At 56.4% G+C, this 47,681-nt stretch carries 34 protein-coding genes; 29 read left to right on the top strand and 5 right to left on the bottom strand.

Translation table 11 applies throughout. The annotated features are described in order from the left end of the window. From KIH86_RS04310 to KIH86_RS04290, 5 genes are all read left to right on the top strand, one after another. Positions 1 to 291: hypothetical protein (locus KIH86_RS04310; protein ID WP_223110321.1), on the top strand; the 291-nt coding region annotated here is incomplete at its 5' end. A gap of 225 nt (positions 292 to 516) precedes the next feature. After that, positions 517 to 1,563, top strand: a complete 1,047-nt coding sequence (locus KIH86_RS04305) for a YARHG domain-containing protein (RefSeq protein ID WP_223083854.1) — start codon at positions 517 to 519, stop codon at positions 1,561 to 1,563. A gap of 137 nt (positions 1,564 to 1,700) precedes the next feature. Further along, a complete protein-coding gene (locus KIH86_RS04300) occupies positions 1,701 to 2,813 on the top strand; it encodes a GntR family transcriptional regulator (RefSeq protein ID WP_223083853.1) in 1,113 nt (370 codons plus the stop codon). A gap of 358 nt (positions 2,814 to 3,171) precedes the next feature. Then, positions 3,172 to 4,341 carry a sn-glycerol-1-phosphate dehydrogenase gene (locus KIH86_RS04295; protein WP_223083852.1) on the top strand — a complete coding sequence of 390 codons (1,170 nt, stop codon included), beginning with the start codon at positions 3,172 to 3,174 and terminating at the stop codon, positions 4,339 to 4,341. Between the two features lie 105 nt (positions 4,342 to 4,446). Then, a complete protein-coding gene (locus tag KIH86_RS04290; RefSeq protein WP_223083851.1) occupies positions 4,447 to 5,271 on the top strand; it encodes an alpha/beta fold hydrolase in 825 nt (274 codons plus the stop codon). Positions 5,272 to 5,582: 311 nt separating this feature from the next. On the opposite strand, the gene map is transcribed toward KIH86_RS04290, so the two are convergent. The 3 genes from map to KIH86_RS04275 all read right to left on the bottom strand — a co-directional run bounded on the left by map (position 5,583) and on the right by KIH86_RS04275 (position 8,194). Then, positions 5,583 to 6,329 (bottom strand): type I methionyl aminopeptidase, encoded by a 747-nt coding sequence (map, locus tag KIH86_RS04285; protein ID WP_223083850.1) that lies wholly within the window; start codon positions 6,327 to 6,329, stop codon positions 5,583 to 5,585. Between the two features lie 7 nt (positions 6,330 to 6,336). Next, positions 6,337 to 6,921, bottom strand: coding sequence for a TetR/AcrR family transcriptional regulator (locus KIH86_RS04280; RefSeq protein ID WP_223083849.1), 585 nt, complete (start codon positions 6,919 to 6,921; stop codon positions 6,337 to 6,339). A gap of 346 nt (positions 6,922 to 7,267) precedes the next feature. Beyond that, complete coding sequence (locus KIH86_RS04275) at positions 7,268 to 8,194, bottom strand: AraC family transcriptional regulator (protein WP_223083848.1); 927 nt, start codon at positions 8,192 to 8,194, stop codon at positions 7,268 to 7,270. A 171-nt stretch (positions 8,195 to 8,365) separates the two neighbouring features. Here KIH86_RS04275 and KIH86_RS04270 point away from each other — a divergent pair, with 171 nt between their 5' ends. From KIH86_RS04270 to mtaB, 9 genes are all read left to right on the top strand, one after another. Next, a complete protein-coding gene (locus KIH86_RS04270) occupies positions 8,366 to 10,150 on the top strand; it encodes an ABC transporter ATP-binding protein (RefSeq protein WP_223083847.1) in 1,785 nt (594 codons plus the stop codon). A gap of 53 nt (positions 10,151 to 10,203) precedes the next feature. Further along, positions 10,204 to 10,656, top strand: coding sequence for a hypothetical protein (locus tag KIH86_RS04265; protein WP_223083846.1), 453 nt, complete (start codon positions 10,204 to 10,206; stop codon positions 10,654 to 10,656). A 114-nt stretch (positions 10,657 to 10,770) separates the two neighbouring features. After that, entirely contained in the window at positions 10,771 to 11,325 is a 555-nt protein-coding gene (locus tag KIH86_RS04260; RefSeq protein WP_223083845.1) for an RNA polymerase sigma factor, read from the top strand. Further along, the gene (locus KIH86_RS04255; RefSeq protein WP_223083844.1) at positions 11,285 to 12,982 is read left to right on the top strand and encodes a DUF4179 domain-containing protein; all 1,698 of its coding nucleotides are present in this window, start codon (positions 11,285 to 11,287) and stop codon (positions 12,980 to 12,982) included. Before KIH86_RS04260 ends, KIH86_RS04255 begins: the two co-directional genes overlap by 41 nt. Positions 12,983 to 13,168: 186 nt before the next feature. Continuing rightward, complete coding sequence (locus KIH86_RS04250) at positions 13,169 to 13,726, top strand: DNA-3-methyladenine glycosylase I (protein WP_223083843.1); 558 nt, start codon at positions 13,169 to 13,171, stop codon at positions 13,724 to 13,726. Positions 13,727 to 13,924: 198 nt separating this feature from the next. Further along, positions 13,925 to 15,031 carry a 50S ribosomal protein L11 methyltransferase gene (gene prmA, locus KIH86_RS04245; RefSeq protein WP_223083842.1) on the top strand — a complete coding sequence of 369 codons (1,107 nt, stop codon included), beginning with the start codon at positions 13,925 to 13,927 and terminating at the stop codon, positions 15,029 to 15,031. A 2-nt stretch (positions 15,032 to 15,033) separates the two neighbouring features. Continuing rightward, positions 15,034 to 15,714, top strand: a complete 681-nt coding sequence (locus KIH86_RS04240) for a site-2 protease family protein (protein ID WP_223083841.1) — start codon at positions 15,034 to 15,036, stop codon at positions 15,712 to 15,714. Positions 15,715 to 15,870: 156 nt separating this feature from the next. Beyond that, the gene (locus KIH86_RS04235; RefSeq protein ID WP_223083840.1) at positions 15,871 to 16,638 is read left to right on the top strand and encodes a 16S rRNA (uracil(1498)-N(3))-methyltransferase; all 768 of its coding nucleotides are present in this window, start codon (positions 15,871 to 15,873) and stop codon (positions 16,636 to 16,638) included. Between the two features lie 2 nt (positions 16,639 to 16,640). After that, complete coding sequence (mtaB, locus tag KIH86_RS04230; protein WP_223083839.1) at positions 16,641 to 17,984, top strand: tRNA (N(6)-L-threonylcarbamoyladenosine(37)-C(2))-methylthiotransferase MtaB; 1,344 nt, start codon at positions 16,641 to 16,643, stop codon at positions 17,982 to 17,984. Positions 17,985 to 18,076: 92 nt separating this feature from the next. Here the strand turns inward: mtaB and KIH86_RS04225 are convergent, their stop codons facing one another. Further along, the gene (locus KIH86_RS04225) at positions 18,077 to 19,306 is read right to left on the bottom strand and encodes a YibE/F family protein (protein ID WP_235775253.1); all 1,230 of its coding nucleotides are present in this window, start codon (positions 19,304 to 19,306) and stop codon (positions 18,077 to 18,079) included. A 332-nt stretch (positions 19,307 to 19,638) separates the two neighbouring features. On the opposite strand from KIH86_RS04225, the gene KIH86_RS04220 reads away from it, so the two are divergent. The 3 genes from KIH86_RS04220 (at position 19,639) to KIH86_RS04210 (ending at position 26,030) form a co-directional block, all read left to right on the top strand. Then, the gene (locus KIH86_RS04220) at positions 19,639 to 22,596 is read left to right on the top strand and encodes an S-layer homology domain-containing protein (RefSeq protein ID WP_223083838.1); all 2,958 of its coding nucleotides are present in this window, start codon (positions 19,639 to 19,641) and stop codon (positions 22,594 to 22,596) included. 231 nt (positions 22,597 to 22,827) lie between these two features. Further along, entirely contained in the window at positions 22,828 to 25,056 is a 2,229-nt protein-coding gene (locus tag KIH86_RS04215; protein ID WP_223083837.1) for an Ig-like domain-containing protein, read from the top strand. Positions 25,057 to 25,361: 305 nt separating this feature from the next. Beyond that, positions 25,362 to 26,030 (top strand): Type 1 glutamine amidotransferase-like domain-containing protein, encoded by a 669-nt coding sequence (locus KIH86_RS04210; protein ID WP_223083836.1) that lies wholly within the window; start codon positions 25,362 to 25,364, stop codon positions 26,028 to 26,030. A 45-nt stretch (positions 26,031 to 26,075) separates the two neighbouring features. Here KIH86_RS04210 and KIH86_RS04205 read toward each other — a convergent pair whose 3' ends face one another. Next, the gene (locus tag KIH86_RS04205; protein WP_223083835.1) at positions 26,076 to 27,080 is read right to left on the bottom strand and encodes a Na/Pi cotransporter family protein; all 1,005 of its coding nucleotides are present in this window, start codon (positions 27,078 to 27,080) and stop codon (positions 26,076 to 26,078) included. A gap of 429 nt (positions 27,081 to 27,509) precedes the next feature. Between KIH86_RS04205 and KIH86_RS04200 the strand changes: the two genes are divergently transcribed. From KIH86_RS04200 to KIH86_RS04145, 12 genes are all read left to right on the top strand, one after another. Then, the gene (locus KIH86_RS04200) at positions 27,510 to 28,907 is read left to right on the top strand and encodes a class I SAM-dependent rRNA methyltransferase (RefSeq protein ID WP_223083834.1); all 1,398 of its coding nucleotides are present in this window, start codon (positions 27,510 to 27,512) and stop codon (positions 28,905 to 28,907) included. A 319-nt stretch (positions 28,908 to 29,226) separates the two neighbouring features. Then, on the top strand, positions 29,227 to 29,754 hold the full coding sequence (locus KIH86_RS04195; RefSeq protein ID WP_223083833.1) for a GNAT family N-acetyltransferase: 528 nt from the start codon (positions 29,227 to 29,229) through the stop codon (positions 29,752 to 29,754). Positions 29,755 to 29,889: 135 nt separating this feature from the next. Further along, the gene (addB, locus tag KIH86_RS04190; RefSeq protein WP_223083832.1) at positions 29,890 to 33,393 is read left to right on the top strand and encodes a helicase-exonuclease AddAB subunit AddB; all 3,504 of its coding nucleotides are present in this window, start codon (positions 29,890 to 29,892) and stop codon (positions 33,391 to 33,393) included. A gap of 2 nt (positions 33,394 to 33,395) precedes the next feature. Beyond that, on the top strand, positions 33,396 to 37,694 hold the full coding sequence (locus KIH86_RS04185; RefSeq protein WP_223084023.1) for a UvrD-helicase domain-containing protein: 4,299 nt from the start codon (positions 33,396 to 33,398) through the stop codon (positions 37,692 to 37,694). A 132-nt stretch (positions 37,695 to 37,826) separates the two neighbouring features. After that, positions 37,827 to 39,008 (top strand): exonuclease SbcCD subunit D, encoded by a 1,182-nt coding sequence (locus tag KIH86_RS04180; RefSeq protein WP_223083831.1) that lies wholly within the window; start codon positions 37,827 to 37,829, stop codon positions 39,006 to 39,008. After that, positions 39,005 to 42,526, top strand: coding sequence for an AAA family ATPase (locus KIH86_RS04175; protein WP_223083830.1), 3,522 nt, complete (start codon positions 39,005 to 39,007; stop codon positions 42,524 to 42,526). Before KIH86_RS04180 ends, KIH86_RS04175 begins: the two co-directional genes overlap by 4 nt. A 580-nt stretch (positions 42,527 to 43,106) precedes the next feature. Further along, positions 43,107 to 43,466, top strand: a complete 360-nt coding sequence (locus tag KIH86_RS04170; RefSeq protein WP_223083829.1) for a histidine triad nucleotide-binding protein — start codon at positions 43,107 to 43,109, stop codon at positions 43,464 to 43,466. Between the two features lie 133 nt (positions 43,467 to 43,599). Next, positions 43,600 to 43,773, top strand: a complete 174-nt coding sequence (gene rpsU / locus KIH86_RS04165) for a 30S ribosomal protein S21 (RefSeq protein ID WP_005547957.1) — start codon at positions 43,600 to 43,602, stop codon at positions 43,771 to 43,773. A gap of 15 nt (positions 43,774 to 43,788) precedes the next feature. Continuing rightward, entirely contained in the window at positions 43,789 to 44,232 is a 444-nt protein-coding gene (locus KIH86_RS04160; RefSeq protein ID WP_223083828.1) for a GatB/YqeY domain-containing protein, read from the top strand. Between the two features lie 200 nt (positions 44,233 to 44,432). Then, on the top strand, positions 44,433 to 45,800 hold the full coding sequence (locus tag KIH86_RS04155; RefSeq protein ID WP_223083827.1) for an NfeD family protein: 1,368 nt from the start codon (positions 44,433 to 44,435) through the stop codon (positions 45,798 to 45,800). A 79-nt stretch (positions 45,801 to 45,879) separates the two neighbouring features. Then, complete coding sequence (floA, locus tag KIH86_RS04150; protein ID WP_223083826.1) at positions 45,880 to 46,878, top strand: flotillin-like protein FloA; 999 nt, start codon at positions 45,880 to 45,882, stop codon at positions 46,876 to 46,878. Between the two features lie 34 nt (positions 46,879 to 46,912). Beyond that, the gene (locus KIH86_RS04145) at positions 46,913 to 47,500 is read left to right on the top strand and encodes a hypothetical protein (RefSeq protein ID WP_223083825.1); all 588 of its coding nucleotides are present in this window, start codon (positions 46,913 to 46,915) and stop codon (positions 47,498 to 47,500) included. Positions 47,501 to 47,681 lie beyond the last annotated feature (181 nt).

The raw sequence follows: 47,681 nt of genomic DNA, 5'->3' as shown, positions 1-47,681 counted from the left end.
AACATAAATGTACATGAAGAATTTGTTGAGATTTACAGGCAATTTAGAGCTTCTTTCTATACGAGTGTGTCCGAGTATTTGGAGTTGTTCGAAAAAAAAGGATACGTAAGAAAAATAGAGGATTTGAAATTGGCAACAAGATTTATTATAGAATCAATCTCATGGTGGACAATGGATCTTCCATATAATTCATTTGAAGTCCAAGAAGATATACCAGCAGAGTCTGCAAAGAAAGTTGTTATTGATGCGCTATCTCATGCCTATGGCTTTCCGTCCTCGAGCGGAATTTAGGGCACTGTTGCAAGGTGATTTTTCGCAAGAGCAAGAGCCGCTTCTGCGGAGGGGCGGCCTGGACTTGGCTCTAACCCGCGAATGTCATTGCATGGGCCTCAATTGAACGATAAATCGCCCCCTATGAGCTCCCGATCCGATTGGATGATGCATCTGGACATGAAGGCTTGGAATGCTATACGATCTAGGTGATGTGAGGCAATTATTTCAAGGGATGGTGGTCATTTGAAAGGGATCAAACGTGCAGGAGTTCTTCTTTCCCTGTTCGCGCTGCTGGCGGGGATTGGAAACGCAGAGGCCGCCGGCAGCAAGCCTGATTTCAACAAGCTGGTGAATTATATTATTCCGGACAGCGACAAGTTACGCCTGACGACGCAGGATGTGTATGATTTGACCCCCTGGAGGCTCGACTACGCGCGCAATGAAATTTACGCAAGGCATGGTTATGTGTTTGCTTCCAGCTATTATTCGTCTTATTTTGCCCTGAGACCCTGGTACAAGAAGAATCCCGCCTTCAAGATCAACCAGCTCAGCAGCGTAGAGCAAGCCAATGTTCTGTTCCTCAAAAATATCTCCGATAAACTCAAGGCGGGCTTCCGGAAGGTGCAGGGCTCACAGACGTCGCTGGATCTCAATGGGGACGGCCGCAAAGACAGCGTATCGCTGAAAGCCGTAGCCGGAGGGGAGGCCTACAAGCTCACCGTCAATCAATCCTCCGTAACGGGAACCGGAGATAATCTGGACGGGGTGATGTATGTCGCCGATCTCGACCGCAACGACAAGTTCAAGGAAATCGTCATCACGGAATCCGGCCCGAGCGATGATTACTCGGCTTATTTTTACATGTATACCGGCAGCAAGCTGATTTACATGGGTAAAATCCAGGGATCGGAGTCGGTCATCAAGATCGACGGTTCGGGCCGACTGCTGACCAAAACAAGGGGAGATGTGCTCCAGACCTGGTTCTTCACCGATGAATACAAGCTGTCCGCCAGCCATCAGCTGGTTCGCGTTCCCCACTCCTATTACAAGATGAACACTGTCGTCACTGTTAAAAAGCAGCTGAAGCTGCAAAAATCGCCTTCTGATTCGAGCACCGCTGTTACGCTCAGACCGGGAGAGAAAGCGCTCATAGAAGAGACCGATAACCGAAGCTGGTGCTCGGTTGTGACCAAGGACGGGCTTAAGGGTTGGTTCAAGGTCAGCGGGTTCGATCGGGTTAACGGCTTGTCGGCTTCCGATTATTTTGACGGGCTCAGCTATGCGGACTAGAGACGAAGACTGCCGTTCGAGCAGCTGGAAGCCGCTTGAGATGCTTGATGTTTAACCCCGGAGTCACATCAGGTACATACAAGTTGACTGTGTTATAATAACTTGTATTGAAATTACTGCTGATACCGAGGTGCGAAGTGGCGGACAAACCGATACCGAAATATATGAGGCTGAAGCAGGAACTGATGTCCTGGATCGAGTCGGGACAACTTAAGCCCGACGACAAGGCACCTTCGGAGAATGAGATCGCCGGCCGCTTCGGCATGAGCAGACAGACAGTGAGGCAGGCGCTCGGGGAACTGGAGAAGGAAGGGCTGCTGTACCGGGTGCAGGGCAAGGGCACGTTCATCGCCCGTCGGAACGTCCGGCCCATGCAGCTGCCCGGCAGTATGATCGGCATGCTCACAACCCATATTTCCGATTATATCTTTCCCCATATCGTTCAGGGAGCCGAAGCTCGTCTGCGGGAAGAGGGCTACAGCCTGCTGCTGTCAAGCACCGGCAATGACAAGGAGAACGAGCGGGAGAATCTGGAGCAGATGCTGGGACAGCCGCTCGGCGGGCTCATCATTGAGCCGACCAGGAGCGCGCAGGGTAATCCCAATCTTCAGCTGTTCCTCTCGCTCGACGTTCACCATATTCCGTATATCATGATCAACGAACGCTATCCCGAGCTTCACTGCCCCTGCCTGAAGCTCGACGACGAGGCGGGCGGCTTCATTGCCGCAGAGCATCTGATCAAGCTGGGGCATCGCCGGATTGCCGGCTTCTTCAAGACGGACGACCTTCAGGGAGCGAACCGGCTGAAGGGGTTTATCCGGGCGCTGCATAAGCACCGTCTTCCGTTCGAGGAAGGGACCGTGACGCATTACACCTCGGAGGAGAAGCATACGGTGCCCTATGAAGCGGCTCTTACCCTGCTGAAATCGGCGGAGCGGCCGACGGCGCTTGTCTGCTACAATGACGAGCTGGCGGTGCTGCTGCTGGAAGCGGTCCGCCAGCTGGGGCTGTCGGTTCCGGATGATCTATCGATCGTTGGCTTCGACGACTCGCCGCTTGCCACTGCCACGGAGGTCAAGCTAACAACGCTAAGCCATCCGAAGGAGAAGATGGGCATTCGGGCGGCCGACATGCTGCTAGGCATGATCAAGGGGCGGGGACCGCAGCCGCCGGCTGATATCGTCTATAAGCCGGAGCTTATTCTCCGGGGCTCAACCAGGGCGGCCTCGGAAGGGCAGCCCGGGCAATGACGGATCGGTCCGGATGGACGGCCGGAGGGCAAGTTGAAAGAATAAGAATCGGGATATTTGATAGGTGCGCAGGAGAAAAGGGACCATTGCATTACTGCTAGAAATCGAAACAGGCTGCATCATCCTTTACCGGTGTGTGCGGCCTTTTGCTGTCTGGTCTGAAACCGACAGTTCCGCTTGCGGAGCTGCGCCACTAGTAATGACAGGTACATATGATGTTGGCCATTTATATCGTTTAGTCTTTTGTACGTACAAGTGAGGTCTGGTATTCTCAATGATACCGTCTCGTAATGGGGTACGGCGCCGTTGTCTGCTAGAATCATAGGTATCAGCAGTCAGATGGAGAGGATGAGAGGACATGTCAGAGAATCTGTTAAGCAAAATCCGGGCGGTGTCGGATCAAATGGGCGCCTCGGTCACGGGCCTTCCGGAAACAATTGAAATCCGGCCGGGTGCGCTGAGCCTCGCTGCGCCTTTTATCCGGGAGAAGGGCTGGTGTTCCCCGCTACTGGTGGCGGACGCGCATACCTTTGCTGCGGCGGGGGAACGGCTGGAGGCGCTGCTTGAGGAAGGCGGGACTACCGCCACTGTCACTCTGGTGCTGCCGAACGCCCAAGGGGATGTGATCGCCGACGAAGCATCCGTCGTGCAGGTGCTGCTGGCGCTTCAGGGAAACAAGTCGGATGTGGTGGTCGCAGCAGGTTCGGGGACTTTGACCGACATTGCCCGGTACGCCGCCTATACGGCAGGGCTGCCGTTCGTGTCCGTTCCGACCGCACCGTCCGTCGACGGCTTCACCTCAAGCGGCTCGCCGCTCATTATCCGGGGGAATAAGCTGACGATCCGGGTGGCGGGACCGGCGGCCATATTTGCCGACACGGATATTCTGAGGGCTGCGCCCGCGCCCATGGCCGCAGCAGGATTCGGCGATATGCTGGGCAAGTATACCGCGCTGTTCGATTGGAAATTTGGTCGTATAACCGCCGAAGAGCCTTACTCGCCGGAGATTGCCGGGCTGACCGAATCGGCCCTGCTGGCGTGCGTAAGCCATGTGAAGGAGATCGGGGAGCGGACGGAGGAAGGAATCCGCATTTTGATGGAGGCGCTGATGAAGTCGGGACTTGCCATCCAGCTCTTCGGGCAGTCCCATCCCGCATCCGGCGCAGAGCATCATCTATCCCACTACTGGGAGATGGAATATATCCGCACCGGCCGGCGGCAGCTGCTGCATGGGGCAAAGGTCGGCGTAGCCTGTGCCGAAATTTCGGCGCTGTACCACGAAATCGCCGCCAGGCCCGAGCTCTGGAATGACGCCAAGTGGGATCAGATCCGCAAGGAGATCGACCTTATTCCGGGCCCGGATGAGATTCGCGCGCTGCTGCGCGCCGTTCACGGACCGTCAACGACAGAGGAACTCGGGGTGACGGGCGATTTGCTGCGGCGCAGCCTGAAGGAAGCCCACGAAGTCCGCCCTAACCGGCATACGTTGCTGCGCGCGCGGAATGAGGGAGGGCTAGCTCTGCAATAAGCCTATCCTGGAAGCCGTCCATCCGTAAGGCTATGATGTAAGTTATATACAAATGGGAACATTTGTTCTATTATAGTGGAGAAAGACGTATTCCGGAGGCGAGCTATGAATTTGCATAGAAGAGTTGCCCGTTTAAAAGATATCGATTTGTTCTACCTGGATACTGGCAGTAAGGGACCGGCTATCCTCTGCCTTCACGGCAGATGGGGAAGAGGAGAGACCTGGTACGACTTCATGCGGCGATACGGTGAGAGATACCGGATTATCGCTCCGGATCAGAGAGGTCACGGCTGGAGCGGCAAGCCAGTGTCCCGATACACCGCTGAGGAAATGGCTGACGATATGGTTCAATTGCTAAATGTGCTGGAGATCGATTCCGCTATCGTTGTGGGGCACTCGATGGGCGGACAAGTCGCCGGTTACCTGGCTGCTCTCGATCCGAATCTTGTGGAAGCGTTGGCCATTCTGGACAAGTCTCCTGCCGGACCGGCCGAGCGAAGCCGTATCCCCTTGAGCGAGATTAAAGCGACAGACCCTGTTACACAAGATTGGCCGCTGCCTTTCAGCAGCTTGGAACAGGCGGATTATTACATCCGGAAAGAGGCGACTACGGAGATAAGCTATTCCTATTTCATGAACAGTCTGATTGAAACGCCGGAAGGCTACAATATGCTGTTCAGCACGCAATCAATGGCTCTCGGTATCGCCTACAATCAGGATTGGCATCACTTGCTGCCATCTATTGAATGTCCGGTGCTGCTTGTCAGAGCCAAAGACAACGAAGCCGTCCCCGACGAGGAATTGTCCAGGATGCAGGCCCTCATCCCCAATTGCCGGTCGTATACCATGTCGCATCCCCACCACAATGTGTATTTGAGTAACAAGGAAGAATTCTATACTTGCTTTGATGAATTTCTGCTTTCCATTTAAGAAGAACCGCAGTCCCGAAGACCGAATCGGCCCATGGACTGCGGTTCTTGTTAGAAGAAAATAAAGCAGGAGAACTGTATTGCATCATCTAACCCGGTTAATGTCCGAGTCACTCAGCGTTTCCGATTTATTTGCGCGGTTCACCTGAGAAGAGTTCATCGTATTGGCATGTGATCGCGCCCAGGTGAGCAGTTTCATCATGATCCTTGTGAACACGCTGTCTGCGAATCTGCTTCGGCTTGAAGATTGAAGATGGGAACGAGAGATCGATTATTCGATCATCGTAATATCGGAGCCGGCCTCTAATTATTCTATTGCGCGGTCAGGATTTGAGGACCTTCGGCCGTAATGGCGATCGTATGCTCGTATTGGGCGGCGAGCTTGCGATCCAGCGTCCGCACGGTCCAGCCATCCGGATCAATTGTCATGTAGTAGTTGCCTTCGGTGATCATGGGCTCGATCGTGAACACCATGCCTTCCTTGATGCGGAGGCCTTTGCCGGGCTTGCCGACATGCATATAAGTCGGCTCCTCGTGCAGGTCCTGGCCGATGCCATGGGCGAGAAGGTCGCGCACGACGCCGAAGCCGTGCGATTCCGCATGCTGCTGAATCGCGCTCGTCACGTCGCCGAGCCGATTGCCGGGCTGCGCCTGCGCGATGCCGAGGTCAAGGCATTCCTTCGTGACGCGCATCAGCTTCTCGGCCGTTGGCGAGATGTTCCCGACCGCATAGCTCCAGGCCGAATCGCCGAGCCAGCCGTCGAGTTCCGCGACCGTGTCGATCGTCACGATATCGCCTTCCTCAAGTGGCTTATCGTTAGGGAAGCCATGCGCGATCACGTCGTTGACGGAAGCACAGGTCGCATAGGGATAGCCTTTGTAGCCCTTCTCGTATGGCTTGGCCCCGTGCTTCAAAATAATGTCCTCGAAGATGCGCTCAATCTCGTTCGTCGTGATGCCCGGTTTGATGAGCGGGGCGATTGTACGATGGCATTCCGCCACCACTTGGCATGCCTTGCGGATAGCCTCGATTTCATACTTGCTTTTTAAAATAATCATGTTCGGATCAGGACTCCTTCGTAATAGCTCGCATAGCGAGTTCGGCGATTCGATCGACGTCCAGGTCGGAATTGCCCGCATAGTAGTGCAGCCCGCAGCAGCCGACCAACACGGCAAGCATATAGTCGACGCTGTCGTCTTCGTACTGGGAGATCGATTGGAGTGGAAAGTACAGCCGTTCCATGAATCGTCTCTTGGCAGGGTGTCGATCCTTCTCAGGCAAGCCTGCATAATGTTCCGCCGCCATTTTGTAGACGAGATATGCGCGGGCGTCCGACTGCCATAGCCGGAGCAGCGCTTTGCAATACGTCAACAGCTGCCTGTCATCCGGGCGGCCGCCGCTGGTGTTCGCCCATTCGGCCAGTGCTTGCTCGCATCGCTCGAAGCCGCTGTCCAACACATCTTCTATTAATAAATGACGGTTAGGAAAATAGTGGTATACCGTGCCGTAACCGAGCTTGGCCTCGCGGGCGACATCGCGAATATCAAAGTTGCTGCCCGTTCGAAAGTAGGTGCGCGCGGCTATGTCCAGGATGTGTTCTCTGCGCTGCATGCGGATGAGCTCATTTTGTTCTTTGGTACGGGGGCACATGGGCGCGTGAACCTCCTTATATTGACCTGCAAATTTGTCGATATAAAGATAATAACGAATGAGCCGGGGAAAATCAAATGATCTGTTGGTGTTCAATGAAACAAAGTACTGAAAAATGAAGAACTTGACCGTGATAATAAAGTTGTAGACTGGGCGCTGGCATTAATCTAAAGTCAGCGCCCAGTCTACAGCTTATTTAATGGAGTCTAACGGTATGACAATTCCAAAGGTCTGTGGAATAAAGATATTCAGTCTAGTACTTTATTTTCACGAAACAGTTCTTGCTGTTAAAGAGGATCACTTCAGTGCATATCTCCCGCTATCCGAAAGGCATGCCGCTCATGCCTCAGCTCGGCGGAGCCAGGAAATTCACCGATTCGGGCTTCTGTCTGCGGAATGTGCCCGGCGTACAGCCCACCCAGGCTGAGAACTGGCGGATGAAGCTCTGGGCGTTCACATAGCCAAGCCGGTAAGCGATCAGTTCGATGGAATCGGAGCTTCGCTCCAGCATCTGCATCGCCTCCTGCTGCTTGAGAATCATCAGATACTGGCGGGGAGACATACCATATGCCTGGCTGAACAGACGGTGGCAGTGGCGGCGGCTGATGTTCAGCCGGGCCGAGATTTCCTCCAGCCAGTTGCTTCCTTCGGCTTCTGCGGCGGCGTCCGATCCGATGAGGGAGACATCCTGCTCGGTCTCCAGCCGCCGGTGAAGCATGCCCTCGATCTCCCTGGCGATGAGATACGCCGGCTCCGTCAGCTCTTCGGCCGGAAGGGCGGCGGCAGCTGCGGCAAAATGCTCCTGAATGGTCTCCACCAGCGGGAATACCTTTGTCATGACGGATATGCTGCGGATTCGGCCGCCGTCCAGCGTCTTGAAGAGCTGGCGGATTAGCGGCTTCAGCGCTTCATTGAGGCGATGACCGGCCGGGTAGAAGCCTTCATTGACGGTCTGGAACAGATGCAGCAGCTCTTCGTCGCTGATCTGCACATGGGCCACACTGAAGGAGGCCTCTTCCGAATCTCTTGTGTCGTAGCCGTGAAGCTGCATCGGCGAGACGATCAGAAGGTCGCCCTCGCGGAGCACCCTTTCCGAGCTTCCGGCGAAAGCGTTCAGCTCGCCGCTTTGCACGAGCAGAAACTCGAACATCATATGGTGAATATGCCGGCAGCAGGTCCAGCCTTTCGATACCGAGCGGGTGTGTGGCGCATACAGAAAGAGATCTGTGCGGACATGCGGGTAATAAACGGCGTTATCTTTCAAAGCGCCCATACGATCAGCTCCCTTTGGCCGATAATGTTTATTCCGGGGCAAAACAGGACCGAATAAGTTAGTGAAGAATACTTCGCCCGGGGCTATACTGGCTTTACGAAAAAGCCGATTCGGCTGTAGAAGACTTTCTTCCTTCTGAATCCGATTATAAGCGAAAAGGTAGTGAATGTAATGGCAAAAACGGAATCCACCCTCGATTACACTAAATGGTTCCAGGCGGAGAGCGACACAAAGGGGAATGCCAGTCCCTTCGTATTGCTGTCGCGTCTCTTCCGGAACCATAACCGAAAGCTGGCGTTGTCCGCTCTCTACTATATGCTGAAGACTTCACCGGTCTGGGTGCTGCCGGTCGTAACCGCCAATATCATCAATATTGTCAGTTACCCTAACCGACATTCCATGCAGGAATTCTGGATTAATTTCGCCGTGATCTTCATTGTCATCGTGCAGAATATTCCCACGCATACGATGCATATCAAGTATATCAGCCAGGCGGCCCGCCATGTGGAAGCGGGGCTTCGCAGCACGCTTGTCCGGAAGCTGCAGCAGCTGTCGCTCGGCTATCACGGCGATATGAATGCGGGGAGGCTGCAATCCAAGGTGCTGCGCGATGTGGAAGCGATTGACTTCCTGTCCCGGCAGATGATGATGACCGTTATCCCGGCAGGCATCAACCTGGCTGTCGTGGTTGGGCTGACGCTGTATCACAGCTGGATGGTTGCGCTCTTCTTCGCCCTGATGGCTCCGACTTCGATTTATCTCGTCCGCTTGTTCCGCTCGCGGATGTCCCAGCGCAACCGTGAGGTGCGCCGCAATATTGAAGAAATGTCCGGCAAGGTGTCGGAGACGGTGGAGATGATCCCGGTTACCCGCGCGCACGGTCTGGAGGAGGTCGAAATCCGCAAGGTCGACGCCGCACTGGAGAATATCCGCCAGCGGGGACATATGCTTGACGTGCTTGAGGCCTATTTTGGCTCCTCCAGTTGGGTTGTGTTCCAGCTGTTCCAGGTCGGCTGTCTGTTCTTCACCGCCTATCTCGCGCATTTGGGGTATATGGAGATCGGCGATATCGTCATGTACCAGGGCTTTTTCAACATGATCATCGGGTCGGTGACTTCCATCCTGAACGTGTATCCCAACCTGGTCAAAGGCATGGAATCCCTGCACTCCGTCTCCGAGGTGCTGCTGTCGGACGAGACGGAGGAATACAAGGGCCGCACGAAGCTGGACGGAATCCACGGCGCATACAGCTTCCGGGGTGTCGGCTTCCGCTATTCGGAGTCCGAGCGGCATGTGCTGAAAGACTTCTCGCTGGATATCCGTGCGGGCGAGACGATCGCCTTCGTCGGGGAATCCGGTTCGGGTAAATCCACCATCCTGAATCTGATTATCGGATTCTACAAGCCCCAGAGCGGTATTATCAAGGTGGACGGACTTCCGATGGATGAGCTGAGCATGCGGCAGTACCGCCAGTCTCTGGCGATCGTGCTCCAGAATAATATTCTGTTCTCAGGAACGATCCGCGAGAATATTACGTACGGCCTGCCGAACATCAGTGACGAGCAGGTGCAGCAGGCCGTCTACATGGCCAATCTGCAGGACGTCATCGACAGTCTGCCCCAAGGGCTGGAGACATCTGTCGGCGAGCATGGAGGCAAGCTGTCCGGCGGCCAGCGGCAGCGGATCGCCATTGCGCGCGCGCTGGTCCGCGATCCGAAGATCATCATTCTGGACGAAGCGACCTCGGCGCTGGATAACGTATCGGAGCGGCATGTCCAGAGCGCGATCGAGCGGCTGATGCATGGCCGGACCACCTTTATCGTGGCGCACCGCTTGTCCACCATCAAGAATGCAGACCGGATTGTTGTCATGAAGCAGGGGAAGATCGTGGAGGTCGGCAGCTACGACGAGCTGCTTGAAATGAGGGGCGAGTTCTACAAATTGAAAAATATGTGAGCAGGGTTCCGTCTTCCCGGTGTCGAAGTGAGAATGTCTGGGAGGGAAAGATCATGACACTTATTTTAGGCTATCAATTTGAGGAGTACTCCATTCCGCTGGCGTTCGCAGGGCGCTACTTCATCGTGGAGCAGGCGCCGGACGGGCTGATGGTCAGCGTGCTGCTGGACCACGAGGAGGCGCCGGTCTTCGACATTCTGAAGAATGAGCCGATCGGCAATCCGTATTCGAGCGTCGTCAACTCGGTTCCCGGCGTATTCGACGTCAAGGACAATACCGGGCGCCCTGTTTATCAGCTGCAGGTTGGAGCCGGAATCAAAGCGGTTCTGTTTCTGGAGAGCGGTGAGGCGATGGAGGTATCCTTAACCAAAGACAGCATCCAGGCGGGCAAGCTGGATATTCCGAATACGTTCAATCCGGCGGTCATCGGGGCGAAGATCAGCTCCGGCGGCAGCGTCGGAGTCGGCAATTATGTGCCGTACAACCTGCTGAAATGGTTCAAATAGAAGACGAAGAGGGCGGCCTGAGGGCCGTTCTTTTTTTGCGGAGAATCGAAGAAATGAACCTTTATCGCCTCCCGATTGTCTTAAGGGTGAAGAAAGGGGAAAGGGAGGGATACAGTGGATAACCGGGAATTGTTCGAGGCTTACAACAAGGACGTGTACAAAACCTGCCTGTATATGGTTCGTGATCCGGCGGATGCCGAGGATTTATGCCACGATACTTTTATCACAGCGTTCCGCAGCCGGACGGATGACATCGGGCAGCACAGAGCCTGGCTCATCCGGATTGCCGTCAACCGGTGCCTGAACCATCTCAGACGCAAGAAGCTCTTCCGGTTCAAGATCGAATCGAATCTGCGCGGGTTTGCTCCGGCTAATGAGCTGTCGGCTGAGCAGAGAGCGGAAGAGCGGGCAAGCCGGTCGGAGTGGGCGGAGGTGATGAAGGAGCTTCCCGCCAAGGTCAGGGCGGTTATCGTCCTTCGTTACGTGCATGATATGACGCTATCGGAAATTGCGGACACGCTGTCCATTCCGGTGGGAACGGTCAAGTCGAGGCTCCACAAGGGACTGAGGCTGGTAAAGGGCATATTGGAGAAGCAGGACGGCGTGGCTGAGAGAAAGGAGGATACCCGTGAAGGATGCAGAGCGGTTAGCGGCACTCAAATTAAGTAAAGAGGATATCCATTATCCCGATTTTGACCGGATGTGGGAGTCGATTGAACGAGACCGGCTGCTTGCGGAGCAGACGAACACCATGATGTCAGAAGAGCCGGGCGTGAAGTGGAGCCGGTCTGGAACACCAAATCATGAAATACAGCGCAAGGGCCGAAGCTGGGGCAAAATGACGGCCGCGGCTTCGATCGCTGTACTGCTGATCGCCGCTCCCGTCTATGCAGCCGTGCATGGGGACTGGGGACATCTCCTGACAAGCAAACCCGGCATCCAGTCCGCGCTAGACCGGAATCTCGGGCAGAAGCTGGGCCAGACCATAACCATAAACGGCATTAAACTGAATCTTGAAACGGCATTTGTGGACGAGAACCGGACGGTTATCCTGTTCACGCTGGATGTAGGCAAACGGGCGGAGACGGATTTTTGGAAGTTCGGGAATCTCTATATTGAGAGTGAGCAGGGGAATAAACTCGGTGAAGGATATAATTATTTGCAGTGGGACGAGCAGAAAGGCCGTTATAACGGATATTTCGAAACCGAGTGGTCGCCGGACACCGAAACCGCCAAGGTAAGGCTGGTCGCAGAGGGGCTTACGGCATACAGCTTGGGAGAACAGGACATTTCCTTGAATCCATCGTCGAACGCATCGCAGAGCTTTAAAGTAGGCAAGGAAGGGATTAAGGAGATAGCCGTACAGACGTTCCGGATGGATAGCAAGAAGACCCTCTTCGCGTCCACCGTTTTATTCGATCGTCCTGAAGCCAAGGAATGGACGTATCCGCAGATTGCGCTGTTTCATGGAGAAGAAGCGGTTGAGCAGCTTTCTGGATCCATGTTCGGGACGCCGGATGAGCATGGAAATTATACAGCCCAGCAGTATTATCAAACATCAGACGCCACGGCTGCGGGAGCCTCCTTCAAATTGCAGTATTGGCGGCTTGAGCAGTCGGTATCCAAGTCCTGGAATTTTGATCTGACGCTAAGCAAAAAACAGATGGAGTTCGGAACAACAATTACGCCGCTGAATGTTCCGCTGGAGCCGGGGAACAACGCGCTCAAAGTCGAGAAAATGGTCGTTACCCCGACTCAAATCCGGGTAGGCATTCGAAGCAGCAAGCTTCCTTATTATTTCCCTTATCAGAAATACAGACTGGAAATCGATGGACGGACGCTGGAGGCAGCCCCTTATTACTCTGCCGAGCCGGGCGATTCGGGTTATAGAGGCTACCAGTTCGAAATGCCGTCAGATCTGATTGTCAAGAAAGACAGCCATATCGTGTTGGTGGGAGCCTATAAGGTTAATTATGTCGAGGATCAGCAGACTACGTTCCGGCTTACGGGAATTGATGAAGAGAAGCGGCATCTGAATGCCGTGATCGGTGGTTACCCGGTAACCTGGACTTATTACATGAAGGGCTCGGATCTGTATGTGGAGAGCAGCAGCGACAATCCTCTGTTCGGGGGAGTCAATCAAACCTTCATTCTACAAGACGGCCAGCGGCTGCTGGGGAAAGTGCAGAAATACGGCATCGACGGGCAAAAAGACAATCATGCGATTGATGTGTACAAAGGCTTCAAAGGAAGTGAAGCGGAGGTTCATATGTTCTTCTATACGACGAACGAACCGGAGAAAGAGACGAGAGTGACGCTGCGATAAGGCCATTGAAGGAAGTAAGATGGTCAGGCATCAGAATAGGCATATTTGAGGTTTGACTGGGGGGCCGTATCGGCCCCTCATTTTGATGTGGACGGAACCACTCCAATTGACAACTCCTCCGTATCTTGATTAGTCTTACTGTACAAGCGCGGGAGCCCGAATCCCGGAAAGGAAGAGGACGAGGACATGCATGAAATCATACGCTGCGGTTGGGTGAACACCGATCCGCTGTACATCGCCTATCACGACGAGGAATGGGGCAAGCCGGTCCATGACGACCTGAAGCTGTTCGAGCTGCTGATGCTGGAGGGTATGCAGGCGGGCTTGAGCTGGTACACGATTCTTAAAAAAAGAGAAAATTACCGCGAGGCCTTTGACAGGTTTGATCCGGAGAAAATTGCGGCTTATGACGATAACAAGGTGGAGGAGCTGATGGGCAATTCCGGCATCATCCGGAACCGCCTCAAGATCAAGGCGATCATCACCAATGCCCGCGTATACGGCGAAATTATGCGTGACGAAGGCAGCTTCGGCGGCTATTTGTGGAGCTTCGTCGGTGGCTCGCCGGTTATCAACAACCCGGCTTCCCTAAGCGAGGTTCCAGCCTCGACGCCCCAGTCAGACGCTATGAGCAAGGCGCTGAAGAAGAAAGGGATGAAGTTCATCGGCTCGACGATCTGCTATGCCTTCATGCAGGCATCCGGCATGGTGAACGACCATGTAACAGCCTGCAGCTTCAGATAGAGCGGGCAGTAACCCGATGACAGGCTTTGGCTGCGAACCCTGCCGAACGGCCGTGTAATTAACCGCCGGTTTGTCCCGGGCGCCGCCCTTAAGGTATAATAACTGGGATAAAGGTATAATAGCGAGGATAAAGGCATATAGCAGCGATTATAGTTTAGTAGTGGTTAGATAGTGAACTTGAGGAGGCTTAATGCAGTAATGCTGTGGCATGAATTGACGATACATACAACCGAAGATTCCCAGGAGATGATTTCCGCGATGCTCCATGATGCGGGGGCGGGCGGGGTGTCCATCGAGGAATCCGGTACGCTGGCCAAGCAGCGGGAGACGAGATACGGCGAGCTGTATGACGAGCCGCTGAACGATATCCCGGAAGGCGAAGCGGTGATTAAGGGCTACTTCTCCGAGGGCACGCCTATGGATGATATATGCGGGGAACTGGCGCCCAAGATTGCCGAGCTGAAGGACTTCGGCATTGATCCAGGCAGAGCCGAGATCAGCTGGAAGACGGTCGATGAGGAAGACTGGTCCCATGCCTGGAAGCAGTACTTCAAGCCGCTGCGCGTCAGCGACCGGCTCACGATCAAGCCGGTGTGGGAAGACTATACACCGGCAAGCCCCGAGGAGCAGATCATTCATCTGGACCCGGGCATGGCGTTCGGCACCGGCACTCATCCGACGACCGCCCTTTGTCTGCGTGCGTTGGAGAAGGCGATTCAGGGTGGAGAAGAAGTGATTGACGTCGGCACCGGCTCCGGCATTCTCGCGGTAGGCGCGGTGCTGCTCGGTGCGAAATCCGTGCTGGCGCTGGACCTCGATCCGGTCGCCGTCAAGAGTGCGAAAGAGAATGTGGAACTGAACAACATGCTGGACCGCATCTCGGTTAAGGAGAGCGATCTGCTCTCTCTGCTCGGCGGAGAAGGAGCGGCCGAGAAGCCGGAAGGCGCTATGTGGCCGACCGCAAGGGCGCCTCGGCAGCAGGGCGAAGGGGAGCCGGAGGGAGAGAGTGCCGGCGATGAGGGATTAGACGGTGAGTCCGAGTCAGCGGATTCATCCGGCGTTCGTGCTGGCCTGAACGTTACCCTTCCCGTCCGGATCGTTGTAGCCAATATTTTGGCCGAAATCATCGTGCTCTTCACGGACGATGTGTACCGGGCGCTGCAGCCGGGAGGCCTGTATATTACCTCAGGCATCTACAAGGACAAGGAAGAACTGGTCAGACAGGCGCTTGTCGCCTCCGGATTTGAGATCAGGGAAGTTGCGAAGGAAGAAGATTGGGTGGCGTTTACAGCCGGAAAGAGGTAAAAATGGATTTCTTAAGCCAGATTATTCGTATTCCGCTGGATCAGCTTCCGTTCGTTCTGGTGACGATCTTGATCGCCTTCACGGTGCATGAGTTCAGCCACGCTTATTTCGCGAACAAGTTCGGCGATCCGACCGCCCGGCTGCTGGGACGGATGACGCTGAATCCAGCGGTGCATTTTGATTTCTTCGGCATCATCCTGCTGCTGATCGCCGGTTTCGGCTGGGCACGCCCTGTGCCGGTGAACCGGGATAACTTCAGCCGCCCGCGGCTGATGGGGATTATCGTATCGGCGGCCGGCCCGATCAGCAATCTGCTGCTGGCGATTCTGGGCTGCCTCGTGTACGGTTTGCTGCTGGGAACGGGTGTTATTGATGCAGAATCCGCAGGGAAAGGACAGGAAGCGATCAAGCTGTTCTTCAGCACTTTTTCCTACTGGAATTTCTTTCTGTTTCTGTTTAACCTCATCCCGCTGCCGCCTCTTGACGGCTACCGGATCATCGAGGATCTTGCTCCGCGCAGCGTAAGGGGAAGACTCCAGCGGTTCGAACAGTGGGCGATGTTTCTATTCTTGCTGATCGTCTTCATCCCGGTTCTTCGGGCTTATACGATCACGCCTCTAAATGTTTGGACATTTAATATGCAGTTGGATTTTCTGAGATTCTTCTACAATCTTTTTAGCTGACAGAGGCGCTCAGGGTTGTTCATAAGGCCCGGACGTTGTATCATAGCATAGAACTGGCTATACAAGGACAATAGAACGGCGGCGGTGCCCGGCAGGCGAGGGACGCCGCCGTTTTCGCCTGAAATATAAGCTTAAGAGAACAGGATGTTGATGCATATGCAGCGGTATTTCGTACCGAAGGACAGCTTCGGCGAGGGCACGGTTACGATCGGCGGCGAGGACGCCCGTCATATTGCCAGAGTCATGCGGGGAAGACCCGGAGACAAACTGATTGTCAGCGACGGTGTCTCGCGGGAGGCGTTCACGGAAATCACCGAAATCGGGGAGGGTGTTGTTACAGCTGCCATCCTCGAAATGATGCCGATGACGCATGAACCGAAAGCCAAAATCACGGTGGCGCAGAGTCTTCCAAAGGGCGACAAGATGGAGATCGTGATCCAGAAATGCACCGAGATCGGCGCAGCCGCCTTCGTGCCGTTCCTGTCCGAGCGGACCATCGTTCAGTACGATGAACGCAAGGAAGGCAAGCGGCTGGAGCGCTGGCGCAAGATCGCCAAGGAAGCGGCGGAGCAGGCGCATCGCAATATCGTGCCCGAGATTTCCGCGCCGCTGTCCTGGAAAGAGCTGCTGAAATCGGCCGAAGGCTATGCTGCCGTCTTTTTCTGCTACGAGAAGGAAGAAGGGCTGCAATTGCGCACGGCGGTCGCTCCCTGGGCGGAGCGGCTGAAGAATGGAGCAGAGGAGTACGCTGCGCTTGTGATCGTCGGCCCCGAAGGGGGCTTCAGCGAGGACGAATGCCGCGAAGCGGAGGAAGCGGGCGCGGTGTCCGTCGGCCTGGGCAGACGCATCCTGCGCTGCGAGACGGCCGGCATGGTGGCCGCGGCCTGTATTTTATATGAAACCGGAGAAATGGGGGAAGCCTGAAAATGCCATCCGTAGCGTTTTATACGTTGGGCTGCAAAGTTAATTTCTACGACACTGAAGCCATCTGGCAGCTGTTCAAACAGGAAGGCTATGAGCAGGTGGACTTTGAAGGGCAAGCCGATGTGTATCTGATCAATACATGCACCGTCACCAATACAGGGGATAAAAAAAGCCGGCAGATGATCCGGCGCGCCGTGCGCCGCAATCCGGAAGCGATCGTAGCGGTAACGGGCTGCTACGCGCAGACGTCGCCAGGCGAAATTCTGGACATTCCCGGCGTCGATCTCGTCATCGGCAACCAGGACCGCGACCAGATCATGACGCATGTGAACAGCATTCGGGATTCGCGCCAGCCGGTGAACGCAGTCCGCAACATTATGAAGACCCGCGAGTTCGAGGAACTGGATGTGCCGGGCTTCGCCGACCGGACCCGCGCTTTTCTCAAGATTCAGGACGGCTGCAACAATTTCTGCACCTTCTGCATCATCCCATGGTCTCGCGGGCTGTCCCGCAGCCGGGACCCTAAATCGATCGTGAAGCAGGCCCACCAGCTTGTGGAAGCGGGCTACCAAGAGATCGTGCTGACCGGCATTCATACCGGCGGATATGGCGACGATCTGGAGAATTACCGCCTCTCCGATCTGCTGTGGGATCTTGATAAGGTGGACGGACTGGAGCGCGTGCGCATCAGCTCGATTGAGGCGAGCCAGATCGACGACAAGCTGATGGACGCGCTGAACCGCTCCTCCAAGATGTGCCGGCATCTTCATATTCCGCTCCAAGCCGGACACAATGAGGTGCTGAAGCGGATGCGCCGGAAGTACACGACCGAAGAGTATTTGGCCAAAATGGAGCGTATTCGTCAGGCAATGCCGGATGTGGCGATTACGACCGACGTCATTGTGGGCTTCCCGGGTGAGACCGACGAGATGTTCCGGGCGGGCTACGACTTCATGAAGCAGATCGGCTATTCCGAAATGCATGTGTTCCCGTATTCGAAGCGTACCGGCACACCGGCCGCCCGTATGGAGGATCAGGTGGACGAGGATGTTAAAAATGAGCGCGTCCAGCAGCTGATCGACCTGTCCGAGGACATGCAGTTGGCCTATGCCAGCCGGTTCGTGGGACAGACCGTGGGAGTTATTCCGGAGCGGTCAGCCAAGGATGCTCCCGCCCGCAGCATACAGCACGGCTTCAGCGACAATTACCTCCAGGTGCAGTTCCCGGGCGGTGACGAGCTGCAGGGCCGGCTGTGCCAGGTGAAGATTACGGAAGCAGGCGTCAACGAGTGTAAAGGTGAGCTTGTCTCGTCTCCGGATGACGTCCTGACCGGCACCGCGCGTTAGCTAAGAATAAGGATTCCATCTCCGCAGTGCGGAGGCGGAATCTTTTTTGCATACACGCCCCAATCGTGCCGTGAACGCTGTGAACAGCAATCTTACTGTGTTTTGGCAGATTTGGCAGATTTGACGGATTTGAAAGGCAGCTTCCATTTCTTGGGCCCGGAGGACGTGGGCTCCATGTATGGAATTAGGCGCGAAGCGATAAAGGCGACGATCGGAACGGCCAGAATCACGCCTATGCTTCCCGACAGCCCCTGTACCACCTCGATTCCCACCATCTCCATATTGGAGAGCTGGTTGAACGGCACACGATACGAATAAATCAGGATTAAAGACTGTAAGGAGCTGCCGGTAAAAGCCAGAATGAGGGTATCGGACATGGTGCCCATCATATCGCGGCCGACGTTCATTCCGGAGAGGAACAGCTCTTTCATGCCAAGCTTCCGGTTTGCGGAATATACCTCATGGACCGAAGAAGCAACGGATATGCTCACATCGACGATTGCACCCAGCGAGGCGATCAGAATTCCGGCGAACAGCAGGTCCTTAACCCCCATATGCGTGTCCCTGGCAATCAGGATCAGTGTTTCCGCTTCCTCCGTATTCAGCCCCGAAATATGCGCCAGACTTCCTGCCAGGGCGGAGACGATGCCGGCGATTGTAACGCCAAGCGTAGTCCCGATGACCGCAGATAATGATTTGGAATTCCATCCGTGTATGAGGAACAGATTGGCGCAGGTCGTGATCACGACCATTAGCACAGACGCAAAAATCGGTGAAAATCCTTGATAAAGCAGTGGAATATATAGAAAAACAATGCAAATCATCGTGTACGCCAGGCCGATAACGGACTTCAATCCTTTCCGGCCGCCAATGAGCCACATCAGCGCAGCAAATAGGAAGATAAAAATATACAGCGTCGGAGCCCGATTATAGCTGTATACCCTCACGTCGTATACGTCCTTATTGGCAGTTTCTATACAGACCATAATTTTCATACCCTTTTTGCCGTACACGTTAAAACGGTCGCTCAGATCATTTTTGATCGTTTTGACCTCGCCTTTATGCTCTCCTGTCAGAATTTTAATCTGCAGCATTTGGTTGCCCCGGTACAGGCCTTTCAGGACAGGGTCTTCGGCGATGTCCTCGCTCTGAACTTCGACAATCCGGGCTTCCTCGTAATTGATATAGGCGGTTCCTCCTTGTTTAAAGAATTTACCGGGTTGATGCGCATTAAAGACATACAGGAATGTACAGAACAACATTAGAACAGCGGTCACAATTCCCATGCGTATCCATTGGGATTTATTCATCTTTTCGTTCACTCTCGCCTTCTTCTCCAAACTTGGTTGATTGTAGACGAGCATTGTAAACAAGAGATGCTTTTTTTGTAAACCAGAAATAAAACTGCGGATTATGAGTTCTTTGCATAATTTCAATATTCAGCTAACACTGCCCAAACAAACAGGTACTATTTTAGAGCTTAGTGCTTAAATAAGAAAAAAGTGCTGAATTTTGTGCAAACGTTTGCCCTCGCGGAAAGCGCGATTTTGCAACGAATATGGGAAGGAGGAGCCATACTGTTCAGTAAAAGTGGAGAAAAGACGATCAGGGGGCAAAAAGAAAAAGAGTTCGTGACAGGAGGATGCAAGTATTGTTGAACAAATATCAATTCCGCAAGTTTATCGCAACGATGTTGGCTGTAACCCTGCTGCTGTATACCTTAATGGCACAAGGTGCGGTTCAATCGGCAAAGGCCGATAGTGGCATAATGCCGGAAAGCCCGGTTTTTAATGATGACGGAACAGTAACCCTGCAAACTTATTCCGTGACGGATGCGGTGTATATCAACGGCAACTTCTCGAAGAACTGGAGTGAGTTCAAGCCTTTGACAACTTCCGGTACGATCGATGTGAACGGCGTTACGAACAACGTATTCACGTTTACACTCACAACGGATGATCTTAAATCTTGCGGAGGCGTCATTCAGTATAAGTTTGCCCCGGAACCGAAGTGGGGAAAGGATTTTACGGATTTCCTGAACGCCAGTCCGAAGATCGGTGGAAATTCCGTCGTCTATTTCATCAAGACGGAAGTGGGTAAGACGCAAGTTCAGACCGGACATGCCACCACAGTCAAAGCGTACCGCTACCTGGCAAATGGCACTCAGGTTGACTTGACCGACAGTGCGGTGTGGACAAGCAGCCAGCCCAAGGTTACGGTAAGCAACGGAACGGTTTCCGTTGACCCCGATGCCCCGCTCGGAATGGTGACCTTGACTGCCACTTACAATGGGGTATCCTCTACTGCGACCTTCAATGTCGTGGATGCTTCCTCCGCTTTCGGGGATATTCAAATTAACCCGGGCAGCGACGCGTCCAAACTGAACTTCACCTGGATTACAGAGAATGATCCTGCAACCGCGGCAAGCACTGTTCAGATTGCTCCCAAGAGCGCAATGACGGGCACAGAGTTTCCGGACGCGCATACGAGCTTTACCGGAACCGCTTCGGCGGCATTCAACGGCTACACAACCAATAAGGCAGCGGTTACCGGCCTGCAAAAATCGACGGAATATGTATACCGCGTGGGCGACAGCAATACTTCAAAATGGAGTCAGGTATACAGCTTCACCACTAAGGATACAAGCTCCTATGAATTTCTTCTGTATGGTGATCCGCAGCTAGGCGCAAGCTCGGGCGGAAATATTGCGGCCGATACGGCCGGCTGGCAGAATACATTGACGAAATCCACAACGCTGTACCCGAATGCAGGCTTCCTGATGTCCGTCGGCGACCAGGTCAACGATGCGGAGAACGAGCTTGAGTATACCAGCTTTTTTTCACCAAATGAGTTGAAACGCTATCCTCTGGCGACAGTCTCGGGGAACCACGATAACAACATCAATTACACTTACCACTACAATCAGCCCAATGAGTCCAGCCAATATGGCGTAACCGATGCGGGCGGCGATTATTCCTACACTTATGGCAACACGCTGTACATGATGCTGAATACGAACAACAATAACGGAACAGCCCATAAAGCTTTTATGGAAGAAGCGATTGCTGGAAGTCCGAATGCAAAATGGAAAGTTGTCGCGTTCCACCATTCGATCTACAGTGCTGCGAACCATTCCTTGGAAAGCTATATTACGGATCTGAGAGCATCGCTGTATCCCGTGTTTGACGAGCTTGGCATCGACGTTGTCCTGATGGGTCACGACCACAGCTATGTCCGCACCTATCAGATGAAAGGCGATCAGCCGCAAACGAATCAGACGGTGAATGCAAACGGCGATGTAGTCAACCCGACAGGCACGCTGTATATTACGGCCAACTCCGCCAGTGGCAGCAAATATTATGAATTGAAACCTGCTCCGGAACCCTATTCCGCTCTGCGGGAACAATTCCATGCGCCTAGTTTCTCACACGTCAGCGTAACAGACACCAGCTTCTCGATCGATACATACAAAATTGATCCCACAACAGGCGAACTATCGACCGTCGACACCTATACGATTGTGAAAGGCGATACAAACCCGGCAGAGCCGACGGTTCCGGCGGCACCGACAGGGGTAACAGCCAAGGCGCTTAGCACCAGCAGCATTCAACTCGACTGGCAAGCCTCTGCGAACGCAACCGGTTATATCGTTTACCGGGCGAATGCCGGCAGCAGCACCTTCACTCAGCTCAACAGCACGCCTATAACGACACTTTCTTATACGGACAGCTCACTCACGCCGTCGACTACCTACCAATATAAAGTCGTTGCCGTGAATACTGCGGGCAGTTCACCGGATTCGGCCGTCGTTTCCGCTACAACGAGAACCGAAAGCGGCGGGGGAGGGACTTCTCCGACACCGACACCATCCGCTACGCCTTCGCCGACGCCGACATCATCCGTGGCACCATCACCAACCAGTTCACCGACTGCATCGCAATCATCACCAAGTTCATCAAAAGCATCGTCAACCCCAACTCCAACACCGACGCAGGCCAGCTCACCGGCTCCTACACCGACACCATCACCTGCAAGCACGCAGACGCCGGCCTCGCAGCAGTCATTTACCGATGTGGGTTCGAAATATGCCTGGGCAAAGGCAGCAATTGATATTCTGACTGCGCAAGGCATTATCCAAGGAACTTCGGACAAAACATTTGAGCCGGAAAAACCGATTAAACGCGCCGACGCCGTTTTACTATTGGTTCGTGCGCTGGATTTGTCGGGTCAATCGGGTGACAATTTTACTGACGTTGCTGGCAGCAAGTACTATGCCGACGCATTATCCATCGCCAAGAATAATGGCATCATCACCGGCACCAGCGACAACCGGTTCTTGCCGAATCAGAGCATAACGCGGCAGGATCTGATGGTCATCATCGCCAGAGCATTGGAGAAGACGGGAAAACTCAAGCTCAGCGCTTCCATAAGCGAGCTTAGCGGATACCGTGACGGTGCCAAAGTATCGGATTATGCGGCGCCATCCGTTGCAGCTCTGCTGCGGGCAGGAATCGTGAACGGCTACAATTCACAAATCTTGCCGAAGCAGCCGGTTACAAGGGCGGAAGCCGCAGTTATCATCTATAATACTTTGAAACAATATCAACAATAGAGCATCGAATATCGCTTGGTCTGCCTCGTTTGAGTGCAGGCCAAGCTTTTTTCATTGGATGCGTTGATCCGCGCTTCGGGTATTTTTTACAGATTAGAAGGCGGTTTCCAGGGTGGGACTAAAGACTCAGTTATTGGCAATAAGGTAACGACTTTGGAGGGAGTGTCCGATAATACTGAAAGAGTGTGGAATGGACCCACGAGACAATTTTCTATCCAAAGGAGACCAAAGATGATTTCGAACAGGAAAATGACCACATTGCTGCTTGTATTGGTGCTTCTGGCGGCGGCCTTATTCCCGGCGGGAGCCTATGCCGCAACCGGAGATGTGTACGCCCTTGATTTTGACAGTTCCGCCAAGGTGGAGCTGACTGTCGGCCAGACTCCGAAGCAGCTTAAGGTGCTTGCGTCGGTTGAAGGCAGCACGTCCAAGAAGGACGTCACAGCGGGTGCGGTCTGGACATCTTCAGACACCGGAGTAGCAACCGTATCCAGCGGTCTCGTAACGCCAAAGAACAGCGGAACCGCAATGATTACCGCTACATATAACAATACGGTCGCCACCATAGAGGTGAATGTATCCTATGCCTACAAGAATCTGGCGATTACCGCCCCGTCCTCCGGCGTGTTCAAGCTGGGCGACAGTGACGATGATCTGCTCGTAAAGGCTACCGCAGTCGGCGGCGATGCGGCGGATACTGCAAATGATGTCACTCAGGATGCGGAATGGAGCAGCTCGAACAGCCAGGTGCTGACCATCACCAAGGGACAGATAACGCTTGTCGGAGAGGGCAGCGCCACCGTTACAGCGAAGTACAAGGGGCTGACTGCAACTTTCAAAGCGACGGTCCTCCTGCCTTACTCCGCCCTGGAGCTGAAGGACAGCTCGGGAACGGCGGTAGAGGAACTGGAAATGCTGGTCGGTGACAGCCCGGCAGCCATTCAGGCGTTCACCAAGGGAACTGAGGCAGAGGACGTCAAGGATGTAACCGCGGACGCGGAGTGGTCTTCCTCCAGTACAACGACGGCCACAGTTGAGAAAGGCAAGATCACACCGGTCGGTACAGGCAAAACTGTCATTACCGTCAAATATCTTGGAGTAACGAAAACAGTGGATGTATATGTCCGCGCTCCCTATGAGGCGCTGCTGCTGACGCCAACGGGGGACCAGAGCTTGTTCCTCGGCGAGTCGCTTGGCGTCAAAGCCGAAGTGCGCGATGCGGTCAACTCGACGCTCAATGTCTCGAACGCTGCGGTCTGGACCTCAGGCAACAAGCTGGCGGCAACGGTGACGGGTGGAGATGCGCAAGCTGCGATCTCGGCAAAGTCCGCCGGCAGCTCCGTAATCAAGGCCGAATATAAAGGCATCAGCCGCGAGCTCAAGCTTACGGTATACCCGACGCTCAGCGATCTGAGCGCGGAATCGACCGAGGTTACGCTGTACACCGGCGAGACGGCAGCCCTGCCGAAGGTGAATGGCACCAAGCTGGATAGCACCAAGCTGGACATCGGCTCGGAGCTGGAATGGACGTCTGCGAACGAAGACACTGCGATGATCAAAGACGGCAAAATTGTGGCCGGCAAAGCGGGAACAGTAGTGCTGACCGGTAAAATCAAAGCCAATGATTCCGTAATCTCCCCTTCCAGCGTCCGTTCGAAGAGCGTAAGCATCACGGTGACCGTGAAGGAGAAGGTGCTGGTGCTGATTGGTCCAGAGGACAAGCTCGGCGCAGTTACCGGTGAGGAAACGCAGCTTCCTTCCATAACGGCTGTTATGGAAAGCGGCGAAGAGAGAGACGTGACGAGCGATATCGAATGGACGGTATCGGGAACGAGTGCTGTCATCAAGCAGGGCACATCCGGCAAGATCCTCAAAGGGCTGACCAAAGGCTCTGTGACGCTGAAGGGAACCTATTCCAATAAAACAATCAGCATTCCGGTTGTGGTTGAACAGAAGATCGTCAAAATCGACGTTGATCCGGCTTCGCTGGAGATGAATATCAAGGGTTCGAAATCAATTAAGGCGACCGGCTACACGTCAGCCGGCAAGACCGTCAATCTGTCGTCGACCATGAACTGGGTATCATCCAATCCTGCGGTCGCCACAGTGAAGGGAACTACGGTCAAAGCGGTGGCGGAAGGAACGACGACACTGTCGGGTTCCTACCAGGGCATTGCCGTCTCCGTCAAAATATCGGTTGTTCCGAAGCTGACCAAGCTGACTGTAAGCGAGAAGAGCCTGAAGCTCGCTCCCGGTGGATCGAAGTCGGTGGCGGTAACGGCTGAATATGATACAGGCATGACGGCCGTTGTAACAGGCGCCGTCGTCTGGACCAGCTCCAAGCCATCGGTGGTCAGCATTTCCCAGAATGGAACGATCACCGCATTGGCGAAGGGAACAGCGTCGGTGAAAGGGAAATTCGGGACGAAGACGATCACTGTAACTGTTACGGTAAAATAATGGAAGATCGTACGAACTAAAGCAGAGATAAGCAAACGGGACGAAGCGGAAGATTTTCCGGCTTTGTCCCGTTTGCGTTTTTCTTCGGTTTTGGCATTCTATGATGACTTTTGGGACAGGCCCGATAAACTAGCGAGTAACATTAATATAATACGTCCAGGTGAGTACACCGCTTGAATTTATGAAAAGTGTACAAGGGTGTGTAAACGAAATGGCTGAAGAACCGTTCATTTTTCTGGTGTGTATAATATGGCTTATCGTTAAGAATGGATGAATGTAAATAGTACATATGGAGGTAATTAAGTTTGAAAACTCACTACTATCTCAGTTGGTTTAATGATTTTTTTCCAGAGAAGCTGGTCAAATTGTTGCAGGAGGATATAACAGACAGAAAATCGCTTGTTATGATTAGCGCTCAACCGTCTGGTTATAAGGATGAGCAAGTTAACATTGATGATGTTTTTGAAAGGACATGGTTTAATCAGGCTAACCTTATTTTTGATGAATATCATTTAATTGATTACCGCATGCAGCAGGAAGATGCCCAGCGATTAATTCAAAATGCTTCTGTCATTTTTTTATGCGGTGGAGATCCTGTTTTGCAGAACGATTTTTTGGCGGAATATGAATTATCGGTTGTTATTAAGAACAGCAATGCCGTTATAATGGGTGCCAGCGCCGGTGCGATAAACATGGCTGCAAAATGGTTAAGCTTGACAAACACTGGCTACGAAGTTGAAACAAGTACTATTTATGATGGTATTGGCTTTAATCATTTTGCCTATGAATCTCATTCTAAACGCGACTACGCCACGTTTGTTCAAGGCTACCTGTTCCCTTTGTCTGAAGAGATTGATGTTTATGCGGCAGAACAGGAGAGCGCTATGCGTGTAAAGGACGGCAAAATAGACATAATGGGTCCTTTATATTTAATTTCCCACTCAAAGATTCAGAAATTGGTTGAGACGCTCTAATTAGGGCACAGCCTTTAATAAGAATTTACACTATCGCGTATATGTCTAAAGATCCCGGCGGCCCCGGCTGAGGCGCAGATCAACCCGCTTCCACAGCGGAAGATAGCAAAAGGGCAGGGCGAGCAATGAGCAGCCGATATTGAAGATCGTCTGCGAATGGGCGATCTGGGCCGCCGGTCCGCCGCCGATCCGCTCGGCGGCCTTCAGCAGCAGGCCGGTGAACGGCAGAAAGAGAAGTGCTCCCCCTGCATTCAGCACGACATGTGACCAGGCGACGAAGACGCCTGAGAGGCTGCCGCCAAGCGAAGCGATGACGGCCGTAATGCAGGTGCCGACATTGGCGCCAAGCACGATGGCGATGCCCAGGTGCGGGGGAAGCGCTCCGGAGGAGGCAACCCCCATCGCCATGCCGATGGTAGCCGAACTGCTGTGGAGCAGAGCGGTGAGACAGGCTCCGGCTGCGAAGCCCCAGAGGACGCTTTCGGACGCCCGGTCCAGGAACCACCGGAACATGCCGCTGCTCTGCAGAGCGGGACCGATCGACTGCATCACCGAGATTCCCCACAGCACAAGCGCAAAGCCGGCGACGGCAAGGCTGATGAATTGCAGCGGCCTTGAGAGGACGAATGCAGCACCCGACAGTCGCGAGCCTGCTGCAGGCAGCTCGCCCGCCGTCACTGCCGCGGCCCATAGAGCAAGGGAAGCCGCCAGCAGCGGTCCGGCGAAGTGGGAGATCTGGAGGCCGGCAAGCTCGGTGGTCAGGCAGGTGCCAATGTTGCTGCCGAGAATGATGCCCAGGGTGCGGCCGAACGAGAGCAGCCCGGCATTGACCATGCCGATTGCCAGCACGGTAACGGCAGTGCTGCTCTGGAGCAGAGCCGTCACCACGCTGCTGGTCATCATGCCCATGAGCGGAGTCGAAGTCGCTTTGCCAAGGGCATCCTCGAGGATTGGCCCGGCCAGCTTGGACAACGCCGCTTCCATCAGCTTCATTCCGGCAAGAAAGATCACGACGCCGTAAATTACGGGGAACACCAGGTCGCTAAACATGGGCATGCTTCTCCTTTGCTGGAATATTTCGCCGAAGGAGCAAGTCCGTATCGGCGGCTATCTGAATGAATCGGGAGGTGTTCCAGGGTATGATGCGGACATTCCAGACCCGGCGGACAAGTAAAGCTGGCATTCATCCGCGTGATCCTGTATTCTTCTATTTGCCGTGAAAATAAAAGTCGGCGCTTGCCGGCATGGATTTCAATATAGATACCGGGTCCTGCGCAACTGCAGAGAGCCGGGTTTTTAATCAATGTATGAGCCCGGAAAGCTGGACATGACTTCGCCAAATGGAGAGGTGGCCGGGAGCGTGAACCGAACGATTTTCCGGACCGGAGTTTGCCGGGTGTCCCGCGCTGCCGGTAACGAACGAGCGTCCCGCGGCAACAACGACATTTATGGAGAATTTGAATAGAGGAGCTGGAGCAAGTGGCAAGTGTAATATTACAGCGTACCCGCAAAAAAAGGCTGGAAGCGGGGCATCCGTGGATCTATGCCAGCGAGGTGGAGACAGTCGAGGGTGAACCGTCCGCAGGGGGTCTGGTCGAGGTTCTGAACCATCAGCGCAAATATTTGGCGACCGGTTACTATAACCCGGCGTCGCAGATTCGGATTCGTGTCGTATCTCACCGCCCTGTCGAAGATATGGACACAGCCTTCTTCGAGGAGCGCTTCGCCCGCTGCCTGAAGCATCGCGAGCGGTTTCTGCCCGGAGAGACGGCCTACCGGCTCGTGTATGGGGAAGCGGATTTTTTACCGGGTCTGATCGTCGACCGCTTCGGCGATGTGCTCGTCGTGCAGCTGCTGACGCTCGGCATGGATCTTCGCCGGGAGCAAATCGTCGAAGCGCTGGTGCGGGTTGTCCAGCCGAAGGGCATCTATGAGCGCAGCGACGTGACGGTGCGGGAGCTGGAGGGACTGGAGCAGAAGACAGGCCTCCTGTACGGTGAAGCCCCTCGCCATGTTACGGTAACAGAGAACGGGCTTAAGGTAATCGTCGATATCGAGCAGGGTCAGAAGACCGGTTACTTCTTCGACCAGCGGGAGAACCGCGCATCGATCGCGCCGCTCATGACCGGCTGGGGAAGCCGCAGCGGCATTGCCCTTCAGGAAATCGAAGGAAAGGATGGCGTACGCCGGACGGTGCCTGTCAACAAGAGCGGCAAGGAGGTCAGCTTCCCGTACTGGGACGGGGCGACCGTGCTGGAATGCTTCTCGCATACGGGCAGCTTCACGCTGAACGCCTGCAAATACGGCGCGAAGAAGGTTACTTGTCTTGACGTCTCTGCCCATGCGATCGAGAGCGCGAAGGCGAATGTGGAGCTGAACGGATTTGGCGACCGGGTGGAGTTCGTCGTGGACGATGCGTTCCAATACCTGCGGAACCAGGTCAAGGGACTTGAGGAGCGCAGCGAGCGGGCTTCAGCAGTCGAGACGGACGGCAGCGGGCGGAAAAAGGCGGCGAAGCCCGACACCTCGAAGCCGATGACGGCCGGAGGCGGGCGCACCTGGGATGTTGTCATCCTCGATCCGCCGGCCTTCGCCAAGACAAAAGGCGCGGTCAAAGGCGCCTGCCGGGGCTACAAGGACATTAACCTGCACGGCATGAAGCTGGTCAATGAAGGCGGCTATCTCGTGACGGCGAGCTGCTCGTACCATATGCGTCCCGAGCTGTTCCTTCAGACCATCGCCGAAGCCGCCGAAGACGCGGGCAAGACGCTCCGGCTGATTGAGTGGCGGGCCGCAGGCAAGGATCATCCGCAAATTCTCGGCGTGGACGAAGGCCATTACTTGAAATTTGCCATTTTTGAAGTGACCACGAAATAATCCAGCAGAAATGAAATCGCCGGAAGAGATCATCGGAAACGCCAACGGGTCACTGGAATAAGTAATAATAGAATATAGAGAAAATCGGTGAGAGACGATTATAGCCCTCTCTTCCCGCATGTATCCGGCTGCCGTCCGAACAGGAACGGCGGCCTTTTGTTTGTGCATTTTCGAAGATCAACGCCCGATGATTCAAGATGTTATATCGCTTCTGGGAATGGCCGTCCGATGGTAACATGGGGATGAGGCAGAGGACGCCTAAATCGGAATAAAAAGGCGGGATCATCATCCTGCCGCGAGGGAAGAGGGGAAGTTAGTCATGCTGTACAGAGAGGGGAAAATCACCGTTCGGCGTTTAGAGAACCGGGACCGGGGACATCTAGCCGATTGGCTGTCGGATTCCCGGGTGCTCGAATGGTATGAGGGCAGAGATAACCCGTTTGATCCGGTGAAGGTGGACGCCGCTTTTTTCAAAAAAGATGAAACGACCCGATGCTTGGCCGAGTATGAAGAGCAGGCCGTCGGGTACATCCAGTTCTATCCCCTGGCCGGCGAAGAAAAGCGGATATACGGTTATACCAGCGAGAATGTCTGGGGAATCGACCAGTTTATCGGGGAGCCGGAATGCTGGAACCGGGGGATCGGCACGATGCTTGTCTCCTCCATGGTTCGTTACCTGATGTCCAGGGCAAATGCCGAGCGGATTGTGACGGACCCCCGGACGATTAATGACAGAGCAATTCGATGCTATGAAAAATGCGGCTTCCGCAAGATCAGAATGCTGCCGGAGCGCGAATGGCATGAGGGTCGTTACCAGGATTGCTGGCTGATGGAGTTCCGGCCCTGAAGGGGACCTGTCCGGGCAGCTGGCTTTTGCGGCACAATCCGCTAATCCCTGGAAGCTCTGCAAACGTATGTTCCGATGAAGGCGGTTTGTGCTATAATGTTAGGATGATATGGAACGGGAGGAGTTAAGAGTATTATGCCGGTAACGTTACTGATCGGCCGTTCGGGAAGCGGCAAAACGACAACGATCCGGGAGGCGATAGCCCGGGAACTGCGGAAGGACCCGCTAGGCGCTCCGATTATTCAGATTGTGCCGGAGCAAGGCTCTTTCACGGCAGAGCGGGGGCTGCTTCGGGATGGAGGGGTAAGGGGGAGTCTGCGGGCGCAGACCCTGAGCTTTCCGCGCCTGTCCTACCGGGTGAAGCAGGAGACCGGGGGAAGAGGCGGTGTGCCGATCGGAGACGAAGGCAAGAAGATGCTACTCTATAAAATACTCAGCCGGCGCCGGGATGAGCTGAAGCTCTTTGGCGCTTCCTACGACCGGCCCGGCTTCGTGGACCGGCTCAGCTCTCTGCATGCGGAGCTGAAGCGCTGCTGCCATGGAGCCTGCGATCTGGAGGATCAGCTGGGCCAGCTTCAGGAAATGTCCGCCGGTAGTCCGATTCTCGGGAGCAAGCTGGAGGATCTGAGTCTGGTGTTCTCCGATCTTGAGAAGGCGATGGAGAATCTGTATATCGATGAAGAGGACCGGCTGGAGGAATTGACGGAGCTGATTCCTTCTTCGTCATTCGTTCGCGGTTCATCGGTCTACGTGGACGGCTTCCGGGGATTCACCGCGCGGGAGCTGACCGTGCTTCGCCAGCTGATGCTGCATGCCGCGGATGTGACGGTTGCATTGACGATGGACCGCCCGCTCCCTCCCGGGGGACGGCCGGGCGAGCTCGAATTGTTCCACTCCTCCGCCTTGGCTTATATCAAGCTAAGAGGAATGGCGGCGGAACTGGGACTTGAGGTCAGGGATGAAGTTCTGGCTCCGTCTATGCCGCCCCGTTTCGCGGAATCACCGGTGCTTGCGCATCTGGAGCGCGGGTTCGACCGTCGGCAGGTCTACCGGGGAACGCAGCCGGCGGAAGACGCGATTGCGATCACGGCGGCGGCCAACAAACGGGCCGAACTGGAAGGAGCACTGCGCGAGATGAGAAGGCTGGCGCGGGAGGAAGGGGCCAAGTACGGTGAAATGGCCGTCTTTGTCCGCAGCCTGGACGACTATGATCATCTGGCGGCGCCCTTGTTCCGCGATTACGGCGTTCCCTTCTTCATGGACCGCAAGGAGGGAGAGCTGCATCATCCTCTGGTGGAGTTTATCCGCTCTTCGCTTGATATCATCCGCCGCCGCTGGCGGTATGAGGATGTATTCCGCTGCATCAAGACGGATTTTCTGCTGCCGGAGGACCGCAGTCTGACCCGGGGCGATATGGATATTCTGGAGAATTATGTTCTGGCCTGCGGTATTCAAGGAACGCGCTGGACCGATAAAAATTACGAGTGGCGAGGCATTCCGAGCCTGTCTCTGGAGGAAGGCGGCCGGTCAGACGGCCGCATGCTGCCGCTGATGGAGAAATGCCGGGAAGCGGTGACCGCACCGCTCATGGCATTCGAGAAGGCGGTCAGAAGAAGCAAGACCGGCCTGGATTTATGCAGAGCGGTCTTTGGGCTTCTGGACCGGACTGAGGCGGCGCGGAGACTCGAAGACATGAGCGTTACCGCCCTTGAAGAGGGAAGAACGCTGGCGGCGCGTGAGCACCGTCAGCTGTGGGGAGCGGTGCTGGACCTGCTGGACCAGATCGTGGAGATGATGGGCGAGGAGACGGTGAGCTTCGACCTGTTCGCCGGCATTCTGGAGACGGGACTTTCCGGGCTGCGGATGGGTCTTGTTCCGCCTTCTCTGGATCAGGTGCTGCTTGGAACGATGGATCGGACCCGGGTTACCGGCATCAAATATGCCTTTCTGCTCGGTTTCAACGAAGGTGTCGTTCCGGCCCTTGCGCAGGAGGACGGCATTCTGTCCGAAGCGGAGCGCGCCGTTCTGGGGGAAGGCGGCATGGAGCTGTCTCCCGGAGCCTCCCGGCAGATGCTGGACGAACGCTTCCTGATCTATACCGCCCTGACTTCGTCTTCACGGCGGCTGTGGATCAGCTACGCCGCCGCGGACGACGAAGGCAAGAGTCTGCTGCCTTCCGAGATCATTCGGCATGTACGCCGGATGTACCCTGGTCTGCCTGAGCATCATCTTCCGGGTGTGCCGGTATCGGCTCCGGAAGATGTTCATCATGGATTCATCGGGCAGCCGGAACAGAGTCTGAGGATGCTCATTTTGCAGCTCCGGGAATGGAAGCAGGGACGGGAAATCCCCGCCATCTGGTGGGATGTGTATAACTGGTTCACGGAGAGCGAGGAATGGCGGCCCAAGCTTATGACGCTTACGGGCTCGCTGTTCTACCGGAATCCGGGGCTGCCCCTGCGCAAGGGGACCAGCCTCCGTCTGTACGGAGGCACGACGCTTCGGGGAAGCGTCTCGCGGATGGAGAAGTTCGTCTCCTGCCCGTTCTCCCACTTCGCGTCCTACGGGCTTCGCCTGAAGGACCGGCAGCTGTACAAGCTCCAGGCTCCCGATATCGGGCAGCTGTTCCATGCTGCCCTCAGCAGCATGGGATCGGATCTGCAGAAGCAGGGAAGAAGCTGGGGAAGCCTTACGCCGGAGGAATGCGTGAAGGAGGCCGGCCAGACGGTGGACAGGCTGGCGCCGATGCTTCAGGGTGAAATTCTGCGAAGCTCGAAGCGCTATGCGTACATTGCCCGCAAGCTTAAGAACATCGTCAGCCGCGCCTCTGTCATTTTGGGCGAGCACTCCCGCCGGGGCAGCTTCGATACCGCTTTTCTGGAGCTGGATTTCGGTCCTGACAAGCCTCTTCCGCCGCTGCGGGTGGAGCTTCCGAACGGCTGCCTCATGGAGGTTGTGGGACGGATCGACCGTGTCGATACGGCGGAAGGCGAGAACGGGATTCTGCTTCGCGTGATTGACTATAAGTCGAGCCGCAAGGACCTGAAGCTGCATGAAGTGTATTATGGGCTCTCTCTTCAGATGCTGACCTATCTCGATGTGCTGCTGACTTACGCCGAGGAATGGCTGGGGGAGAAAGCCTATCCCGCAGGCACTCTTTATTTTCATGTTCATAACCCGCTGCTGTCCTCGTCCAACGGAATGGGCAGGGAGGAAGCGCAGCAGGAGCTGCTCAAGCGGTTCAAGATGAAAGGTCTGCTGGTGGCTGACCGCGACATCGTATCGCTGATGGACACAACGCTTGACAAGGGGCATTCCAGCATAGTGCCAGTTGCGCTGAAGAGCGACGGCAGCTTCTACAGCAGCGCTTCTGTGGCAACGCCGGAGCAGTGGGATCGGCTGCTGGGCTCGGTAAGGGGAACGATTACGGAAATCGGAACGCGGATTACGGAAGGCGACACGGCGATCATGCCCTACCGGATTCAGCAGGAGACCGCCTGCACGTTCTGCTCCTACCGGGCTGTGTGCCAGTTTGACGAGACTGTGGAAGGCAATGCCTACAAGCTGCTGGGCAAGCCCGGCAAAGACGCCGTATGGGAGATGCTCTCCCGCGGTAAGGAAGGAGGACAAGAGTCGTGAGCATGAACATGCCGGCCAAGCCGGAAGGAAGCATCTGGAGCGACGACCAGTGGCGGGCGATCGCCGAGAGCGGAGACGATATTCTGGTCGCTGCAGCTGCCGGATCGGGTAAGACGGCCGTGCTCGTCGAGCGCATTATCCGCAAAATCCGGGATGAGAGCAGCGGCTTCAGCGTAGATCGTCTGCTGGTGGCTACGTTCACCAAGGCGGCTGCGGCCGAAATGCGGCAGCGAATCCGGGAAGCGCTGGACAAAGAGCTGGAGGTCAATCCGGATAACGGACATCTGCAGCGCCAGCTGGCGCTGCTCGGCAGGGCTTCCATCACGACGCTGCACTCCTTCTGTCTGGATGTTATCCGCCGTTATTACCAGCAGATTCCGCTCGACCCGGGATTCCGCATCCTGAACGAGCATGAGGCGGAAATCATGCGCCAGGAGTTGCTGGAAGAGTTATTTGAGGAGAAGTATGAGGAAGCCGGAGAGGATGGCGTATTCGTCCAGCTGGCGGATTGGTTCAGCGGAGAGCGGAGCGACGATGCCGTGCATGCGCTTGTTCAGCGGCTGCATGATTTCGCGCGAAGCCATCCATGGCCGGAGGAATGGCTGAGGGGGACGGCGGAAGCCTTCTTCGCGCCGGATACGGACAGCCTGTCCCGGACGGAATGGGTGAGCAGCATTCTGGAAGAGTCAAGGCTCTCGCTGGCTGGAGCCGTCAGCCAACTGAAGCGGGGACTGCAAATTTCGCTGCAGCCCGGAGGACCGGCGCCCTACGCCGACAATATGGAGGCCGATCTGGCGCTCGTCGAGGAGCTGCTCCAGGCTGTCAATGAACGGCCGTGGGCCGGGCTGCACGAGCTGTTCAAGAACGCCGCTTTCGGCAAGCTGAAGCCATGCAAGAAGGATTCTGCCGATCCCGTTCTTCAGGAGACAGTCAAGGGGCTTCGAGACGAGGTCAAGAATACGGTCTCCGATCTCCGGGATTCCCTCTTCGGCCGTCCGGCCGAAACCTTCCTCCAGGAGCTGCATGAGGCGGCTCCGCTGATGAAGGAGCTGGCGGAGACCGTGATCCGGTTCGGAGACCGCTACAGAGAAGAAAAGGCTGCTAAAGGTCTTGTCGATTTCAGCGACCTGGAGCACTACTGCCTGAAGATTCTGCGCCACGAAGACTCGAAGCCCGGCCAGCCTCTTCCTTCCGACGCCGCCATGGAATACCGCTCGCAGTTTGAAGAGGTGCTGCTGGACGAGTATCAGGACACGAACAGCGTGCAGGAGGAGATTGTCCGGCTCATTTCCCGCGAAGAACCGGGCAACCGGTTTATGGTCGGCGATATGAAGCAGAGCATCTACCGCTTCCGTCTCGCGGAGCCGGGGCTGTTCCTCGACAAGTACCGCAGCTACGGCAGGAAAGGAGCGGCAGCAGCGGGGGATGCACAGAGCGATACTCAGGGAGGATTCCAGAGCGAACCTTGGACCGGGCCTGCGGCAGGCGATTTCCCGGACTTGGCGGAGGCCGGTCCCGCACAAAGTGCAGAGCAGAACGGAAACCCGGCTGCAGGACCCACTGATGGAGCAGGCTCTGGTGGCATCGTCATCGATCTGTCGCGGAACTTCCGCAGCCGAATGGAGGTCGTGAACGCCGTTAACATGGTGTTCCGCCAGATCATGAACAAGACGGTGGCCGAAATCGCCTATGATGAACGCGCGGAGCTTGTGTACGGCGCGAACTTTCCGGGAGCGGCGGAGAAGGGGCCGGATTTGAGCTATTCACCGGAGCTGCTGCTGATTGACAGAGGCGGCGCCAAAGCTCCGCCCGAGGAAGTAAGCGGCGATAGCGAAGGAGAAAATGGCGACAGCGAGCTGGCCGAGAGCGAGACGGCGCAGCTGGAAGCCCGGGCCGTAGCCCGGCGCATTGCCTTGATGACGGGCAGAGACGGCGGGGAGCCCCTGTATATCTATGACAAGGGTCTCAAGGCCATGCGCCCGGTCAGCTATGGAGACATCGTCATTCTGCTGCGCTCGGCAAGCCTGTGGGCGCCGCTGATGACTGAGGAGCTGCGGCTGGAGGGCATTCCGGCTTACGGCGACCAGAGCCGGGGTTATTTTCAGGCCATGGAAGTTGAAGTGGTTCTATCCCTGCTGAAGGTGGTGGACAACCCCCGGCAGGATATTCCGCTGGCGGCGGTTCTGCGTTCCCCCGTAGTTGGTCTGACAGAGGAAGAACTGGCGAAGGTCCGGTTGTGTCGCGAAGGCTCTTTCTATGACGCGGTAATCGCGGCAGCATCCGGCATAGGAGAAGCGGCTGAGGATGAAGACGTTCAGAGCTTTGGCGGCAGCGTGGCCGGACAAGATGCTGGCATCGCCGCTGCCCCTGGAAGCGACAGATTTGACAGCTGGAGCGGTCAAGGCGGGGAAGATCCGGCTTCTTCTTCAGTATGGGAGAACATGCCGATTGACGAAAGCATGCCGCCTGTCAGCGAAGAAACGGCTGCTGCTGCCGAAAGAGCTTCCGATGAGGCATTTGCCGAAGCTGCTAAAGCGTCCGCGCAGCCGCCTGCTGTATCCGCAAGGCTTCAGGATAAGCTACGCCGATTCCTGATCATGCTTCACAGCTGGCGGGATGAAGCCCGGCAGGGAGAAGCCGGCGGGTTGATCTGGCGCATTTATCGGGAGAGCGGCTATCTGGAATGGGTCGGCGGTCTTCCCGGCGGGGCTGGACGCCAGAGCAATCTGAAGGCTCTCTACGACCGGGCCGTGCAGTTCGAGAACGATACCGCTTCCCGCGGGCTGTTCCGCTTCCTGGTCTATATTTCCCGGCTACGCGAGAATGGCGGGGATCTCGGGGCTTCCGGCGGAAGCGGCGAGGAAGGGGACGGCGTGCGGATCATGACGATCCACAAGAGCAAGGGTCTGGAATTCCCGGTCGTCTTCATTGCCGGCATGTCCAAGAACTTCAACCGGCAGGATCTGTATGCGCCGTTTCTGATGCACAAGGAGCTGGGCTTCGGTCCCCGGTTCCTGGAACGCGAGACCCGGGTCAGCTATCCGACGCTTCCTTATCTCGCCATCGGACGCCGTTCGCGGCTGGAGCTTCTGGCGGAGGAAATGCGTGTCTTGTATGTCGCACTGACCCGGCCGAGGGATAAAATGATTCTGGTCGGCACGGTCCGCGATCTAGCGGGCCGGGCAAGCGCATGGATGTCTGCGGCGAGCGGGAATGAAGAGCTGCTGCCGGATCATCTGTTGGCCCGGGGCCGCAGCTACCTGGATTGGCTCGGACCGGCGCTGATCCTTCATCCCGGCGCGGCGCTTCTTCGCAAGATTGCCGGAAGGGAAGGCGCGGAACCGGTTCAGCTTAGAGGAGATGTCTCCAACTGGAGCATCGGTGTCTTCGCCTCTTCGGAACTGGAGAACATGTCGCACGCAGTCCGGCTGGAAGAAGAAGCGCAGGAAGCACGGGCTGAGGCCCTGCAGGCTGTGAAGAAGGGCAGACCGGTGACGGCGCTGACCGATGGTTCCGAATGGGCGGCGGAGGCGCTGTCCTGGAGCTACCCGTATGAGCGAGAGTCGCTTATTCCGGCCAAAACTTCGGTCACGGAACTGAAATCGCTGCTGACGCTGCAGAACGAGCCTTCCTACGATCTGCTGGAAGACGATTTGGAGACCCATGTTGAACAGAGTGGAAGTGCCGGCAGCAGCAATCTTCATCTGCGCCGGCCGAGGTTTATGGAGCAGCGGGGGGTTACACCGGCTGAACGCGGGACGGCCTATCATACCCTAATGCAGCATATTCCGCTTGACGGAGTTATTGATTCCATGATCGTCCGGGATACGCTGGAACGGCTGCGGCAGCTTAGCATCCTGACAGAGGAACAGGCTGCGGCGGTCGATCTTGCGGCAGCATCAGACTTTTTCGCTCACCCGCTTGGCGGCCGGCTTCTCAAGGCTTCGTGGGCCAGAAGAGAAATGCCGTTCAGCTATATGGTTCCGGCTTCGGAGGCTTATAGCGGTCTGCTCTCTTATGCCGATTCGGCGGACAGCGATCTGTTCTCCTTGAACGGTGAAAGGGATGTGCTGATCCAGGGGGTGATCGACTGCCTGTTCCGAGAGGACGGCCGTCTGATCCTGCTGGATTACAAGAGCGACGCCGTTCTGGAGCATAAGGGCGGAATAGAGGCGCTGCGCGAGAAGTACCGGTTCCAGCTGACGCTCTATTCGAAGGCGCTGTCCGACATCCTTGGCGAGGAAGTCGCGGAGGCGTGGCTGTATTTCTTCGATGGAAGCCAGGCAGTGCAGGTGATGTAAGCAGCGGTGGATCAGCAACAGTAAATCAACAGCATAGCAACATAGCAGCATAACGGCATAACAGCACAAGCACCCGCCAGAGGACCGGCGGTTTAGTTAAAGACGCCCATGCGGGCGGGAAAGAGGCGGAGCATGCGGATTTTGCATACGGGCGACTGGCATTTTGGCCGTACGCTTGAGGGGAGAAGCAGACAGAAGGAGCAGGAGGATTTCGTCGACGAGCTGGTAAGCATCGCCGAGGAGGAGAGGATCGATCTCGTCATGATGGCGGGGGATGTCTACGATTCCGTCAATCCTCCGGCTGCGGCGGAGCAACTGTTCTATGAAGCCGCTTCACGGCTTGCCGTAAGCGGAAGACAGCTGGTGGTCATCGCGGGCAATCATGACCAGCCCGAGCGGGTGGCCTCGGTGACGCCGCTTGTCTCGGGCCACGGCATTTCGCTGGTGGGCCTGCCCGCCGGCGATCCGGTGACGATTGCCGTTCCCCGGACCGGGGAGACGGCGGTTATCGCGGCGCTGCCTTATCCATCGGAAGCGCGGCTCGGAGAGCTGCTGGCGGAAGACAGCGAAGAGAACGGCCTGCGCCTGGCTTACAGCCAGCGCGTCGCGCGGCTGATGAAGCATCTGTCCCGCGATTTCTCACCCCGCACCGTCAATCTCGCCATGAGCCATATTTATGTGCTGGGCGGTGTGGAGAGTGATTCCGAGCGTCCAATTCAGGTGGGGGGCGCCTACACGGTCGATCCTTCAGCTCTTGCTTGCGGAGCCCAGTACACGGCTCTCGGACATCTTCACCGTCCCCAGAAGGTGAAGGGGGAAGGCGTCATCCGGTACAGCGGCTCTCCGCTCGCCTACAGCTTCTCCGAAGCCGGGCAGGCCAAATCCGTGACGCTGCTGGATCTTGCACCGGGAGCGAATGCGGAGCCGCAGGAGATTCTTCTGCGCTCCGGGCGGCCGCTCGTCGAGTGGAATTGTACCGGGGGACTGGAAGAGGTCTACCGGCTGCTCGATGAAGGCTGCGATCCGGGAGCTTTTATCGATCTCCGCATCCGCCTGAACGAGGCGATGTCCGCGGCGGATATTCAGCGGCTGCGGAAAGCGCGGGAGGGGATCGTACATATCCGCCCGGTGTATCCCGAAATGGAGCGGGAGCTTGAGGCCTCGCTTCGTTCGCGGATGCCGGTGCAGGAGCTGTTCAAGAAATTTTACCAGCGGCAGACGGGCGGAGCCGAGCCCGAGGAAGAACTTGTTCAACTGTTTCTGGAGCTGGCGCAGGAAGACAGCGGCGAGCGGGAAGGAGAGGAGAACGCATGAAGCCGGTACTGCTGAAAGTAAGCGGGTTGCAGAGCTACCGCGAAACTCAGGAAATCGATTTTACAGCGTTGTGCGAAACTGGATTGTTCGGGATATTCGGCCCGACGGGCAGCGGCAAGTCAAGCCTGCTTGACGCGATCACGCTGGCCATGTACGGCAAGGTGGAACGCGCGGCAGGCGGTACGCAGGGCATTATGAATCATTCCGAGGACACGTTATCCGTCTCCTTCACGTTCGAGCTGTCGTCCCAGGGAGGCAGCAGCCGCTTCCGGGTGGAGCGCCGCTTCAAACGGACGGGAGAGCAGACCGTCAGCAATACGGTCAGCCGTTTCGTGGAAATCGGCGAGGATGGGGAGACGGTGCTCGCGGACAAGCTGGCCGAAGTAACCCGCTGTGTCGAGGATAAAATCGGGCTGAAAATGGACGACTTCACGCGCGCGGTCGTTCTTCCCCAAGGCAAATTCGCCGAGTTCCTCTCTCTGCGGGGAGCGGATAGACGGCAGATGCTGCAGCGCCTCTTCCATCTGGAGCAGTACGGCGACCAGCTGGCGATCAAGCTGAGCCGCCGCGTCAAGGAGAACGAGGCGGCGCTCCGGGCGCTGGAGGCGGAGCAGCAGGGCCTTGGCAGCGCGCGGCGCGAAGATGTGCAGGCCGCCGAGGAACGCCTGGCGGAAGCTGTGAAGACGGCGGCCGCCTGCCGTAAGCGGCTGGATGCAGCGCGCCTCCGTTCGGAGCGCTATGCGCGAATCCGCGAGCTGCAGCAGGAGCGGACCGAGCAGGAAGCAAGGCTGCGGGGACTTCAGGCTCAGGAGCCGGAGATCGCCGCGCTGGAGGCGCGTCTGCTGCGCGGGGACGAAGCGGCCAAGCTCGCGCCGGCCCTGAAGGCATGGAGGAGCGCCGACGAAGCGTGGCGCACCCGTCTTGCAGCGGCGGAGCGTCTCGAAGCCGCGCTCGAAGATTCCCGGCGCGAGGCCGTCGCCTCGGCGGAGGCCGAGCGGCAGGCGCTCGAGGCGCTGGCCGCCGAGGAGCCGGCGCTGCGGGAGCGGGAGGGCCGGCTGCGCCAGGCCCTGGAGCTGGAAGCCGAGCTTGCGGAGCTTCGGCGGGAGCTGGCGGCGCTGGAGGAGCGCCGCGCATTGGCTTCGCGCGGCCTGGAGGAAGCGGCCGCGAAGCTCAGCCGGGAGCGGGGGCTGTTGGCCCTTGGCCAACAGCGGCAGCAGGAGCTGCAGCGCAGCCTGCTGCCGCTTGCCGTCCGCTCCCAGGACCGGCAGGCTCTGCAGGATGCCATGCAGAGCCTGCAAGCCCTGCGCGCCGCCGAGTCGCAGGCGGAGCAGGCGGCGCGCGAACGCGCCGAGCGCGCCTCTGCGCTCGCGGCGCAGCGGAGCCGCCTCGCGGAGGCCGAGGCGGCGGCTTCGCAGCTGGCGGCGCGGCGGAGCGCCGCCGCCCGGGAGGCCGCCCTGCACCTGGAGGCGGCGGCCTCCGCGGAAGAGAGAGCCGCCGGACTGGCCGGGCGGCTCGAGACGGCGCGCGGCGGGCTGCAGGCCGCGCTCCGGGAGCGGGAGCTGCACCGGCTGTCGCTGGCGCTGGCCCGCGAGCTGCGGGACGGGACGCCCTGCCCCGTCTGCGGAAGTCAGCATCATCCGGCTCCCGCCCTGCCGGATGAGAATGATGAGGACGCGGCGGCGGAGGAGAAGCTCCGGGAAGCTGAGGCGCTGGCCGCGCGGGTGTCCGACCTCCGCGCCGCGCTGCGGAGCCTTAAGGAGCAGGACCGCGTCTGGATGGAGCAGGCCTACGGCGAGATGGCTTCCGCGGTCCCGGCTGCGGCGGCCTCCGAAGCTGCAGCCGCCGGGGCATTGGCCGCCTATGGATCGGCAGCCCTGCCCGCGAACCCGCTGCCGGAGTCATCGGCTGCGGAGCCATTCTCCGGTCCGGGGAGCGCCGCTTCCGGTGCGCCGGAGTCATCGCTTGCTGGCCGGGCTGGCTTGTCCGGGGAGCAAGACGTCGCTGGGGAGCTGGAGGCGCTGATGACCGGCCTGAAAGAGCGCTCGGGAACGCTCCGTGCCGAGGCGTCCTCTCACCGGGAGGAAGAGCGGCGCGTTCAGCAGGAGGCGCTGAAGGAAGCGGCGGCGGTTGAAGCCGGGCACGGCTGGGAGGCGCAGACAGCCCTCCGGGAGGAGGAACTTCACCGGAAGCTGGCTGAGCTGCGCGGCGACTGGCAGCTCCGCTTCCCGCAGCTCGCGCCGGGGGAAGCGGAGGCTGCCTACCGGGAGCTTCAGCGCAAGGACGAGGAAGCTGAGGACATTCGGAGTCGGCTGGAAGTCAGCGTGAAGTTTCTTGACGAGAAGAATGCCTCAATCCAGAGCCTTCAGGAGGAGATATCCGGGCTTGACCGGGAGCTTGCGGGCTTGACGGCCCAGCTCGGAGGCAAGCAGGAGCTTCGGGCGGAGAAGGAGCGCCGTCTGGGCGAGTGGACGGAAGGGCGTCCGGCCCGTGAGCTGCTAACTGAATGCGAACGCCGCATTCAGCAGCTTCAGACCGGTGCCGAGGAAGGCCGGCGCCGGAGCCGCGAAGCGTCCGAGCGGGCTCAGCGCGAGGCGCAGGAGGCGGCGATATCCCGGCAGGCTGCCGATTCCGCGCGCGAGCATGCCGAGGCTGCGGAGCGGAACTGGGAGGCAGGTCTGACTGCCTCGCCGTTTGGCACTGCCGCCGAAGCGGAAGCGGCGGGTGTCGGGGCCGGGGAGCGGGAAGCGGCGGCCGCGCGTATCAAGGCGCACCGCGACGGAGAAGCCGAGGTGACGCTTCAGCTGCGGAATCTTGAAGAGAAGCTGGACGGAGCGGCGCTATCCGAAGCGGAATGGGCGGAGAGCGAGGAAGAGCTTCGCCGCTGCAAGGAAGAGGATGAACAGGCGCTTCAAAGCAGAGCACGGAACGAACGGGATCTGGAGGATGTGAAGACGAGGCATGTGCGCTTCAGCGAGCTGGAGAAGGAGCGCTCCGGGTATGAGGAACTGCACAGCCGGTTGTCCAAGCTGCAATCCTGTCTAAGAGGCAACGCCTTTGTCGAGTACATGGCGGAGGAGCAGCTTATGCAGGTATGCCAGGCGGCATCCCAGCGCCTCCGGTTTCTGAGCGGCCAGCGCTACGCGCTGGAGGTCGATTCGGGCGGCGGCTTCGTGATCCGGGATGACGGCAACGGCGGGGTCAAGCGGCCCGTATCCACCCTGTCGGGAGGCGAAACGTTCCTGACTTCACTCTCCCTCGCGCTTGCCCTGTCCGCCCAGATTCAGCTTCGGGGGCAGTACCCGCTTCAGTTCTTTTTCCTGGACGAAGGCTTCGGCACGCTGGACCCCGAGCTTCTGGACACGGTCATTACTTCGCTGGAGAAGCTGCACAACGATCATCTGTCGGTTGGGATCATCAGCCATGTGCCTGAGCTTCGGGCAAGACTGGCCCGCAAGCTGGTTGTCGTGCCTGCTCAGCCGGGAGGTATGGGCTCCAGAATCCTTATGGAAAAAAATTAAAATGGACAAGGGGGTTGTGATAACTGTCACAGAGACACCCACACCCCCCTGTTATAATACAGTTAAGCCGACATCATTTGAAACACCTCGGCGGACGTATGACAGGGAAACATTTCCTTTTCATACGTCCGCCGCCGAATCAGCTGTATAAGCTGTGAAGGGTGTTTCTTTTTTTGTCTTTTTTTAATAGTGAAGAATACAGCGGCGTTCCGCTTAACAGCGGGCGTCAATTCCCGGCAACACCCGGCGTACTCAAGAATGCTGCAGAGCCGGAGCCTTGTGTGTCCCGATATTTGATCGCAGCTGTTTATAGTACAGATAACCGGAGATCCGAATTTTGTGTCCCTTCAGTTGATGATAACTGTAAATAGTACAGATAACCGGTCACAAGTATCACGGATGGACTGTTATATATGCTGTGTGGGTACAGAAGGACTCGGAAACTACGGCTCCAGGAACCTTGGGGTCAGCTGAGGCAGTCTCCTTTCGAAAACCTTGGATTTCCTGTATGATGAAAGACATGACGGCATACTGCCGGCGGATGAACATGTGACTATATAGTATAGGAGGAATTGTGGGTATGGAGACCATTTTCAGCAAAATAATCGAAGGCAGCATTCCCTGCAACAAGGTGTTTGAGAACGAACGGATTCTGGCGTTTTACGATATCGAGCCCGCGGCGCCGGTGCATGTGCTCATCATTCCGAAGAAGCCGATTCCTTCCATGAATGAGGTCGCTCCCGAGGATTTGCCGCTGATCGGGGAGATACACAGCGTAGCGCAGCAGATCGCCAAGGATCTAGGCATCGCGGAGACCGGCTACCGGCTGATCAATAACTGCGGACCGGACAGCGGACAAGCCGTTCCGCATCTGCACTATCATCTGGTTGGCGGAGCGAAACTTGGCGCACTGATCGGCGGCTCGACTTCCCACGCGTAAATAGGCGAGTCTTTTCGATTATTTTCAAAAAGAATGGTCATAAGGTTGACACCTTCTTTCCGTTTCACCTATAATGAAATTTGATGAACCGTGTTATGCTCTTGGACGGTCTGGTCGGAGGGAGGGAAAACTGGTGTCTGAAACGAAAGTTCGCAAAAACGAGACAATTGATGCTGCACTTCGTCGCTTTAAACGTTCCATCGCTAAAGATGGCGTCTTGGCTGAGGTGAAGAAACGCAAGCATTATGAAAAGCCAAGCGTTAAGCGCAAGAAAAAGTCCGAGGCTGCTCGTAAGAGAAAGTTTTAGGAGGATCACCCAAGCATGAATCTTAGCGAACGATTGAACGAAGATATGAAGCAAGCGATGAAGAGTAAGGACAAGTTCAAACTCTCCACGATTCGAATGGTTCGTTCCACGATAAAGAATCTTGAAATAGATTTGAAGAGAACATTAGACGACAACGAAGTGCTTGATATCCTTAGTCGTGAAATCAAACAGCGCAAAGATGCCCTCCAAGAATTTGAAAAAGCGGGTCGAGACGAGCTTGCTGCAAGTAATAAAGCAGAAATCGAGATTATTCAGGAATACCTTCCCGAACAGCTTTCCGAAGAAGAAATTAAGGTTATTGTACAGCAGACCATCCAGGAAACCGGTGCTTCTTCGAAAACTGATATGGGCAAGGTAATGAGCGCGCTGATGCCGAAAGTCAAAGGTCGTGCCGATGGTAAACTCGTGAACCAGGCGGTTCAGCAATTTCTGCAATAATATAAGGTAAACACCTCTTCTTATGGAGAGGTGTTTTTCTTTTGGATTAGAATGTACATACTCGCGCTTCTACATGGCGCCCTGGACGTTTATCCTTGTAAAGGGTGAAACGGAAGCAGGGATTATTCGTATACTAACGTATAGGCTTCAAGTAATACGAATAGCTTCAAGATATGCTAAGGTGACAGGAGGGAAGAGTAGTGACGCAATTGCGGAAAGCCGCGCTCGCCATCTGGGCGCTGCTCCTGCTGCTGCTTCTGCCGCTGGGAGGCACGGCTTTGGCATCCTCGTCCGGGAATGCCGAAGCCAGCAGCTCGAAGGAAGGCGCTGTATTTATTCTGCCTGTGGATCAGGAGATCGAGAGGGGACTGGAGAAGTTCCTGAAGCGCGGATTTGAGGAGGCGGAGCGGTACGGAGCCTCGCTGATCGTATTGGAGATTGATACACCGGGGGGACTGGTGTCGGCAGCGGAGGATATCGGAACGATGGTTCGGGAGAGCCAGATACCTACGCTTGCTTTTATCAATGGAGATGCCGCTTCAGCCGGAAGCTATATCGCGCTGAATGCGAACAAGATCGTCATGAAGCCGGGAAGCATGATCGGGTCAGCTTCACTTGTAGACGGCAGCGGCAACAAGATTGAAGACGCCAAGCTGGTGTCGTTCTGGAAATCGAAAATGGCGGGAGCCGCCGCATTGAATGGGCGCGACCCTGACATTGCAGCCGGGATGACGGATGCCAATCTGGCCTTCGACAAGCCGGATCTTGGCGTACACAAGACCAAGGGTGAGATTATCGCTCTCACGAGCGAACAGGCGCTGAAGGCCGGCTATGCGGATGCCGTTAAGGATTCGCCGGAAGCGGCCGCCGAGTGGATGGGCTACAAGACCAATGATGTCTTCCGTGTGGAGCATACGGGCGCAGAGAAGATGTCGGAGTTTCTGACGCATCCGGTCGTCATGACGATTCTGCTCTTTGTCGGCATTGCGGGAGTGGTCATCGAGCTGATGGTTCCGGGCTTTGGTGTGCCCGGCATTCTGGGAACAATAGCTTTTGTGCTGTATTTCTTCGGGAACTACGTGGCGGGCTTCGCCGGTTCCGAGGTATGGCTGCTCTTTATTCTCGGACTGGTCATGATGGTGCTTGAGCTGTTTGTCCCCAGCTTTGGCATTCTCGGCGTTCTGGGATCGATCAGCCTTGTGGCCGGTGTCGTGCGGGCGGCATATAGCTTCACGCATGCCCTGTTCAGTCTGGGCATCGCTTTTGGCGCAGCTATCGTGGTAATCATTCTGGTCGGGGTCGCCTTCAAAGAGCGGGGAATCTGGAACCGTTTTATCTTGAGTGACAGCCTTAGCAAGGAACGGGGCTTTGTACCTGTTCGGGAGAAGCTTGAGCTTATGGGCATGCCGGGAATAAGCCTGACCCCGCTTCGCCCTGCCGGAACTGCGATGATCGCGGACGAACGCGTGGATGTCGTGACCGAGGGCGGCTTCATCGGGATCAACCGGCCTATATCAGTTGTTAAGGTGGAAGGTTCGCGAATTGTAGTGAAGGAAGCCGGCGAATAAGGTAAACTGTGGTAGTGGATTTGAACGACCAATCTTGAAGCAACACCTATTTTGAAGACAGAAAGGATCGATGTCTAACATGGAAGCATCTCTCATTACCGTCTTGCTGATCGCGGTCGTCGTGATCATCGTGCTAAGCGTCTTTCTCAGCTTCTTCCCGGTCATGCTGTGGATTTCGGCGCTGGCCTCCGGTGTCCGAATCGGCATTATCACGCTTGTTGCAATGCGGCTGCGCCGCGTTACGCCAAGCCGGATCGTCAATCCGCTGATCAAGGCGACCAAGGCGGGACTTGGTCTGAACATCAATCAGCTCGAAAGCCACTATTTGGCCGGCGGTAACGTCGACCGGGTTGTTAACGCCCTGATCGCCGCCCAGCGCGCCGATATTCCGCTTGAGTTCACCCGCGCAGCGGCCATTGATCTGGCCGGACGCGATGTGCTCCAGGCGGTGCAGATGAGCGTAAATCCCCGCGTCATTGAGACGCCGACCGTTGCGGCAGTTGCCCGCGACGGGATTGAAGTCAAGGTTAAAGCGCGGGTGACCGTGCGCGCCAACATCGACCGTCTCGTCGGCGGTGCCGGTGAAGAGACGATTATCGCCCGCGTCGGTGAGGGTATTGTCACGACGGTCGGTTCGAGTAATTCGCACAAGGACGTGCTGGAGAATCCCGATTCGATTTCCCGGACCGTGCTTTCGAAGGGACTGGATGCGGGAACGGCGTTTGAAATTCTCTCGATCGATATTGCGGATGTCGATGTAGGCAAGAATATCGGCGCCTATTTGCAGACAGAGCAGGCGGAAGCCGACAAACGGATCGCCCAGGCAAAGGCCGAGGAACGCAGAGCGATGGCCGTCGCTCAGGAGCAGGAGATGAAGGCCCGCGTTGTCGAGATGAAGGCGCTGGTCGTCGAATCCGAATCCCAGGTCCCGCTTGCGATGGCGGAGGCTCTCCGGGGTGGCCAAATCGGCGTAATGGATTATATGAACCTCAAAAATATCGAAGCCGACACCCAGATGCGCGGCTCTCTTGGCAAGCTGAACGACTCGGACGGCGACGGAACGAAGAGGGAAAAGTAATGCGTGCCAGCCTGGCAAGGGGAGGTGAAGCCCTGTGAGTTGGCTCTATATCGTCGCGGTCATTATCTTCGCGATTATTTCGAATGCGAATAAAGCTGGTAAACGCAAAAAAGGAAACACACGCCAGGGCGGCATGCCTTCCTTCGGCAGCGGTCCGGATGAGAATTCCCGCCGTCCGAACGGGAACGCGGGTCAGGAACAGCCCCGGGAAGCCCGGGGAAGCGGGTTCCCGCAGCCTTCGGAATCTTCTTCTCCGTACAGGGAAGAACGGAGCGCAGAGGATAGCCGTGAGGCATCCGCTCCTGCGTTCCCTGAGCCTGCGCTCTATCCGTCTCCCGACTACGATACAGGTGAAGGGATGTCGATGGAGCAGCCAGAGGAGGACGGTGTGGAAGTCCGGCAGGAGCGGATGCGCCGCGAGCTGCAGCGCGTCCATAAGGAATTGGACCGTATCTCGAGTATGGCTGGAGGCGGAACAGGACCGAAATCGGACGTGGACGTTCCCTCATCGTCCATACCATCCCACTCCGCCGTATCACCTGCGGATCTTCGGCAAGGTCTGATCTGGGCGGAGATTCTCGGTCCGCCCCGTTCACGCAAACCACTGAACACGCGGCGATAATGCGTGCGTCTCAGCCATTTATGAAAGACGTTCAAAGTAAACAGGAGCACACCTGGTATTCGCAGGTCTTTTTCCTAGTGTAGGAGAAAAAGGCCGGAGTACAAGGCAATGTCATTAAGTTTAGCTCAAAGACAAGAACGACAATAGAAATTGGAACCAAAACGGCATGGGAATGAGTCCT

Source organism: Paenibacillus sinensis (genome assembly GCF_019904155.1).
Classification (GTDB): Bacteria; Bacillota; Bacilli; order Paenibacillales; family Paenibacillaceae; genus Paenibacillus_AQ; species Paenibacillus_AQ sinensis.
Note: the sequence above shows the minus strand (reverse complement) of the source record. Positions and strands in the feature narration are given on the sequence as shown.

Coding starts and splice junctions, on each gene's coding strand:
- KIH86_RS04295 (WP_223083852.1), top strand. CDS start 3,172: ATGTCAGAGAATCTGTTAAGCAAAATCCGGGCGGTGTCGGATCAAATG.
- KIH86_RS04290 (WP_223083851.1), top strand. CDS start 4,447: ATGAATTTGCATAGAAGAGTTGCCCGTTTAAAAGATATCGATTTGTTC.
- map (WP_223083850.1), bottom strand. CDS start 6,329: ATGATTATTTTAAAAAGCAAGTATGAAATCGAGGCTATCCGCAAGGCA.
- KIH86_RS04280 (WP_223083849.1), bottom strand. CDS start 6,921: ATGTGCCCCCGTACCAAAGAACAAAATGAGCTCATCCGCATGCAGCGC.
- KIH86_RS04275 (WP_223083848.1), bottom strand. CDS start 8,194: ATGGGCGCTTTGAAAGATAACGCCGTTTATTACCCGCATGTCCGCACA.
- KIH86_RS04270 (WP_223083847.1), top strand. CDS start 8,366: ATGGCAAAAACGGAATCCACCCTCGATTACACTAAATGGTTCCAGGCG.
- KIH86_RS04265 (WP_223083846.1), top strand. CDS start 10,204: ATGACACTTATTTTAGGCTATCAATTTGAGGAGTACTCCATTCCGCTG.
- KIH86_RS04250 (WP_223083843.1), top strand. CDS start 13,169: ATGCATGAAATCATACGCTGCGGTTGGGTGAACACCGATCCGCTGTAC.
- prmA (WP_223083842.1), top strand. CDS start 13,925: ATGCTGTGGCATGAATTGACGATACATACAACCGAAGATTCCCAGGAG.
- KIH86_RS04240 (WP_223083841.1), top strand. CDS start 15,034: ATGGATTTCTTAAGCCAGATTATTCGTATTCCGCTGGATCAGCTTCCG.
- KIH86_RS04235 (WP_223083840.1), top strand. CDS start 15,871: ATGCAGCGGTATTTCGTACCGAAGGACAGCTTCGGCGAGGGCACGGTT.
- mtaB (WP_223083839.1), top strand. CDS start 16,641: ATGCCATCCGTAGCGTTTTATACGTTGGGCTGCAAAGTTAATTTCTAC.
- KIH86_RS04215 (WP_223083837.1), top strand. CDS start 22,828: ATGATTTCGAACAGGAAAATGACCACATTGCTGCTTGTATTGGTGCTT.
- KIH86_RS04205 (WP_223083835.1), bottom strand. CDS start 27,080: ATGTTTAGCGACCTGGTGTTCCCCGTAATTTACGGCGTCGTGATCTTT.
- KIH86_RS04195 (WP_223083833.1), top strand. CDS start 29,227: ATGCTGTACAGAGAGGGGAAAATCACCGTTCGGCGTTTAGAGAACCGG.
- addB (WP_223083832.1), top strand. CDS start 29,890: ATGCCGGTAACGTTACTGATCGGCCGTTCGGGAAGCGGCAAAACGACA.
- KIH86_RS04185 (WP_223084023.1), top strand. CDS start 33,396: ATGAACATGCCGGCCAAGCCGGAAGGAAGCATCTGGAGCGACGACCAG.
- KIH86_RS04180 (WP_223083831.1), top strand. CDS start 37,827: ATGCGGATTTTGCATACGGGCGACTGGCATTTTGGCCGTACGCTTGAG.
- KIH86_RS04175 (WP_223083830.1), top strand. CDS start 39,005: ATGAAGCCGGTACTGCTGAAAGTAAGCGGGTTGCAGAGCTACCGCGAA.
- KIH86_RS04170 (WP_223083829.1), top strand. CDS start 43,107: ATGGAGACCATTTTCAGCAAAATAATCGAAGGCAGCATTCCCTGCAAC.
- KIH86_RS04160 (WP_223083828.1), top strand. CDS start 43,789: ATGAATCTTAGCGAACGATTGAACGAAGATATGAAGCAAGCGATGAAG.
- floA (WP_223083826.1), top strand. CDS start 45,880: ATGGAAGCATCTCTCATTACCGTCTTGCTGATCGCGGTCGTCGTGATC.